Source organism: Bdellovibrio bacteriovorus (assembly GCF_001592755.1).
GTDB classification, from domain to species: Bacteria; Bdellovibrionota; Bdellovibrionia; order Bdellovibrionales; family Bdellovibrionaceae; genus Bdellovibrio; species Bdellovibrio bacteriovorus_E.
In genome coordinates this window covers 66,332-121,367 of sequence record NZ_LUKF01000002.1, presented here as the reverse complement: position 1 = coordinate 121,367, position 55,036 = coordinate 66,332, and the positions used below count along the sequence as shown (strand labels likewise).

Below are 55,036 nucleotides of genomic sequence, written 5' to 3'. Positions count from 1 at the left end.
GAAATTAGCGGAGCGGAAGGTCGGCGTTCTGGGCTTCGTTTGTTTCCGTTGGTCTGGTTTTTTTTGGATTGATGTTGCTTCGTGGGGGTTGGCAAACTTTAATTTGGTTTGTGGGGTGATGGGGTATGGGTGAGCTTGAGTATTTAGAGAAGCTTTTGGGTGAAGAGTTTTTTTCTGAGCTTTGTAATACTGTGGGGGCTCTTTTGGGGCGTCAAGCTTCTGAGTTTACGGTAAGTGTTGCCCATCTTGATAAGAGTCCTAAAGTGCAGCCTCAGTCTGAAACCTATTCTGTGGAGCTTGCGGATGTGCTTTTTTATTTTAAGTTTCAGGATAATCAGCAGAACTTGGTGGAGGAAAGAGCTTACATTTTTCAGGTGAAGCAAGATGAGAATGAGTCGGGGGAGTCTACAGAAAGACAAAAGAGTCTTTTTCTTTGGCAGAAGTTGATTCGCGTAGATCAGCCTCGAGCCATTGATCCTCAAAAGCCGTGGCGGGATTTGCAAAATACGGCCGACATCCAGAAAAGTGGGTTTTGGTTTATGTTTCCCGCTAAAGAACATGTGAAAGCTTTGCAGAATATTTTCCTAGATGCGCCACCTTTACTCACTCACGTTGATGGACATAATCAGTTTCAGCCGCAGTTTGGTCTCCCAGAGTTCCTGTCGCAAATAATTGCGGGAAGCGCCGGAAGAACACTCCAATCCTCGGATGATTGGACTTACCTCATTCGCAATATTCTTGAGTACAAAAGAAAATACAGACATAAAAAACGTTTTGAAACTCGAGATGTGGGTTTCTTATTGGGCGAGTTTAAAGCATTAGGATTAAATAGGATCATTCGAAACCGCTTTGCCGCCAAACTGTGGGCTTGGTGGAACCACATAACGTCTTTTTGGAAGCCGCGGCCGACTGTTCTGATTGAGATCAGTGTTCGAAGTCCAGAGAGTATGAAAAATCTAGCGCTTGAAGTGAAAAAAAATCTTAAGAGTGCAAAAGCACAAAAAGATTAAAAGTGCTCCCAAGAGGCTCGTTAGGTTGCAAAGCACTGTCTTTTGAAACAGGCGCGTGTTTCTGTTTTAAAAGAAGATTTCGTATATGAGCGCTCCTTGCTTTGACTGTTTCTTGAAATTTAGTCATTCAGTTAAACAAAGAACAAACCGATTTTAAATACATGGAGCTTTTATTCACGTTTTGGTTTGCTCTTTTCATGTTTATTCCTGGGGTTGCACAGGCGGCGCCTCCTCTTTTGACCTATCAAGGCCGAATTTTAAAAAACTCCGGTCAGGCATTAGAATTCAACAACGTCAGTTTTAGTTTCGAAATTACAAGTCCTGATGGTCTTTGCGTGATTTACCGGGAACAAATCAATGGGATCAATATGGTTAACTCCGGAGGAGTTTTTGATTTGGCCATTGGCTCTGGTTCAAAACAATATCCCGGGAGTGCGAGTTTTAGCGTTATTGATACCTTTAACAATTCCGTCTCTAAAACTTGCGATGGTGGCGCCACCTATACACCGGCCCATGATGACGGCAGACGGCTTCGTGTAAGATTCCATGACGGTGATGGATGGAAGACAGTGTCACCCGATACTGTCATTCGTACTGTGCCTTACGCCGCTTTTGCCGGAAGCGCTTCAAAGTTAGGAAACTACACCGCTTCGGAATTCATCCTCAAAAATATTTTGCCCTTGTGTTCTGCGGGAACTTTTCTTTCATGGAATGGAACAGACTTAATTTGTGAAGGAATCAGCGGCGCCAATGGCGGCACAGTCACGAACGTGACTTCAGCCAATAGTTATCTTTCCGTTTCGAACAACACCTCAACACCTTTGTTAACATTGAAAGTCGGCACGACCGCGGGAACGGTGGCGGCAGGAGACGACGTAAGGCTTTCTGATGCTCGAGTACCAAAAGGTTCCGCTACAGGTGATTTAACAGGCAGTTATCCGTCACCACAGGTAGCAGGCTTGCAAGGCGTGCCGATCGCAAGTACAGCTCCTTCCTCAGGAAATTTTCTTAAACACAACGGAAGTCAGTGGGGGCCGGCAGCGATTAGCACGAATGATGTGACAGGCCTCGTGGCAACTCTCGGCTCGCTCATGACCCAATCTGCATTCAATGCGACGGTGGCTTCTGCAAACTGTTCCGCAACACAGACCCTCTACTGGAATTCGGTAACTGGCAGTTTTCAATGTCAAAACATCAATTTCGCTGTGACGTCTATTTCAGGAACTGCGGGACACATTGTCGTTACGAACTCGGGAACAACACCTGTTGTTTCTTTGGCTAACACGGCCGTCACCGCTGGAAGCTACGGCTCTAGCACCCAAGTGCCAGTGGTTACCGTGGATGCGCAAGGACGATTGACGGCCGCTTCGAGCGTGACAATTTCGGGTGTCGCTCCCGGTGGAGTCGCCGGCGGAGATTTGACTGGATCTTATCCTAACCCGTCGCTCACCAATACCGGAGTAACTGCTGGAACATTTCAGTCTGTGACAGTCGATGCGAAAGGAAGAGTGACTGCCGGCTCAAATCCGAGCACTCTTGCAGGGCACGGAATTACGGATGCCTTCGCTCTTGGTGGCAATACGGTAACCGGGACGGCCGTGTTAGGTTCCAACAGTTCGCACAATGTGGCATTCGAAACAGCCGGAGTCACACGCATGACTATTGATACTTCAGGAAGAGTCGGGATTGGTAACGCCTCTCCATCTCAGGCTCTGCATGTGAACGGAAATATTCGTGTCGATAATGGTTCAGCTGCGACATTGTATAATAGCGGAGGAATGATCTTTAGCGGTGTTCCGACGGCAGGCACACACACACCATATATATTTCGTCCGGGCTGGGGAACGGCAGGAAATCGACTGGCAACAGTCATCGTTCAAAACGCCGACGCTTCTGGCACTTTCACGGATTGTGTTCTGCTAGCTAGTTTCGGTCCTTCCTATTTCAATTGTGGTGCAGTCGGAATTGGTACAAGTACGCCTAGTTCTCAACTTGATGTTGTTGGTAGAATTCGCACCTCCTCACCCACTGGCACTTTCGGTGCATTTGAAATGTACAACAAGAACGCACCGGCAAATATGCGTTGGGCCGAGCTGTATTCTGATAGCAATGGTGTTGTGACTTTGCGTACTATGAATGATGCCTACACGGCGGGTGCAACAATTCTTCACGCGTATCGTAGTGCCGGAAGCGAAAGGATCAGCCATACGATATTAGATGGGAATGTCGGGATTAGCTTAACTCCCAGCTATAAGCTGCATGCAAATGGTGTCGTTGCGGGCGTCGGTGCTTACGTGAATGCTTCTGATAAAAGACTTAAGCGCAATGTAGTTCCTATTGAAGGGGCTCTTGGAAAAATTCTAGAATTGTCCGGAGTTTATTTTGACTGGAAACAAGATGAATTTCCTGAATGGAACTTTGGTCAGGTGCACGATATCGGGGTGATCGCCCAAGAAGTTGAAAAGGTTTTTCCAGAGGCGGTTTTAACTGACAAGAAAGGTTATAAATCGGTTGCTTATTCGAAGCTGGTTCCGCCTTTGATTGAAGCGACAAAAGAAATCCACGGGAAATGCGAACAGAGCGTGGCCCAAATTCAAAAACTTGAAAGTCAATTGAGTCACTTGCAAAGCGAAAACGAAGATCTTAAGCGTCGCCTGCTGGCGATTGAAAATAAGCTGAAATAAAAACTACGATGCCCTTTTCCTGGGCGCAGAGAAAAGGGGGGGTTATTTTTTTAATTCTTCTTTCGTCAGTGCCCAAATTTCCATATCGGTCCACTTGCCATTCACGTGCAGGCGTCGTTTGCTCACGCCTTCTTTACGTAAGCCCAAAGCTTTGGCGGTCTTGATGGATTTTTTATTTGCCGGAGAAATCCCGGCTTCTACGCGGTGAAGTTTTAGGTTTTTAAATGCCAATTGCATCACGGCTTTGCAAGCCTCTTGCGCGTAGCCATTTCCCCAATAGACGTTGAAGATTTGATATCCCAAGTAAGCGTTTTGGAAAATGCCGCGTGAGATATCCATCAAAGTGACTCGGCCCAAAAGAACGCCGTCGTCTTTGCGGAAGATGCCGAAAGAGTAAAACTCATCCGACTGTCTTTGTTTGTGTTGTTCTTTTAGAAGATCTTTGAATTTCTTTTTCGTGAGTTCGCTCTCATCCCAATTGGTTTCATCCCATTCATTTTGTGGGGGAAGAAGAGACGAGTAAGCTTGCGCCCAGTTTTCGTAATCGTAGTCTTCTAAGGGTCGGATGACTAAGCGCTTGGTTTTTTTATAAAGAGGCAGATCTATGGATTTCATTCTTGATCAGTCTAAGTGGCACACGATCTAAGTTGCAATAGTAATAGGATAAAGTGTGTTCACTGCGAACTGTGGCGTGGTGATCGTGGTGGCCCACCATCTTAATGGTGATATTCACATCTTTTTTCTTAGGAATCGCGATGGCTTTCGGGGTGCGGTAGTTGGTTTTTTTACCCTCGATCCAGATTTCAGCACCTTCTTGTTCAGAGACCACCATGCAAAGGCAGTGTGGAGCTTTATCAAATCCCAAAAGTTCTTTTAGATTTTTAAACCAAGCCATAACGCCCCCTAAATCGAAAAAGGGTTTAGCACGGCTTGGTTTTCAAGTTCTAGCGTTTTATTGAAAAACTGGACCTGTTTTTTAGTGAAGAGCGTGAGGAGCAATAAGGAAGAACTCAGGGATTTCGACGCTGAAGCTCTCTCCATTTTCGGCTACGAAGTAATAGCGACCTTGCATGCTGCCAGTTGACGCATTGAGCGGGCAGGCGCTGTCGTATTCGAAAGTTTGACCGGGTTGGATTTTTGGCTGCACACCGACAACTCCGGGGCCACGAACTTCTTCTTTTTTGCCTGATGAATCCGTGATGACCCAGTGGCGGCTCATCAATTGAGCAGGAACTTCGCCTTTGTTCGTGATCGCGATTTTATACGCGAAAAAGTGATAACCCTGCTCAGGACGTGATTCTGAGGGCACGTAGACCACTTTCGCGGAGATCTGAAAATCAGGAGTCGTTGTTTTTTGCATTGCCATAGTGAAATAAAGGATAAATTCGTCCTCGAAAAAGGTCAATGGGCGAACCTTTTAGATCTGCAATGTAGTGCGAAAATACAGTTATTTGAGAATGAGGTTCTCGATTTCAAACACAATGGGATTGTGATCCGAAGGAAAATGGGATTTTGCGTCCATAGTTCTTGGCACGTCTCTTTCCATGCCAAATTCATCTTTAAACTTATGAACATGGGCGGATCCGGGCTTGATCAACTTCTGCAAAGTCGGCGAAAGAAAGGCGAAGTCGATCTGTCGACCTTCCACGCGTTGGCCGTTGCGAACTTGATAAAAAGTTGCGCGGGCTTCGGCTGGCAACCCCATCACTTCAAAAATATCCTTCAGCGGAGTTTGGGTATAGATATCTTTGAATTCTTCATCTGTATTAATCAGGCTCGCGTTCCCGTTAAAATCTCCGGCCACTAAAATAGGGACGTCGGGATGAACGATTTCCAACTCCCGATAGATTTCTAGCAAAGTGCGAAGCTCGGCTTGGCGGCGTTCAAAGCCGTTCGGATCAATGCGCTCAGGATCCAAACGGGATTTTAAATGGGCGAGCAAAATAATTAAAAACGGCTTTTCTTTATCATTTTTAAAAAGGCGCAGCTCCGCAACGTCGCGAGAAAAGCGATGGCTGGTGGTGACCTTGCCGCCTTTGACCGGGTAGCCGTGTTGCAGGCTTTGTCTTTCGTGCGGATAAAGATAATTGATCGGGCGGTTTTTATTGGATTGAAGATCAAAGTAAAACGGAGAGTTTTTGCGGATTAAAAAACCCACGTCGATATTGCGTTCTGAGTTTCCTTCAATCAAACAAGGCGAATAGGCCTCATCCATAAAGAGAAGGTTGAAGTTTTTTAAGGACTCAAAACCTCCGACTTCGCACAGCATAACGATGTCGGCATTGATCTCTTTCAAAGCTTTGGCGATGTCTTCGGTCTTCTTAAGTGATTTATTTTCGTAAACGGAAGTGGAAAGACGCTGCCACTGAGTCTCTTTCAAATCCAGAACCTCTTTCCCTGGTGTTCCGTCGAACATCAAAAAGAGGTTCTCTGCATTGAGTAAGCATAATTTTAAATTTGTGGTCTCAGTCCACGTCATATTATGATTTTACGGAATTTTTCGTCGTAATCACAAACTAAAAGTGAGGAAATACAGTGGCTAAGAAATCCGCCCCTTCAAAAACATCGAATAAGCTTCAATTCCGTTCTTGGATTGAAACTTTCGATATCGGCAAAGAACTTAAAGTAAAGAATGAATTGACAGGCTTTGTCTATTTCTTGGGCGTCGATGATACGGCGAAGTTTACTTCGTGGGTTAAGCAGCATGCTTTGGACTGGCAGGCTTCGTCTTTGAAACAAAATGAGAAAGACCTCGTGTATTTTGTAGGGCAGCAGGGACCGGTTTGGATTCTTCGCTCTCGCAAGAAGAACTCAGTTGGCCACGACGGTTTGATTGATGAATCTGGCTACACATGGGCTCGCGATCAATTTGGTTCTTTAGTCGCTCACTTTAAAGCGCATCACTTAAGCGCCGTGCAAATTGAGTTCCACGGAACTGAAGAGGATCAAGATTTGGGAGCTTTGGTCGGCATGGACATGGCGACTTATAACTTCCGTCAGTTCGTTGACGGCAAGCAGTTGGCTGATCTTCCAAAGGTCTCTTTAAGAAAAACTTTGGGAAGCTTTGATAAAAACACGGTGAAAGAAGCCATGATCCGTGCACGCGCGGTGAACTTGGCTCGTCACTTAGTGAACTTGCCACCGAATGATTTAAACCCAGAGTCTTTTGCCGAAATCGCGGCAAAAAAACTTTCGTTCCCCTCCACTTTGAAAGTGGCGATCTGGGATACGAAGAAATTGGTTCAAGAAAAAATGGGTCTGCATGTGGGAGTAGGACAAGGTGCTGAACACGGCCCTTGCATGGTTCACCTTAAATACCGTCCGGCTAAAAAATCAAAACTAAAACCTATCGCCTTTGTTGGTAAAGGTATCACTTTCGATACCGGTGGTTTGGATATTAAACCTTCTTCCGCAATGCGCTTGATGAAAAAAGACATGGGTGGGGCGGCGAGTGTCATCGGTCTGGCTTTGTGGGTGGCAGAAAGTGCTTACCCAGGTCCAGTGGATTTTTATTTGGCTTTGGCTGAAAATGCGGTGGACGGAAAGTCATTCCGTCCAAGTGATGTCATCACCGCTCGCAACGGACTTCGCGTCGAAATTGACAACACCGATGCCGAAGGGCGTTTGGTGCTTGCCGATGTTCTTGATGTGGCTTGCACCGTGAAAGGTGCTGACGAACCAGAATACGTTATTGACGTGGCGACATTGACGGGCGCAATCAAAGTAGGATTGGGTGCTGAGATTGCCGGTCTTTTCTCGAACGATGATGAACTAGCAACCGCCATCACTCGTGCCGGTCAAAGAGCAGGTGATTTGAACTGGCGCATGCCTTTGTTTGATAAGTACTTCGGTGACTTGTCTTCGCCATTTGCGGATTTCAAAAACTCAGGTGGCGGATTCGGAGGAGCTATCACGGCTGCCTTGTTCTTACAAAAATTCGTACGTGGAAAAAAATGGGCTCACTTAGACGTCTACGCATGGTCGGATAAAGCTCAAGGTGCTTTGACTTCCAGCGGAGGGAGCGGACAACCTGTGCAGTGTTTGATTGAATTTTTACGGAACAGGACCCAAGAGTAGAATTACCAAAAAAGCCCCTGAAGAAGGGGCTTTTTTATTGGAACACATGATTACAATTTGTTAGGAATTCGTCTTTATAACGTTTGTGAGGTTTACTTAAATTGAGTATAAGCCGATCAACTTTATAATGTTTAGGCTTCTTGATTTTATCTACAACATTGAGATCATCTTCGGGATTGTTTTCATCTCTTCGACAATTATCGTGGGCTATGTGATCTATGAACACAAAGCCCGTCGCAAAAAAGGTCTGAATTAAAATTTCTTATTTCTTATAGCCGAAAAGCTGTTTTGCTTTGATCAGGTCACGCACGCTTGCGGGAACCAGATTTTCCCACGCCGGATTCCCAGCTTCGATCATCTTCATCACGTCGATAGAGTGCAGATAATCTGCCGTCTCATCACAGCCAGAAATATCCACGATTTGCTTATTCTCTGAAAAGTAAGCATAGATATGGCGAAGGTGCGGAGCCGGAAAAAAGCTCTTCGTCGTTAAACACACCTGCGATGTTTTATGCGGATAAATATAAACCTTGGTTTTCTGCTCAAGCAGTTTGCCAAGGCCTTCTAAGAGACCGCCTTCTAAATTCTTGTAGTGATCTTCCGTGAAAAGCTTTTCTAAATGTGTGGCGCCTACAACCAACGCCATAAAGTGCGAGTTGTAACGACGGATGAATCTTTTTAAGTTATAGAACAGGAAGAAGTTCGAAATCAAAACGTGAAAACCCAGACTCGTCAAAGTTTCAACACGGTCCAAGAAGTCTTTTTCGTTAAGGTGACCGTCCATCTGCAGATTGTGCATGGTCAGTTCCATCATCGGCAGGACATCTAAATCTTTGCCTTCGCTCAAGCGCACATCGCCCTTCATTTGCGCCAGACCTTTTTGGAAGACATCCAGGTGAGTGGAAGTGACGGGACGGAAGGTGCCTCGTTGAATCAACAAAGACTTTCCGTAAATCGCGTCAGAAACATTCAGGATCTCATTCTGTGGAGAGAATAAAATCGCCTCTGCAAGCTTACGACGGACAAGTTCTAAGTTCATCAAACGCACATCAAAGTGCTTTAAGGCAGGACCATTGAATTTAATAACGTCGATGATGATCTGACCTTCTTTAAGTCCTTCCACTAGATGCGGAATGAACTCTGTCACTTTCTCAATACCATAGAAGGCACAATTCAAAAGATTCACACCCAGAACACCCAGGGCTTCTTGCTGTTGCAAGCGATGGCGATCCAACATGCGAACATGCAAGATGATATCGTTGGAAGGACCGTTAGGCTTTGTTTGAAAACGCACACCCATCCAGCCGTGAGACTGTTTGTTGCTTCCAGAAGAAGCCGTGGCGACGGTGTTAGCGAAAGAAAAGAAACAGGTGTTTTTACCGCGGGTCTCTGCCAAACGATCCACTAAAAGATCGTACTCGTGACCTAACATTTTTTGCAGACGGGATTCACAGACATAACGTCCGTTGGCTTCGCGACCATAGATATCATCACTGACAATCATGTCGTAAGCAGAGATCGTCTTGGCAATAGTTTGCGAAGCTTTTCCAGCTTGAAAGAAGTGACGAGCAACTTCCTGACCCGCGCCGATTTCTGCAAAAGCCCCGTAGCGACTCAGGTCTTTATTTATTTTTAGCGCTTTACCTAAAGTGGTTTCTACCGCCGGAGCTTCAGACATTATTTCTTTTCTCCTTCGGGCTTGCTATCGGCTTTCACCCAACCTGTGATGGCTAAGCTCATCGCTTTTTCAATCGGCATATCCAGTGGAGTCAGGCGAGAGCGAGGCACCATCAAAGTGAATCCCCCTAAACCATAACTCATCGGGATGTAAACCGCGATGCGATCATCGGCGTTTTGTTCAATAGCAGGAACGTCACGGAAGTTTTCACGAGTCACTAAGCCCAAAGCACGAATGCCAGTGTCTCCCAGGTCGACCAAGACAACCTTTTGCAGGCCACCCGGTCCGCCACCTTTAGAAAACAGATTCATTAGATCGCGCAGGGGAGAGTAGATTGCTTTGATAAAAGGAACTTGCGTCAGTCGCTGTTCCATCTTGGAAAAGATACCACCTGCAAGAAGGTTGTTCAGCATCAAGCCCAATAAGAAAATCAGAAGAACAGTGAGCAAGAAACCCAAACCAGGAATGTAAATGGGAAGAACTTGGCGAAGAGCATCTCCTAAGAAGCTATCGACAATAGCAATACCGGCGTAGATGATGTAGATCGTCAGCGCAATCGGTAAGAAAGTCACAAGACCTTGCAAGAAGATTTTCTGAAGTTGTTTCATAGCTGGATGTCCCGTCTTTGTTCGCGTATCGGTTCAATTTAAATATCAGCTAAGTCGAGGCTCTTCAAGACCTTGCGCATTCTCATAATGAGACAGCTTTTTCACTAAACAACCCCCGACTTCCGACCGACAAGAAGAGGGTCAAAGGAGAACCGGTGAAACGGATTCTAGGCGGTCTATTTATTTCTTACAGTCTTCTGAGCTCTGCGGCATTTGCGCAGAACGAACCTAGGGTTGTTCCTGGGGAGTACCTTATTAAATTTAAGGCCTCTTCAGGGGGGGCTGCGATTGCCCAAACAAAGCTTTTAGGTAAGGCTTCGATGAAGGCCAGCTTCCCGGGCTTGGACATCATGCAAGTCACGATGAAGTCGGGTGCCGAGGAAAAAACCAACTTTGAGGCCCTGAAAAATGACCCCGATGTCGAGTACATCGAGCCCAACTATATTTTGGATAAAACAGAAATCACTCCGAACGAACCTGTTGAGCGTTTGACTTATGAGCAATTCGCCCACAGCAGTTTTGCGGCGACGGATTCAAATGTCTATTCGCAGTCCGATGCTTCAACGGGCATCGCCCGTTCGTGGCCCCTTCTTTCACCTTTGAGTGCACAAAATGGCAAAGTCGTCGTGGCGGTCGTGGATACGGGGCTTGATAGATACCATGATGTCTTTAAGCCTTATGGCTCTGGTGGAACAGGTGCTTTGTGGGTGAATCCGGTAGAAGCGGCCGGCACTCCAGGTGTTGACGATGACCAAAATGGTTATGTCGACGACGTCAATGGCTGGAATTTCATTACTAACAACAGCAACTTTATGGATGATGACGATCACGGAACTCACGTTGCGGGTATTGTCGTCGGTACCGGCCAAAATATTTTCGCTCGTCCATTGCAGGAATCTAAAATCCAAATCATGCCTTTGAAATTCTTGGGCGCGGATGGATCGGGTTCTACGTCAAATGCGATTCGCGCGATTTATTACGCTATTAATAATGGCGCGCGCGTGATTAATAACTCTTGGGGTGGTGGTAATTACAGCCGTGCCCTTCATGATGCAATCACGTATGCCTATGACCGTCGTGTGCTTGTGGTGTCTGCCGCTGGTAACTACGGAAACAATAACGATGCGAAGCCGATGTATCCGGCGAACTATGATGTTCCAAGCAATATCTCGATTGCCTCTTCAACACGTTTTGATGATCTTTCGGGATTTTCAAACTATGGCGCTTCGACAGTTCATATCGCCAGTCCGGGTGAGTATATTGAAAGTACAGTCCCTGGTAATACGACCATTAAAATGTCAGGAACAAGTATGGCAGCTCCGTTTGTAGCGGGTGTTGCGGCGTTGGCTTTCCGTGAGGCCCCGTCCTTGTCGGGCTACCAAATGAAGCAATTGATTTTGGGAACGAGTGCGGCGAATAGTTACCTGAATAATTTCGTCTACACGAGTGCTCGGATTGATGCTTATGAAATGATCCGCACTTCTCAGCAAATGGCGACGACATCTTCCGTGCAACCTGACTACAAGCCTTATTATCTTACAGAGCAAGCGTCTTCGTCTCCGGGCGGTGGTGGTGCGGGTTGTGGTTTGGTGAAAGCCGTCACACAAAACGGTCCTGGCTCGGGTCAAGGTGGTGGAGCGGGTGCTATTGCGGTGGTGATCGGTCTTTTGATGGCGCCACTGGCTTTCTGGCAAGTGTTGCGATCTCGTGATCCAAAAAATAAACGTAAATATGATCGCTTTAAAATGAGTTCTGAAATCCGCGTGATGGTCGGAGACCGCGAACTCGTCGGTAATGTGAACACGATCTCTGAAGGTGGTTTGTCATTCAACGCCGATGCGGCCCTTGATAAAGGTGGTATCGTCACGATGCGAATCCAAAGTCCAGATGGCCATGAAGTCATCGAGGTGCAAGGTCAAGTCGTGTGGAGCGAGAAGAACCAAGCCTACGGTGTTCAGTTCGCCAACGCGAAACAGGGAACTCTGGCTATGATCCGCGATTGGACATCAGGTCTGATCAAGACTTAATCTAAGAACTTAATTCAAAAACAAAAAAGGCTTCGTGCAATCACGAAGCCTTTTTCTTTTTTCATTTTCAAACTTATTAAAGCAGAACACCTGTTAAGAATAAACTTGCCGCCGTGAAATAGATCACAAGTCCCGTGACGTCGACAAGAGTCGCAACCGCAGGAGCTGAAGCCGAAGCGGGGTCAAATCCCACTTTCTTAAGAATGAAGGGAAGCATGGATCCTGAAATCGTTCCCCATAAAACAACCCCCACAACCGAAGCCGCCACTGTCGCTGCGACCAGCATGTAGTGAGCCGTGTAAAGACTTTCGCGGTTAGGCCAAAGCAGAATACGAATAAAACCAATCGCACCTAAGAGCAGACCTAGTGTTAAGCCTGTCAGAACTTCACGGCCTAGAACGCGCCACCAGTCACGACCGCGCACCTCACCCAAGGCAATGGCACGAATCACCAGAGTGGAGGCTTGAGAGCCCGAGTTACCACCAGAAGAAATAATCAATGGAATGAACATAGAAAGAACAACGGCTTTCGCCAGCTCATCTTCGTAATAAGCCATGGCCGTCGCAGTGAACATTTCACCTAAGAAGAGAATCAAAAGCCAACCGCCGCGCTTTTTAATCATCTCTAGCATCGAGATTTTTAAATAAGGCGCATCCAGGGTTTCAACCCCCCCGAGCTTATGGATATCTTCTGTCGCTTCTTCTTGAATCGCTGTCGCCACGTCATCGAACGTAACGATACCTTTCATGATGCCATTTTCATCTACAACCGGAACGGCCATCAAATCTTGCTGAGAGAAAATACGACCGATCTGCTCCTGATCCATCTCAACCGGAACTTTCAAAACATCGGTGTGCATGATTTCAGAAATACGCTTGCCCGGAGTCGCTGAAAACAATTCGCGGAAAGAAACCACGCCCAAAAGTTTTTGATCTGAGTCTAAAACATAGGCGTAATAAATCGTCTCGACGTGAGTTTTCGCCTGAATGCGGATGTAAGTGATGGCTTCATCGACCGTCATGTCGGGGCGAAGACGAACGAAACGAGAACTCATCAGTCCCCCGGCCGCGTCTTCTGCATAAGCCAGAAGGGCCGTCACTTCGCGTTTTGTCTGAGGATCTAAAAGAGCTAGAAGTTCGTCACGGTAATCAGAACCCATCTCCTGGATCAAATCGGCCACGTCATCCGGGGCGAGAAGGCGAATCCAAGAACGTTTTTCAAGGGGAGCCGCTTCCATGATCAGTTCGGCCTGGTCATGGGTCTTAAGGCTTAGAAACAACTCTTCGGCTTCGGTGCGCGGCAGTTCTTTGAACTTTTCACGACGTTCATCGGGGCTCAATGCTGACCACGTGTCGGTCAGACTCATGAGGGAGTCCTGCTCCTGGATTTCGTCGTGTGCTTGGTTGTTGTCTTCCATCACCGCGCTCCGCTAGTTGCAAAATAAATCTGTGTCCGACAAATACCCCTTTTCATCGGAAGCCGCAAACTTATTTTTTAGACCAGTTCTGCTTTTTTAAAGCGAGGAAGCACTTCTTCTGTCGGTCCCAAGGCGACGATCTCGCCATTCTGCAACCATAATATGCGATCACACTTCGCTAAAGTCGAAAGACGGTGGGCAATGATCAATTGTGTGCGATCCGAGAAAAATTCTTCCGTCGCTTTCACTAAGATCTCTTCGGACTGTGGATCCACAGAGCTTGTCGCCTCATCCATGATCACAATCGGAGATTCCTGCAAAAGGCAGCGAGCCATACATAATAATTGGCGCTCACCCAATGATAGATTCTTCCCGCGCTCTTCAATACGCATCAGAAGGCCTTCAGGGTGTGACCTGAGCCAATCCCCCAGACCTACTTGCTCAATGACTTGAATCAGACGTTCATCAGGCAAAGTGTCTTTGATATCCAAATTAAAGCGCAAGCTTCCTTGGAAAAGAATCGGTTCCTGCGCGATGAAGGCCATGGATTGACGATAAAGATTCAGATCCACACCCGTGGCATCTTCGTTGAATTTTGGAAGATGTTCGTTGATGGAGATATGACCTTTATCGACGGGATAAAGATAAAAAAGAGCCTGAATCAAGCTGGACTTCCCAGATCCTGTGCGACCCACGATGCCCAAGCGTTCACCGGCTTTCACCTCAAAGTTTACGCCCTTAAGAACCCACGGCAGATCTTCGCGATATCTAAACCACACATCTTTGACTTGCACCGAGGCGCTGCGATCCTCTGTCAAACGACGGTTGTGCAGATATTTTTCAACCGACTCCGAGTATACGGGGTGACCTGTCGCAAACTTCGCCGAAGCGGGCAGATGGCTGCCATTTTCAATTTGCATGCGCATGTATTGATCAAGACGTTCCACACCGATCATGGCTTCTTCAAACTGAGTCAACCACTCAAAAAACATTTGAACGGTATTTCCCGATAAAGCAATAAAGCTGAAGGCCACACCGACAGAGCCCACCGTGGCCCAACCTTTTTCCACCATGAAGTAAGCCGACACACCCGTCACTAAAAGCAGGAGTGCTGTTAAACTGTTCATTTGGAATGAAAAGCTGATCAAGTGCTTTGTCGTATTCATTTTTTGTGTCAGGAAATAGCGATCCAAACGCTCAAAGCGTTCGGCGAAGGATTTCTGACGGCGGAAAGAGCGAATGGTGCTTGCTCCTTGAGTGGTTTCTGCGAAATGCGCAATGCTCGGGGAGCGGCTGGCAGAAAGCTCACGTCGAGAGGTGCGCAATTTTTGCTGATTTAGTTTATAAACCAAGAAGTTCATCACGCCGATGAAAAGCACAAAGACCAGGTAAATCGGGTTTGCGACCGTGATTAAAATCACCATCATACTTAGATCAAAAATGATGGAAATAAACTCGGCTAGGGGACCACCGAATAAACGGAAGATGTTCCCATAGTCGCTAGAAAAGCGCGTGATGATACGGCCCGCCGGTGTGTTATCAAAAAAACTCATCGGCAGGCGAGACGTTCTTAACGTCACTTCGTCATAGAAACTTGAAATGGCTTGCGCCGACAGCCTTGAAAAACCCACGCGGAAAAGCAAGGTCATTAAAAAACCACTGATCGCCATCACTCCTAAAAGAATGATAAACTGTTGCGAGGTAAAGCCGGTCAAGGGCGTTTCTTTTCCAACAAGATTATCCACCCAATAACCGATAACGTTGGTGTTGGCTAATAAAAGGCCGCGACCGATAAATCCGACCCCCATGCACAAAAGAATGCGGGTTAAGAAAGGTCCATAAGCAAAGCGCAAAGTTTCAAAGAGGCTTTGGCTGTAGCCGCCTTCTTTGCGAACTTCGCCGTCAGAAAGATATTTGGCTTTCACCGCGGGGTTCGTCACTTTTCTTTTAGACATGACTCACCTCCGTCTTTTGCGTGGCCTCTTTGGCGACGGTCGTAGTGTATTCACGGAACTTTTGATTTCTTCCTAAAAGCTCCTCAAAAGTTCCAGAGTCGACGATCTGTCCTTCTTCCATAAATAAAATGCGATCCACCTGATGAAGGGCGCTCAAACGGTGCGTGACTAAAAGGCGAGTGCGCCCGGCCCAAGCGCCTAATAAAAGCTGTTCGAAAAGTTTTTGTTCCGTGTCGACGTCCACCGCACTAAGGCAGTCATCTAAAAGCAACACGGGGGCTTTATGAAAGTGCACACGCGCCAAACCCACACGCTGTCTTTGACCGCCTGAAAGATTCACGCCACGCTCGCCAATTTCTGTGGCTAAACCTTTTTCAACACGCTCAGTATTTAAATCAAATTGCGCGAGCTTTAAGGATTCTTCGATCATCGGATCGCGTTCGGGCTCGATGTCATAAATAAAGGCCACGTTTTCACGCAATGTCGCATTCATAATGAAGCCTTCTTGCGGAACATAGGCATATTGTGCGCGCACTTCGTCTAAAGTCATCTCCAGCGCATTTTTTTCGCCGAAGTGATAAGATTCAAAGCTTGCTCCCGTTTCGCGCAGTAAAGAAAGTAGCAGCATGGATTTCCCGGCACCCACTTCTCCCACGACCGCGACGAATTCGCCATGTTTTACATCGAGATTGATGTTTTTCAGAATGCGTTTGCCGCTGATAGAAAGATTTAAGTTACGAACTTGCAGAGCAAATTTTTCTTCGCGTTTTCTTTCTTGTTTCGAAAGCTCTTTTTCGCCATTGGTTTCATTGTTTTTCGTCGAAAGAAAATCTTCCAGACGTTTTAGCGAGGTCCAAGAATCAAAAGCGAAAGTGAAGAACCAAGGCATTTGGCGGAAGGGACGAGTCAAGAAAACGCCGACAATCCAAAGTAGAGCCAAAAGCTCGCCACTGGTCATTTGGTGTTTTGTATAAAGCACCAAAGATCCCAAAGCCACGACGTTTAAGAAAAACGTAATCGAAGACGAAATCGAGTTCATGATCTGACCATTCGTCACCATCAAGACACGATTGCGTGTTTCCACTTCACGTTTGACAAAAATATTAGCTTCAAAATGACGAATCCAACCTAGGATGCGGATCGTACGAATATTTTGAATCCATTCATTCACCAAGCCAATGCGTTCTGCCGCCAGCTGTTTAAAATTAAAAAAGAATTTCGATTGGCGAAAGGCCATAAAGGTATTCAGTGTGGCAATAGCAAACATCAAAAGAACCGTAGGCCAGATCGGAACATCAAAAAGAATGGAGATCGCAAACGGCGCCAAGATCAATGGAAAGAGCGTAGAAGCTCCCGCTGGCAATGTTTGATCTAAAAACACGGTCGCCCCTTGGACGTCCGTGGCATACAACGAGACGATTTCCCCGACAGGCTTGCCGCTCATAGTATCGACACGCAAGTGCAGCGTCTTTTCGTAAAGTCTTTGGGCAAAGATTTTTTGCATGTACAAAGATTCTCGAATGCTTAAATAGTTTGTCAGCTGTGAGAACGCCTGCGCAATCAATACGCAGAAGAATGCACCCAGCACGTAGGTGAGGGGATTAGAAAAATCGACAAGATGCAAATGCCCTTGCTGTCCCGTCAGTTGGTCAATGAATTCTTTTTGAAAGAAAGGGCCTAATAGTCCAAACACCGCACCAAAAAGGGACGTGATAAGAATCAAAACTCGCGCATAGAAGCGAGTGAATACGACCTGATAAAAGAGTGACTTCATGATGCATCGTCCCTAAACCAGCCCGTGATACTCAGGCGTGGTTGAAAGCTCTTCTCGACTTGATGAGGGAAGAGGTCACTGCGGAAAAGAACAAAAGTGCCAAGCACAGGCTCGATCTGAGTGATCAGAATATTTTCCTGATCAGGCTGATAGAGACTCAACTCGCCACCGTATCCCTTTTGCCAGCTTTCATTAAGGTAGAGAATGAAAGTGATCTTTCTTGCTCCAGAACCTCGATGATTATCGATATGCTTATCATAGCCCGCCCCCGGTGGGTAGAGAGCAAAATGCGTTTCGTACCTTTTCAATCCTAAGTAAAAATCCTGATTAAGCTTTTGTAAAAGCAGCTGCAGATTTGACAAAAAATCTTTTTGCAAAGAAGTCGCCTGGGCTTCTTCAATCCACAGTGTGAAATCGCCTCGAATTTCCGTGTGAACTGTCTTTGTAGCTCCGCGTCCGATAGAAGCTTTGTGAAAGGCGCCGTCAGAGTGAAGCTTTTGACACTCGTGGGCAAGGTTTTGGCAGAATTCTCGAGTGAAAACAGTGGATGAAACAGCCCAGTTATTCTGTGCTAAATCATCAAACATTCTTTCTAGATTTATGAGATTGATTTGATTCTGTGCCAAAGTGTTGCCATTCTATGCATGTGAGGGGTTGATGGCAAAAAGTTCTTTTACTCGCCGCGAATTTTTAAAAGTTTCTGCTCTAGGCACGTCTGCTATGGCACTTAGCAGTTGCACTAGCTTAGACCGTTATTTCATGGGTGATAAAAGAAATTTTAAAAACGAAGTTGTCATTCTGGGCGCGGGGGCCGCAGGTTTGTCTGCCGCGTTTGAACTGAAAAAACGCAAAATCCCTTTTCGCATATTCGAAGCCTCCTCACGAGTTGGGGGCCGCGTGCAATCCGTGACCGTTTTTCCTCAAGGAGGACCGGTGGCCGAATTGGGTGCGGAGTTTTTTGATAGCACGCACACCCGCGTCTTTGAGTTAGCCAAAGAGCTCAATATTCCGACAAGCGAAGTAAAAACAGCGGCCGGCCTTGAGGCTCATCTCTTTTCATTCGATAAAAAAGTTTATCGTGTCAAAGACATCGCATCACGCTTAAAGACTTTGCAGAGTCCCTTCCGTCGCATCCGCACAGAGCTGTATCGCGAACAGGATGTCATTCTGACTTATCGAAATTCTTTTCAGTTCGAAAGGGCGGCTTACTATGACTCTTTGTCATTAACCGACCTTCTTGATAGTTGGAAAAGTGAAGTCGATCCCTTGGTATTACAGTTGATTGAAGCTCAAGCTGTCAGCCGCTTCGGTGTGGATGCAAAAGATCAATCGGCGTTGCACTTTTTGTCGACGTTAGATGCTGAAGGCAGCTCATTGCTAGCGGGGCGTCCGGTGTTTCGCATGGACGGGGGACTTTCAAATCTAATGCAAACTCTTTCTGCACGGGTCGCGGGAGTGATTCCTGATTACGTCGTTCGTCTAAATAGTCCACTGACTTCGATCTCTGAAGATGATGGAACATTTGAACTTACATTCCAGACACCGGAAGGAAAAGAGACGTTCACAACCCGACATGTGATTTGCACTTTGCCGTTTTCAAAGCTGCGCGAAGTCAGCGGCATTCAGAATTTGAATTTCTCGCAAGTGAAAAAAGAGAACATCATGTCGCAGGCTTATGCGACCCACTCTAAAGGAACGTTGGGCTTTGCTTCACCATTCTGGCGTGATCGTCGCGGGACGGTGCCGGCAAATGTCGGAAACTTCACTGGAGATTTCGTAACTCAAAAAATCTGGGATTCGGGCCGTGCACAGAAAGGAACACAAGGTCTATTGACCTTCCAACGTGCGGGAACTTCCGGAGCCAAAGCGGGAGCTGCGGCCTCGGGTGAGGCGCTGAAAGATTTAGATATTTTCTATAATGATCTTCCGGCTATTGCCGAAGGCTCTTCCGAAGTTGCTAATTGGCAGCAGCGCAAATGGTCTTTAGGTTCCATGGCGGTATTTAAGCCAGGTCAGTATATGCGCTACAAAGGAGCTGCGGCCGAAGCTGAGTATGGCGGCAGATTCCAGTTCGCCGGTGAACACACCAGTGTTCGATTTGCGGGAACTTTGCACGGGGCCTTGGAGAGCGGTGTTCGAGCCGCTTCAGAAATTCAGATTTAACAAAGGATTCAGAAATAAAAAAAGGGCGATGGTTTTCACCATCGCCCTTTGATTTTTTCAAAATTACTTCACGAGATTCACTTGCAGTGTACCAGCTTCACCTTGAGCGGCGATAAAGCTATCAACATCTGTTTTATTAATCGCATTGATCAAAGAGCTCATGCGATTGCTTGTGATGCTCATACCTTGAGGGGCAGAACCGTCCGCATTCACCCAGCTGTAGTTCGGCTGAGGAGAAACCACGAAGACGATGATGTTGTAAGAAGGACGGAAACCTTCTTTTTCAACCTGCACCGAAGGCAAAGACATCGAGTCCGCAGAGATATAAACCGTGCGTGACTCTTTCACTTGAGAGATCGTGATTTGCGAAGAGTCCGTAGAAATAAACGGACGGGAACCGACAGCGTAAAGAACTGTCAGGTATTGTCCACGCAAGTTCCCCAAGCGATTGACTTGAAGTGAAGGGATGGTTTCAAAACGAGCGGCTTCCGCACTTCTTTGGGAAACAGAACCACTCATCAAACCCAGACCGATGATCAGAGTTAGCGCATTGATGACGATGAGTTTAAGAGATCTCATTTTTTAGCTCCTGTTTTCGCGTAGTCTAGATACATGACGATGTGACCGTTTGGATCTACAGCAACGCGATTGATATCCAATTTAATTCCTAAAATCACAGGTGGAAGTGGCAAACTTCCCGGGATGACTTCATCCACAGTTTTCCAGCCTGCACTTTGCTCACGCAGTCTGTCTTTCACACCTTCGCGCACTTTGCCTGGCATCAACTTACCCACAAGTGAAAGGTATTTGTTGTCCATAACCAAAGAGTCCACGTCAATGGAATGCAACTGCAGCTGCATGCCGGACTTATCGCTCAACTGACGTAATTTTGCAATGATGTCGAAATCGATCACGATTTTATCTTTAAGAGCAATGTGGTTGGGCTCGTTTTCAACTGAAACATGCAGTTTTACGAAAGCTTCCTGTGGCTTTAAGACCGCGCCGGCTGGAGTTTTTACATAGTCAATCGTTGGCGCCGCCTTCAGTTTCAATACAGTGCCGTTGGATTGGCGGATGGTCTCAAAGTTTTTACGTTCGTAACTCAATTGCAACACGCGATTGATCAACGCGCGATCTAACGTCAATGCCAGGTCGTAGTTTTCCTGAGGCATCAAATTGACTTGCGGCAACCCGCGAGGACCATTGGACGCAACCGGGCGACTTTTGGGATTGATTGGGTCTTCAACATAAGCCGTCAGCTCAATGTTCAAAGATTTTTTCAAATTGATATTTTGAAGCTGCAAACCCCATTTGAAGTTAGGTCGACGGTCATATTCTTCAGTTCCTGGCGGAACCATGTCTTGAACCTGCTCCAAAGAACCACTTAAAAATTCTTTGGCCTTTTGATTTAAAAGTTCTGGCAATTGCTTACGAGCAAAGTCACCCAAGCTCTCGCGAACTTTTTGTAAGATAACCGGAGCTTGTTCCATTAACATCGCATCAAGCTGTGCGGTGTTGAGCTGGAACTTCTTCCCATTAATTTCAACCGCGATCTGAGGAACGATTAATTTTTTGTATTGATAAGCGATCGGAGTTTCCGAAAGATTATTATCAATCTCTAAAGCTTCGAAGTCCAAACCGCCATTGGCATTAGAGCGAATGTAGAATGGAAGACGAATTTTCAAAGGAGTCGTGTCATCGCCCGCAGTGATAGAAACATCTTCTAGGCCCACTTGGCCCAGAAACTCATTATTCATATCCCATGCTTTGACCGAGTGAGTGGCGATAGAAAGCTTTTTTACTTCAAGCTCAATAGCTAAGACCGCACCGTCGCGCTTTCCTAGTGATTTCATCAAGGCTTCATCCGTCACCAAACCGAAACGAGAAAAATTGGCGATATAACCGGATTCGCCGATCTCAATTGACGGGCGGTGTTCGTCCAATGAAAAACCGACCAACCATTGAGTCAAAAGGTCGCGAACTTGCGCATACATTTTGACGATTTCAGGATTGGAGTCTTTAAAATCATCCGGATTGATGGGCTTTTCAAAAGTATAGCTCATCGCTGGGAAATAACCTTCATCGAGCTTCACACCGAGGTTTCCTAATAGATCGCTCAAACGGTTATCAAAGTACTTCATTCCACGTTGCGTAACTTGCACTTGCACTGCTTTAGGCAAGAGGTGTTTGTTCGCAATCTGAGGACTCAAGTCCGCAGCTAAGGCGTTAAAGCCATGCAACGACAGTAACAGGGGAATCAACATGCGCGATGTTTGAAGCCGACGTACCATATAGTTAAACCTCGTTCGTGTAGGGGCTATGATCCAATGGGGCCTGGTGCAATGAAAGTTCCAATGCTTTATAGGCCTTAGCTCCAATACGATGGAGGAGAGCTTTTCGACAGCTGTCTAAAATTGAGACAGGGGCCCCAAAAGGGCAGTCTGTTCCGAGAGGTATATACTAGCGAGATCACAATAAAAAACCCCGAAATTGCTTTCGGGGTTTTTACTTAGCTTTAGAAACTTAAAGAAATATTATTTCAACAACTCAAGAGCCGTTTCGTTAATCCAATCCGCATGAGCATCCACGCGAGTGAAAACGGAAAGAATAAAGCAATCCGGAGTCAATGGAATCGGCAAAGAATCGCCGCGACTTGCAACACCCAAGAGATACAACTGACCGTTCACATCAAGATACGCAGGCCCACCAGAATCACCGCTGCAGATACCACGGCGAAGTGATTGATCCAGCATGATTTCTGTAGATCCGTTCATTGGAGATTTCACTTTCAAAGTTGTTGTGCGCAGAGTGCCCGCACCTTTTTTAACTCCCCAAGCCCAGTTCAAACCAAAACCCGCAACCACGACTTCGGTGTTTTTTCTGATGCTAGAAAAGTCAGATAAAAGGGGAGCTGGAGCGTATCCCGCTGGAGCCGTGCCTTCAAAGCGAAGCATCGCGATATCGTACATGTCTTCGGCTTTCATCTCTCCGTAGTATTTATGCTGAACTTTTTTAACCACGCGACGAAGTTGAGAAGCATCCGCGTTTTTAAATTCCTGACCGAATAAAACAACCATTTTGTCGGAAGTAGGATCGATACAGTGGGCCGCTGTTAATACAAGATTGGGTGCAATCAAAGTCCCCGTGCAAAGGGCTTTGGCATTTTCATCATAAAGACCTACTGTTGAACGGCTGATGCGGCTATTTGCAGAAACTTTATCACCGCCAATGACACCTTTTTGTTGGCCACTTAACTCCATTTGCGCTTGCTGAGCGGTTTCGGCACAGGCACTTAACGTTAATGCAACGGCCAAAGAAAGAGATAGCTTTTTAAACATAAAGACTCCTTGATTCGAAAAGAACCGCCCACATTTACCAAATTTTGACGTGGTGGTAAGTTCTTTCGTGCGAGGTGAAAACATTTTTACCTAGGACAAAAAATTGACACTTCTTTGTCCCTCAGCTCAAACCTAGGGGTGTTTTAGGGAGCAAATTTCAAGTGCTTTACAATGACCCTAGGCATCTTGGTTGAAAAGTCCTCGGGATTTGCGATAGTGACCGGCCCGGGGGTTCTATGAAAACGATTCTGGCAATTCTATTTTTGTTACCAACAATCACCTTGGCCGAAGTGATTCAGGGAAATATGGACGTGGTCGCGCGCAGCGAGTATCCGCAGTATGGAGCGGCTTGCGCCTATGAAGGAACTCAGAATTACATCTATCCAAAATCGTCGCGGGCTATTTCACTCGAGGTGATGGGGGATCAGGTGAAGGTGCCTGTGTCGGCTGTGGCGACTGTGAATTGCTCTTCTTCATTTGCCGGTTTCCCTCATGAAGTTATTGTGCCATTGGGATCAACAGTGGAATATCCGATGCTTCCGCCATTTTTAACGGACTTAGCTACGCTTTCTTTGTCCGTGAGTGTTTCGAAAATCAAAGAAAAGTTCTTAGTGCAAGTACGATGTGATTACTCGCATCGCTGTGGTTTGAATGGCTTTGATGAAGTGACGATGTCTCAGCCAACTCCTCCACAGAATCTTGTGATGGTTGAGTGTGAATGTTGGGGACGTGCGAACGCGTATCAAGTGAATTACTTCACCAATCTTGCGGCAGAAGCTGTGAGTGCTCCGCGCGCTCAAGCGCAAGTCCAAAGAAAATGTCAGCAAAAGATCGGATACAGATCCGTTGAACTTCGCAACTGTCGAAGTGTGCGCTAAAAATTAATTAGCGAAAATCCTCATCCTCCACCAAATGCCAAGAATGTCCGCCGTCACTGGTTTTCAGTAAGGCGGAGTTCTGCATGGCCGAGGTGTTGATGGCCTCTCCGGATGGAGTCTTAAAATAGTAAGGCGCATAGGGGCGCATCTGACTGTACTCTAAGTAAAGATGATCGCGACGATCAATAGTCATTACCTGATAAAAGTGTGTGTACTCTTGCGCATTAGGATAGACCAAAATCTTTGGAGCACTCCATTTGTAAAGATTCGATTCGCTTGCAAGCTCCGCCGTTTGGTAGGCCAGTGCTCCGAAATATTCAAAATCAAAAAGGGACTTATCGTAAGCCCACAGGCGATAGGCCACATGAAGCTTGTCTTTGCTGTCGATGATGAAAGAGACATAAGTTTGGCTGCCGCCGGGAACACCAGGAATATTGAAGTTCGCGCTATACCCACTGTCCGTCGTGTTCACAAATTGGGGGGCAGACCAAGTATCGATGGAGTCCGCTTTTGTTGACGAGGTATATGTGAAGTGGCCACCATGCGATCCGCCAATAACGTGCAAGATCCCTTGGCTTGAGCGCACAATGCCGGGTTGATTGTGATTGTCATTCAAAGGCCAGGTTTTAAGAATTTCTTTTTTCCTGATCAATCCGGATTTGATGTCATACTCGGCAACCCAAATTCCTGAATAGGGATTGCCATTTTTATCGGGCACCGTATTCGTCGGACGACCTCTTTGATTTCGTTCTAACTTGTGATCCAAGGTAGCTTCTAACCAGACGACAAAATATTTATCTCCGGAGCGCAGAAGTTTAACGGCACTGCCACTGCGATAGCCAATGGGTTGGGCTGTGGTGCTCAGGGTGAGGGGAGTGTCAGCGACCAGCTCTCCATTTTTGTCAAATGAAGTTGTTTGGAGCGTCAAGGTCCCGACAGTTCCTTGCCAGTACTCAAATCCGCTTTCGTAGCCAGAGACTTTGCCACTAGCTTGAAAGTACAAGAAAGCAGGCGGACCCGGCAGAGGTTTTGAAGTGTAAGGTCTTTCAAGGTCATACCATTCCGGCAGGGTTGAAGAACTTAGAAGGACCTGACTTTTCCAAGTGGTCCCGTGATCCTTCGAGTACATCAAAACATAGTGTTTATTCGCCGAGTCTTTTGTTTTGATACGTACGACGCTGTAAAGAATGTCGTCTTTATCAAAGACCGCCATCTTCGGGTCCCAGATCAGATCTTGTCGGTTCATGGAAGCGATCTCATCCACGGTGGAGTTCGGAAAATGTTTTTTCACTGCGGAAATATCAAAGGGCAGATCCATCCAAACACCGTGTTGATATTTTTTAAATCCGCTGGCAAGAGGTGCTGTCTGGCTGCGTTCGTGACTTCGAAAATAAGGTCGATTGAAACTGTCGAAGGCGGGGATGTAAATGGGATAACCGGGCTCCCAGGCAAAAACTTTGCGCTCGTGATAACTTTCTAAAAAGTTCGCGACTTCCGCGGGAGAATTGAATTGATTCAATCCAGTCTTAGGAAAAGCGGGAAGTTTTAAGGGCGCATATTTGTTTTTATTCAAAGAGGAAAAAGAGCCCGAACCTTCAATGGACGAACTGGGACGAAGCAGTTTAAAAGAAACCACCATCGCTGTCAGAGCAAGCGCTGCACAAACCAGTTTTTTCATTTATCAACCTAACTAAAAGTTAAATCCATATCCCGCGCGAAGGATGATTTGTTTTGCGGAAGATGTGTTGTTGTCCGGGTACATAGCGTAATCAAGTTGAACCGGAATAAAATTGTTGCGGTTAAGATGATAGTCCATTCCTGCAGACACCACGATGGTTTGATTTGTGGAAATTTTGCTAGTGTCTAGAACGTTACTGCTTTTATTCATGGCAAAAAGGAATCCTAAACCTGCGGCGGCGTTGAATTCCATAGTTTTCGTTTTTAAGAACGTATAGCGAACCAAGGCTTCAACACCCAAGTAACCAATTTCGACCTTACAGTCGGAGCTACCCGTACACGAAGCCGCAGAAGAAGTTCCGGAAGCTTGCAAGGATTCATAGCCACCCAAAATGCGGGCGCTGATATTTCCGTCGAGCTGCATTTGATAAAAGCCCGAAAGATTAAAGCTATTTCCTGAAAGAGAGATGCTTGATGTGCCTGTGGGTTTCACGGTCATCGTGTTCATCGCGTAACCCGCAGTCAATCCCCAAGCAGATTGAGATTTCGGCGCACGGCTCGCAGTTTGAGAAGACTTCGCGCCACGAGACAGCTTTTCGATGGAAAAGTCAGGACTCATGGAACCTTTAAGAATCGCGGCCACAGCTCGGTTGTTTTTGACTTGTTTGATTTCAAGAAGGGCGCGCGCTTTACCATCACCATCACGGGCTCCCAATTTTTCTCCGGCTTGCACGGATTCTCCTTCGAGATCTAGAAGAACGCGGTCTTTTTTTACACTGAGCGTGCGAATCGCATAAGCTGGTGAAACAAGAGCTGATAATAGCAGAGCTGTAATGATGATTTTCATAGTGATACTATCGTCAGAATCAAAATGAAACTAAAGAAAAACCAGACCCTCCATTACACGTAAATTCTGGATAGATTTGCTTAGGCTTCCTTCGCGGAACACGAATTCGTTTTTTTGTGTCTCAATTTAAGAAGCGAGGTCGTCTTTTACCGTAACCATCCGATACTATTAGGGAGCGGAAGAATTCGGGGGAATGACCGTGACACATTTTATTACTGTTACAGTTATGATCCTGTTGGCGTCGGTTTCGTCATCTGCTCAGACCATGTCTGAGGCGGCGCTCTTTAATCGTTGCTATACTCAGCTGACGGGGAAGCCCGTACCTCTTAAACACGCTACGATGATCCAGATCAAAGCAGGAAAGGTGAAAGCCTTAGATGCCTGCAATAGTCTTTTGGATAAAGCCGAGCTGGATGCTTCTGGTCCGTTGATCAATCGCAACGATAAAGAAGCTAGAGCCGTTCTTAATAATTTCTATAATTTTCATCGCACTTGGTTTCCCACGAACGCTGTCGAGCAAATTCAAGAGTACAATGAAGAGTTGGCTCGCGGAACAATGGATATTTATGATTCCACAGAGCCAGGTCTAGCTTTGACCCGCGCCATGTTTGCTCGTGGGGCCGAGTACAAAGACGTTTTGACTTTGGGTTGGGGCGTGCACGCTCAGCGTGAAGAAAACGCAGCTGTTCGCAGTCAAATTGGCTGGAACGTGAATTTTCCAGCGCGTCGCCTTTATGGAAATCACGCGGGCTTTAACGAAAATCTTTTTAACTTCCGTGCCTTGACGGGGGGCTTTAACGGCAACTCGGATACGACAAATTCGATGTTTCTGCATTTACCTAAAATTGAAGTCGGTGAATTAGTGGGGATTCGTATAAAAAGCGAGAGCGTGATGATTCCCAACGTCAGCTTGCAGCCACTCGGTGCGGACCGTCGTGGAAATGAGCAGGAAGGATTGAATCACTCTTTCAATCTTAACGCCACATTGGGCGGTGGTGTTTTAGGAACACCCATTTATATTCTTTTGAACTATGGACATGGCCGTGGTCTTGAAGCGAACGGAACGACGAAAGTTCCTCGTCGCTGGTCGCAAACCAATATGAACTCTTTCCTTTGCCAGGAGTTGCCGGCGCTGCGTGAATCGGACATTCGCACAATGGTGGTTGGAAACTCTTCTGCGCCATTTAGAAACTCTGCAAGCTGTGTGATGTGCCACGCGACTTTAGATCCTATGGCCTACACGACTCGCAATGTGGTGATGGCGGGTTCAGATTACTTCGTCATGAGCGAAGGATCTCGCACACATTCTAAAACCGCATTGCACATGGTGACTTATAAACCTGATTTGCCTTCCGTCGGTGGTTGGCCTTCAGAGCCGGTGGCGAACTTCCATCGTCAACAACCAACCGGTCGCTTGTTCTTTAGATCAATGACAGGAACTTTGATTGATAAACCTGTAAATGGAGTGGCGCAGTTGGGCGAGGCGATGGCGAATACGCCGGACTATTATAATTGCGCGGCAAAAAGATACTTCGAGTACTTCACTGGTATCCAAGTCGCTCTTTACGACCGTTCAAATCCAGCGAATGCCGAGTTGAACAGAAAATTATCTAGCGAATCTATAGCGGATCGCGAGTTCGTAGAAGCTTTGGGGGCAGAGCTTCGCGATTCTCAATCCGTTCGTCGCATGATCAAACGAATCATGTCTTCGAAGTACTATAAAGAAGCGAATTTCCGAGAGCAGTAAACCGGGGGACACAATGGGGGACGAAAATAATTTTTCACGCAGGGGTTTTATGGCTGGTGGCGCCGTTATCGGTGCGACAGCTTTAATTCCGACTCCGCTTGAGCGTCTGCTGAATGTGTTAAGCACAGGCTTTATTCATGAAGCGCAAGCTGAAGCCAACGGCACAGCGGGAGCTCGCAACTACATCAATATTTTGATGGCAGGCGGACCTCTTCGTTATACTTTTGATGCCTGGATGAGAACCAATCCTTCCGACACTCAATTGGATTTTAATCCGATGGTCGCGACGAAATACGTAAGCTCGGGTGGCAGAGTCACGGGTGTTGAATACAGCTCTTTTAATTATAATGGTGTTTTAGTTCCTCACATGTTTTCTCACACGGTGAATAGCAGTGCCGGCCAACGTCCTTTAACGGATCTTCTAAAACACATGCTGGTGATTCGTGGTTTCGGTACGGGCTTTGACGGCCATCCGTTCAATGCGACTGTTCAGCAAGCACCTGTGGGTGGTGTTTCTTCAGTGATGGGTTTGGCTGCCGACTACTCTTCAAAAACTTTTGAAGCGGTGGAGTGGCCGAACCGTGGGGCTTACGGAAACTACATGTCTCTTAAAGGCAAGGCGCTCAATAAACTTACCGGCAGTCCTTTGCATTCCTTGCTTGAAGGCTTTGGTGGTCCTCAAGGGGGAAGGGTCAAAGGTCGGGATTTAAAGACCCGCAACCGTGATGCCTTTGACTTAGCGCAAGCGCGCTTACGTGCTTATGCTCAGTCCGATTTCGCGGGCTCGACAGTTCTAGCAAAAAATCTTTCCAATGCTTCGGATCTTATGAAAAAAGGCATCGGCAATATCGATGGATATTGGACAGCGGCCGTGAACAGATATCGCAGGATCATTGAATCCAGCATGCGCCAATCAGGTCTTGTTGGTATCAGTGATATCCCTTTGATTTCGGACCAAGGAAATTTCTGGCGTGTGCACGTTGCTGACGGAAATCGGGGTCTTACAGTGCATCCCGATTTTGATATGAGAAGTGCCGTTTCAACAATGACTGAGTCCGGTGGTCTTAGCGAAGGCTTGGCATTAGCAGAGTATGTTTTAAAAGAAGGTCTCGTGAGTTCACTCAACATTCAAGTGGGTGATTTGAACAACGTGACTTTGCGTGATGCTGCGAACGGCGTCACGATGGCGCATACAGGAATTAAAGACATGCACGAAACCGGGGCTATCCCAGCGGTGTTGCTAACGACAGCTTACTATCGCGCATTGGCAGCAGGTCTTTTAGAGTTGATTGATCAATTGAAGAAAACAAAAGTGAACAACACAGATCTTTGGTCTGAAACTGTTGTGCAAATTATTTCTGAATTCAATCGCAGTGCGCGTGCCAATGGGACGGGCAGTGACCATGGTTTCAATCAAATGGTCACAAGTGTTTATACAGGCGCTTTCTCGAATGGTCCTTACGTCGTCGGCAATATCAGTAAAGGTGGTCATGGCGGTGGTTACACGGGGACTCAAGGTATTGGAGCCGCAATTGATGGTTACAATCAAGCGGGTCGCCCCACGCCGACGATGGCAGCTTCGACAGTGGCAGCCCTTTTACGTGTCCCCAAAAATCCTTACGAAAACTTGGCAGCGCCGTTGGTTGAACTTTCAGGCAACAGCCTGCGTGTTATGAAAACAGCAAAGATTGTGGGGTAAAGATGTTGAAGTCGCAAAAAACAAAAATCTTTACTTTAGCGATCACTGGTTTAGTCCTGACTCAGATGTACCAAAACTGTGGGCAGATGGGGATGGGCGGTTTTGAAACTTTGGATATGGCTTCGATGAATCTTTCTATGGGTATGGAGGGTGCAACGGATCAATCGCATCCGGCGCAGAAAGAAGTCCTGTTGCCGACACAAAAAACTTTGGTGGTGAATCGGGAATACGTTGCCGATTTAATGCGCGAGATATTCACGAGTTCAGCGACTCCAGTTCCCAATTTAGAAGCCCTGATCAATCAATGGATCATCAATCGCGGGGCTCAGTACGGCTTAGGTTGTAATCCTTATGGTTCTTATTCAGGTCGCGATTGCGGTGGAGATATCTCTAACTCCAATCTTCCGATCACAACCGATGACAACACCGTTCGTGAATCCTTCCGTGTGCAGTTCTGTGAGAACGTGCTTGGTATGGACCAAGGTGTGAATGCGATTTTAGAAAAGCTAACAAATCGAGCGACGGCGCCAACAGCCGATACGATACGTCAGGTCTATGCTTTATTTTATCGGGGAGATGAAGCTTCAGAGCTGATTGTGAACTCTCTATTAGATTTAGATCGGGCTTTGTTGGCTAAGAACGAGACGCCACTTGAAAGATGGCGAGCTTTGGCTCTTCAAGTTTGCGAATCGCCAGGTTGGCAATTACAATAGGGTTTTCGGGGGAAGAATGTTCGTGGGGATGAAAAGAAGTATTATTGCAGTGGGAGCTATGACCGGTTTGGTTGTGGCATTTCAAAATTGCAGTGACTTTGCTTTGCAGGATCAAGTGATCTATGAACAAGGTATCTTTGAACTTGATTCAAAAACAATCCCGGCTCTTTTGGATTCGGAATCTTTGAATGCCTGGTCTAAGCCGGGTAATCCCAATTTCGTGAATGATGGAATGTGGATGGCAGATCAGTGGTCCTTAATTGTGGCCGCAGATAGAGCTGCCACGGGAAAGATCATCACTGTTTCTTCGGGCTTAGCCAATGAAGAAAGTTATATAAACATTGCTAGCGGAAAAATCCGCGCCGTTCGCACAAGTACTGGAGGTGCGGGCACTTGGAGTGAATATCTTGAAACGAATGTTCCAGCTAGTGGCGATAAAATGGTACTGGCGGCGACGTTTGGTGCTAAAGCCGGCGGAATTTCTTTAATGGTGAATGGAATTTTGCAGACAGCGACTTTACAGAAATCCACGATACCTCCTGGCGACTTCTCGATGGTAGCTAAAAGTGTGCAGGCTGCTCCCGTGGGCGGGCAAGTTTATGAATACATGGTCTTTGGTGGAGATAGCTACTACAAAGAGGGTAAACTCACAGATCAACAGCTCAACGTCATGTCTCGCTATATTGCCAACAATAATATGATTGCAAATGTGCTCTGGGATCCAAGTTTGACAGCGCCGAGTTCGGACGGGGATGAAGTGAATCCTAAGTTTGTTATTGCGAAGGCAATCTATGATGCGAAATGTATCAGCTGTCACAAATCGGGAGGCAACTCTCCGAATCTTGTGAATCTCTCTGAAAGCAAAGCGCTATCGAACGGGTGGGTGGTCAAAGGAAATCCTCAAGGATCTACTTTGTACAATGTACTTAAAGGATCTTCAGGCGGCGGGGCGAAAAGTATGCCTTCAGGCGGAAGTATTTCTGCGGCGGAAGTGCAGGCGATCGCTGACTGGATCAATAGCATTAAATAATTTAATTGAACTAAAACAATCACTGAATTTAGGGGGATTTTTCTAATGAAGTTTTTAGCAACTTTGTTTTTAACAACAAGTTTATCATGCGCAGCTTTTGCTCAAAGTGTCACTGTAGATGTGATTCTAAATCCGATGGGGGATTTCAAAGCGAAGACTGGCTCTGTGAAAGGCCAAGCGACGGTGAAAGGTGACGAAGTTTCCGCGGAAAATATCATCGTGGATCTTCGCACGCTAAAAACCGGTGTTGAGCTTCGTGACAAGCACACGCAAAAGCACCTGGACACAAAAGCTTTCCCAGAAGCTGTTCTAGTGTCCGCAACGGGTAAAGGTGGTAAGGGTAAAGGCAAAATCAAAATCAAGGGCGTAGAAAAAGACGTTGAAGGCACATACAAAGTGGAAGGCAAAACTTTGAAAGCGAATTTCAAACTGACTTTGTCTGACTTTGGAATCAGTGACATCAACTACATGGGTGTTGGCGTTGAAGATGAAGTGACTCTTCATGTTGCTGTTCCTGTGAAATAGATTTTCGAAATCACAAAATAAAAAAGGCGCAGTTTATTGACTGCGCCTTTTTTATTTCTCTTAAAGCCTTTTAGAATCGGTACGTGGCTCCGACTTTCCACATTGTGGACCCTTCCGCCAAAGGCCCTAAGCCTTGATAGAAATCCCACTTTTGAAACAAACGAATGTTAAGATCCGCCATCGGCATCACGTTCATATTGCGACCAGAGTCAATAGTTTGACCGGAAGCTGCCGGCCAATCCGCGTTCTTCATAAAAGCGAGCACTGAAATTCCCGCATTAATTCGACCCGAGAAACGATAAAACGCCCGTGGGGAAACGCCGTAAACTGTGAACGCCACTTTTCCTTCCGAGTAATCCAAAGAGTTGTCTCCGCCACCATTGGCACGACCGGCGCCGATAAACGCGCCAAAGTTCCAACCCCAGCGATAGTAGGTTACTTCCTTTTGAATCGTGACGATCATACCGTTGTAATTGGCATTATCGCTTTCACTCGTGAGTCCCTGCTGCAGTTTTAATTTTTCATTCCATTGCAAGGCTGCGATGTTCACGCCCCAGGTTTCACGCGAAGTCACTTTTTTTGCCTTCGCGGTGCTTGTGGGGGCGGGGGCCGCTTCTGTGGTCTCTTCCGCCGTTGCAGAAGCCTCTTCGTCAGATGACGCTTCTTCTTGGGCAAAAGAGGTCGATAACAACGAGCTTACTAAGAAAAATAAAATAAACTTTTTCATGACCTCTCCTAATAAGAAACGTGAACTTGACCTTGCAGAGCCCAGGCATCTTGAGAGCCCGTTTGATCTGCGTAGACTTTGGCGTTTGTGGCCATGGCGCGAAGTTCAAGGCGAGGCAATGGGAACATCAAAGCGCCTAAGCTCCACTTCATCACTTCCGGTGAGGATTTTTTTATGTCCTCTTTGCTGTGCTCTACGACCGACAAAATATTGTATCCACGGCGCACATTCACAAGCGTTTCAACCAGAGCATAAGTTCCTAACATCGCATCGGCGCCAGATAGTTTATTCGTCCGCTCTTTAAATCCAGCTTCGGCCATGATCGCCGAACCTTTGGAAAGACCCATGCGCGTGGTGAAGGCCAAAAGATTCCATTTGCTCTGTTCACTTTCGGAACTCAAGAAAGAGCCGCCGATTTTGAATTTTTCAAAAACCTGGTATTCTCCGGTGACCGAGTAACCTTTTTGTTTTTCAGGTTCTTCTTGAGCACCGTTTCCGAAGAACGCGTTCGCAGCGATATCCCAATCAGGATAGGTGAAGTGAGCAATGACACCTTGTGATTGGTCGAATTGACCCAAAGTAATGACGCGACGATTGACGGCCGTGTGGTCCACGTTGCGCAGACCGAAGGCTTTGTCCATTTGTCCGACGTACCACCACAAGTTGTTGCTTTGTTTGTAGCGAAGGTAATATTCCTTCATGAACCATGTGTTGGTTTTTCCATAGTAAGGTTCAATGCCCGTATAAGAAGGTGTTGTGACCAAAGTGTATTTCTGTTTCTTGTCGAAGAAGAAAGTCAGATTCACATCATTTTGCATGTTGATGAATCGCTCAGAAGTCGCTTGCGATCCTGGATCCATCTTCAACCACAGGCCACGGTATTTAATTCCGGGACGCACCCACCAAGGAAGTGATTTTTTTCCTAAGAAACCGGATTGAGCCGCAATCTCTTCCTCGTCGACGTTCTTAGGGTAAATATCACGAGCCGTGATCTCTGTGGCATACAAAGCGCGACCATAGTCATTCAGGGCGCCTCCACCAAGGCCGTTGTAATGACAGGTAATGCACGAAGAATAAGCATAGCCGATAAAGTCAGGATAAGCCTGGGCCTGTCTAAAGGTGAATAATGAAGCCAATACGATCAATGCGGATGTAATTTTATAATGTATCACGATGGGAAAATTCTATTGGACGCGTCGAGGGAATCAATAAAAATCGACCTCTGAACGCACTGTGTGTTCCGTCTCAAATTGGTACATTGATTTAACTTCAGGCTTTGTTTTCCGATAAGAGACCTTGTATGGAAACAAAAGCAACCACCTTAGAACGTCCTCGAACAGTGCAGATGGCCGCTGCCGTCTTGATTCTCACACCCGTGTTGGACATCCTCATGTATCAGCGAACTGGAACTCAGATTTTTAGTTGGGTGGGGTGGTTGTTGATCTTCGGTGCTGGCGTCAGTTTGATGATTCGTCACAAATCCTCGTGGCTTTTAGGGATCGTTCTTTGCGCTCTTTTCGTCTTAAACACGGGCTATGGCCTGATTCGTGACATGGAGCATGTGGACCCTTTGATCAGCACAGCGAAGCTTCTAGATTGTCTGCTGGTTCTTTTTATTGTGGGCACAGTTTCTTATTTCTTCCGCTATCCTTACTTGGATCGCCGCCAAAATTGGTTTGCCCCGACGGGAGAGCGTTTTTCTATCGCGACGCCTGTTATATTGAACGGGACAGAGACTCAGACCTTGGATCTTTCTTACACGGGCGCGCGTATTGCCGTGCCCAATGCGGCTTCCTATAAGGCGGGCGATAGGCTTTCTGTGCAATTCACCGATATCAACGACATTCAATGCTCTGCAAAAGTCATTGATGTGAAGGCCGACCATGTCCGCGTTCACTTCGAAGGTACTTCGGCTTCAGATAAAGAGATGCTTCGCCAGTGGTTAAACAGTCAAAATTTACAGAAAGTTTAGCTTTAAGCTTTCTCACCCAGGGTTTTTAGGGCATAAAAGCATTTTCATCTAAGGGTAGAACCATGGCTAAAACAACAAAGAAAAAGTCGGCAAAAGTCTCTAAAAAACTGCCTCCTGTAGACCCCTCTTCACCGCATGAAGTTGCGATCGCCGTAAAGCAGATCCTGGATAATGTGCGTCCGACGCCGATGATCCACAATGGTCTTTCAAACGAAGAAAAGATCGAAAAAATCACCGAAAAATTCGTCGATATCATGGAGACGTTGGGACTGGATCTTGCCGACGACAGTCTTCGCGAGACTCCGCGTCGCGTGGCTAAAATGTATGTGAACGAAGTTTTTAGTGGTCTAGATCCTAAGAAGTTCCCGAAAATGACAGTTATTGAAAACAAAATGAATTACGATCAAATGATCGTGGTCCAAAATATCAGCTGTCTTTCTTTCTGCGAGCATCACTTCCTACCGATCGATGGTTTTGCCACCGTGGCTTATATTCCAAGTAAAAAAGTGATCGGTCTTTCCAAGATCAATCGCATTGTGCAGTACTTCGGACGTCGCCCTCAGGTGCAAGAACGCCTGACAAAGCAGATCGCCGACTGTTTGCAATACATCTTGGGGACTGAGCATGTCGCCGTTCACATCAATGCCAAACACTACTGCGTGGTGATGAGAGGTATTGAAGACACGGGGAGTACGACTTCCACGGCGGATCTTCGCGGGCACTTTAAAACTCGCATGGAAACGCGCGAAGAGTTCTTGCAGCACTGCCGTACGAAATAACTGAAGAATTATATTTGAAAATAAAAAAAGCAGAAAGGGTTCCTTTCTGCTTTTTTGTTTTAAAGCCCCTGAGCGGCCCAAGGCCGCCCGTTTCTTAGATGGAAGACTGTAAAAGCTCGCGAGAGTTCTTTGACAGACTTTCTACCGCGACCATACGTTTGATTTGTTTGATCGCTTTTTCTTTCATCACAGGATCTAACTTTTTCACAAAGTTGAAAGCCGCACACAAGCGAGCCGCCACTTGTGGATTCTTCGCGTCGATTTCAAGAATCTTATCTGCGTAGAATTCGTAAGCATCTGTTTTCGGGTCATTGAAGCGAACAATGTTCGCACCGAAAGCTCTTAGAAGCGAATACACATTATTTGGATTTGTGATGTTGAAAGCCGGATGTTTCGTTAAAGCCTTCACATCTTCCAAAGTTTGCTTGCGTGTCGTCGTTGCTTGGGCTGTGAACCACTTATTGATAACAACCGAATCGTTTTTCCAGTTGTTATAGAAGTCACTTAAAGCCTTATCGCGGAATTCAGACTCGGTATCCGCCAGAATCATCAACGCCGTCATACGGTCGGTCATGTTTTGTGCTTCCCAGTACTGCTTATTCGCAATCGCTAAAATTTCTAGATCGTGAAGCTCAGCCAAGTAGTGCAGGGCTTGATTTTTCAAAGCACGATGACCGAAAACTTTCGGGTCGTGGCTTTTCGGCTCAACACCATGATACTTGTGATAAATATCCAAAAGCTGTGTGCGGTTCTCTCGAGCAATCGCAGATCGCAAAGTGATGCGTGCATTATGGAATGCTTCTGAATCTAAGACTTCTTCTTCTTGCGCCAAGATGGCATGACTTGGAATCTGAAGCATCTTAGCTTTGAAGCTAGGATCCATATCCGCATCGCGAATCGTCGCGCTGATCGCCTTCAAGTAACGATTGTCGATATTTAAAGGCTTTCCTTCGCGGTGACGCGCAATCAAGTTGTGCAGAAGATTTAAACCCAGTTTTTGAGCCATCTCGCGACGGTTGAAAGAGTCCGTGTCTTTTTCCATAAGGAAGTACAAATCATCTTCACCAGCTTCCCAACGCAAATTAATAGGTGCCGAGAATTCACGAAGGAATGAAAGTACGGGACGCTCTTTAAGACCTTTAAATACGAAAGTCTCTTTGCGCTCTTTCAGTTCAATTAGATTTTTTCCATCCGTGTTGACCTGGATTTTATCGCAATTCAAAGCAAGTTCTTTTCCGTTCTTGTCTAGTAGACCCATCATCAATGGAATGTGGAAGGGTTCTTTATGCGGTTGATTTGGTGTTGGCGGGCAAGTTTGTTCCAATGACAGAGTGTATTCGCCTTTAGCTTGGTCATAAGCTTCTGTCACGTGAACTACAGGAGTTCCAGATTGATGGTACCAACGCTTAAACTGTGTGAAGTCTTTGCCGTTCGGTTCGGCGATCGCGGCGGCGAAATCTTCAGTCGTTACGGCTTGGCCATCGTGACGTTTGAAGTATTCATCCATGCCTTTGCGGAAACCTTTTCGTCCCACAATCGTTTGCATCATGCGGATCACTTCAGATCCTTTTTCATAGATCGTCATGGTAAAGAAGTTATCAACGGCCATGCAGGATTCCGGACGAACCGGGTGAGAGTTAGGTCCTGCATCTTCGGCGAATTGGCCTGTGCGAAGAGCATCGACGTCTTCAATTCTTTGCACTCCACGATCTGTCATATCGGCGGAAAACTCTTGGTCACGGAAAACCGTCAAACCTTCTTTTAAAGAAAGTTGGAACCAATCACGCAAAGTAACACGATTGCCTGTCCAGTTGTGGAAGTATTCATGGGCCACAACCGACTCGATGCTGTGGAAATCCACGTCTGTTGCTGAATTGGAATCGGCAAGAACTAAGCGAGAGTTGAAGATATTAAGACCTTTATTTTCCATCGCACCCGCATTGAAATCATCAATCGCGACGATCATGTAGTCATTAAGATCGTATTCAAGCCCGAAAGTCTCTTCATCCCATTTCATGGATTTTTTCAAAGACTCCATCGCATGCCAGCAGCGCTCTTGCTTTCCATGCACGGCATAGACTTCTAAATTCACTTTGCGACCGGAAGAAGTCGTGAAGGTGTCACGAATAACACCCAGATCTCCAGCGACTAAAGCAAACAAGTAACAAGGCTTTTTATGTGGATCACGCCAGAAAGCTTTGTGACGACCGTTTCCTAAGTCTTCAATTTTGATGCGATCACCGTTTGAAAGTAGGACAGGGTATTTCTTTTTGTCGGCTTCAATCGTCACAGAATAAGAAGTCATGACATCCGGACGGTCTAAGAAGTAAGTGATTTTTCTAAAGCCTTGGGCTTCACACTGAGTACAGAAAATGCCGTTGGATTTATAGAGGCCTTCCAAAGACGTGTTGTGCTGTGGTTGCAACTCAGTCTCAATTTCAAGTTCAAATTTTTTCGGAGTTGAAGGGATGATCAGTTCTTCTTCAGTGATTTGGTATTGATCGGTTTTAAGAGGTGTTCCGTCAATTTTTACGGAAACTAGTTTCAGCTCAACGCCGTTTAAACGCAGCTCTGCGCCGTCTTCGGTTCTATTCATCTTACTTTTTGCGACAACTCGACAAAAGTCTTCGTTGATGACGAAGTCGAGGTTTATTGAATCCACAGAAAAAGCGGGTCCTTTATAGTCTTTAAGATAAATTTTTTCTTGTTTCATAAGCCCTCGATTCAGATAATAGAGACGATGAGTTTGTTAATCACTTCTATCACAATAAACACCCCGCATCTACAAGACATGCTGGGATTCTATGGAATAATCGGCTTTCAATTTACAGCGTCAAAAGTTGATAAGGGAAGTGAAGTGCATCGTGCCCTTCACAATGGAGTTGAATTTTCTTTGTATTCCATCAAAAACGCTCAAAAAGCTCAAATCCCGAGCTTGCAGTTGGGTTTTAGAATTACAGATTTAGAACGTACTGTCGGTGAGTTGATGAAAATTCCAGGCAGCATGTGTATTTTGGACCCAACAGAGATGCCAGACGGAAAAAAGGCGATTGTCTTAGATCCAGACGGTCATTCCATCGAACTTTGTGAAATATAAATCAGTTTCAAATTAAAATAAAAAAGGGACCTTCGAGGTCCCTTTTTTGTTTTAATTAATTGTGTTTGTACATGCGATCTTCGAAGGCGGCGAGGGCGGCTTTAGCACCTTCACCCATGGCGATCACGATCTGCTTGTACGGAGTCGTTGTTACGTCTCCGGCAGCATAAATACCCGCTTCAGAAGTACGTCCTTTTTCGTCGACGATGATTTCACCGAACTTGCTTAAGTTCACAGTGTCCTTCAAGAACTGACTGTTTGGAACTAAACCGATTTGAACGAAGACACCATCAAGATCGATTTTTTCAGTTTTATCTAAACTGCGATCCACGTACTCCAATTGCGTGACCTTTTGGCCGTCGCCAATCACTTTCTGAGTTTTTGCGCTCGTGATGATCGAAGCGTTTGGCAAAGATTTAAGTTTATCCACCAAAATCTTATCCGCTTTCAACTGATCGTTGTATTCAAAGACCACAACTTCACGAACGATCCCGGCAAGATCAATCGCAGCTTCCACGCCAGAGTTTCCGCCACCAATAACGGCCACCTTTTTACCTTTGTAGAAAGGACCATCACAGTGAGGGCAGTAAGCGACGCCACGACCCAGATAGTCTTTTTCACCTTCGACGTTCAGCTCACGCCACTTCGCACCCGTTGTCACGATCACCGCATCGGCTGTCAGATGTTCGCCACTTTCAAGTTCGATGGCTTTGATGCCGTCTTTCGTGTGAATCTTTTTAACACGACGGTTTTCAAAAAGTTTAATCGGGTAGCTAGCAACGTGTTGATTCAACTGCGCTGCCAATTGAGGACCTTCCGTGTAAACAACAGAGATCAAATTCTCAATACCTTTGGTCTCTTGCACCTGACCGCCGATTTTTTCAGTGATCATCGCAACACTTAAGCCCTTACGAACTGTGTAAATCGCAGCCGATGCGCCCGCAGGCCCACCGCCGATCACCAAAGTATCGAAGTGACCCAAGTTTTTGTTCACAGGCTCTTCAACGGGAGCGGAGTCGTCCACGCCGAATGTGTTTTCAAGTTTCGTTAAAAGATCCAAAAGTTGAATGCGGCCCGAGTGGAACATCTTGGAATTCGCAACCAGACTTGGAACACCTTGAATGCCCAAAGCTTGAACGTCGTCTTGAACGTAGCCACCATCAATGATCTCATGGCGCATGCTTCCGTGAACAAGCGCAAATTGATTCAAGGCTTGAACCACGTCAGGACAGTTCTCACAGGTCAAAGAGATGTAAGACTGAATCGTGATGTTCTTTTTCAAACGCTTCACCCGACTTGCCATCAAGCTGTCTAGAGCTTTTCCTTTGCCATCGGTGTTTAAGATCGCCAGGATCAACGAAGTGAATTCGTGACCACCTGGAATGCCTTTAAACACGATGCCCGTCGGTTTGCCTTTGTAAGCAATATGAAACTGAGGCATCGGCGAAGTACCGCCGCTATTGCGAACGGTGATTTTATCTGAAGTGCTCGCCACTTCGTTCAACATTTCAAGAAGATCTTTGTTGTCGTCGTGCGTGCTGTTTTCAACTACAAGTTCGACTGTATTTTCGAGAGATGCGAAGACTGATTTGAGTTGTTCTAAGAGAGAAGAATCCAACATTTCAAACCTCCAAAAGTGTTTTTATAAAGGTCAACGTCTTGTCGCTGACTTGCGCTCACGCCGCGGATTTGACCCTTATAAAAACACTTTTCCGTGCTAAGAAGTTCCGGTGGAAAAGTGTCCCCGCCGTTGCCAGCGGGGAAGAAAGCGAAAATCTAAATTAGATTTTACCAACTAGGTCTAGACCTGGTTTCAAAGTAGATTTACCTGGAGTCCATTTAGCTGGGCATACTTCGCCTGGGTTTGCAGCGATGTATTGAGCCGCTTGGACTTTACGGAACAACTCATCAGCGTTACGGCCGATACCGTTGTCTTGAACTTCAGCTAGTACGATTTTACCAGCAGGGTTCACTAGGAAAGTACCGCGGTAAGCAAGACCTTCTTCTTCAATGTGTACGCCGAAAGCGCGAGTCAATTGGAATGTAGGGTCAGCCAACATTGGGTATTTGATTTTTTTGATTGTATCAGAAGCATCATGCCATGCTTTGTGTGTGAAGTGAGTGTCTGTAGAAACACCGTAAACTTCTACGCCCAATTTTTGGAAATCAGCATATTTATCAGCCATGTCACCCAATTCAGTAGGGCATACGAATGTGAAGTCTGCTGGGTAGAAGAAGAAGATAGACCATTTACCTTTAAGGTCGTTGTGAGTCACAGTTTTGAAATCATTGTGGTGATAAGCTTGAACTTTGAATTCAGGCACTTGCGTGTTGATTAGAGTAAGCATTTATTCTCCTTCGAATAAAATGGTTGTTTTGTATGGGCTCGTGAGCCTAAAAATTATGAGGTCCACTAGCAGCTTTCTGTTAGTGAACATCTTTCGTCGATCAGAATAGAGGATCAACCCCTTTTGGTGAAATCGATTATAAATATCCATTGATAGATTTTCTCTATCTCGATAGAATTGCCTCATAAAGGAGCAGTTTATGACGCCAAAAACGAACTTTTCTTTGACGCAGCTCGAATACGTCATGGCAGTGCATAAATACGGACATTTTGCGAAGGCGGCAGAGGCCTGCTTTGTGACTCAACCTACGTTGAGTATGCAGATCCAGAAATTAGAAGAGGATTTGGGCGTCGTGATCTTTGACCGCTCGAAAAAGCCAGTTCTTCTGACACAGATGGGAAAAAAGCTAATATCTCAAATGCAAACAGTCCTGTTTGAGGCACGAAAGATCGAAAGTCTGATTCAACACGAAAAAAAGGGGGCGAAGCAGGGAAGCTTGGTGGTCGGTGTCATCCCCACCGTGGCTCCATATTTATTGCCGCGCCTGCTGCCAGTTTGCGAAGAACTGTTTCCCGAGGTAGAGCTCAACATTAAAGAGCTGCAAACCGATCAGATTTTGGAAGCCTTGAATGCCGATGAAATCGACGTTGGAATTTTAGCGACGCCGACGAAGATGGCAAAGATGTTTGAGTACCCTTTGTACTATGAGCCATTTTCGGTCTTGTGCGAAAAAAATCACGAGTACGCGCAAATGAAAAAGATAAAATATCAAAGTCTCAGTATGGAAGATATTTGGTTGCTGGAAGAAGGTCACTGCTTGCGCAATCAAGTATTGGATCTGTGTTCGGTCAGAAAAAATAAGGGCGGCGGTCGACGTTATAAATTCGAAAGCGGAAGTTTAGAAACGCTGAAGAACCTCGTCGATCTGTATGGAGGCTACACTTTGCTGCCTTACCTAGCGGCCGAACACATTGGCGATCGCAGTCACTTAGTGCAATTCGAACGACCGATCCCAGCCCGCGAAATCGGTTTGGTGTATCGCCGCGAGCACTACAAAAACGAATTGATCGAAGCTTTAGGCGAAGCGATATTAAAAAGCATTCCGGAAGAACTGCGCAAGATCCGCCAAAAAGATCTCGACGTCCTTCCCATCGCTTAAGGTACCAGGCTCTTTTTCGCGGAAGCGGTTGAGTGAACGGAATATTTTTATAGTGATAAAGTGATTCGCGAAAATGTAGCTGAGGTCATTGCATCTTTGTCGGAATGAACTGGCGACAAAGCACTTGAAGAGTTCGTGGAGAAGTAATTTCACGAAGGCAAAAGAAAGATATTATGAAAACAAGAAAACCCATTGAGAACCGCGAAGACATCAGGTTGTTAGTCGACGAGTTTTACTCGAAGGTGCGTCAAGATCCTTATATTGGTCCCATATTCACCGACGTCGCGAAAGTGGATTGGGAAGAACATTTGCCAAAGCTTTACAACTTTTGGGCTGACTTGTTGTTGGGAGAAGATACCTATCGCGGCAGGCCTTTCCCTCCGCATATGAAGTTGAATTTGCAACAGGGTCACTTCGAGCAATGGCTGCGCTTATTCACGCAGACTGTGGATGAGAATTTTGTGGGCTTAAAAGCTTCCGAGGCGAAATCGAGGGCGCTGCGGATTGCGCGGAATTTTATGATTAATTTAAGTTTGATGGACAACTAATTTAATTGAGTGGGTATCGAATTGTTAATTTAATAGATAGATTTTTTATTAACTTAATAGGTTACTAAGCTATTATTTATTAAGGTCAGTCAGTTAGTTAGTAAGTTAGTAAGTCAGTAGTCAGTCAGTAGTCAGTCAGTAGTCAGTCAGTAGTCAGTCAGTAGTCAGTTAGTAGTCAGTTAATCAGTTAGTTAGTTAGTTAGTTAGTTAGTTAGTTAGTTAGTTACGAAGAATAGCTCAAAAAAATAATCAAAGCTTTTAAAGCAGGCCTTCCGAATCGAACTAAAGCTCTTCCCGCTGACGCAAGTGCTTACTGCCACGGTGGAAGTGAAATCGTCCCTATTGTACGCATTTGATTGCCTTTCAACACAACAACCTTTGTTTTTCCTCAACCAAACAAACCCTCATTTCCGAATAAGGACAAGATTTTCTATCCTACTAGAAACGGGGAGGTCCGCTATGAAACTCACCATCACGTTTACTTCGCAAGGACGTTTGTTGGAAGGCTGCCTTTATCTACCTAAAAATTCTTCCGAACATCTGGTCGGATTGTTATTTGAAGGTTCGATGACAGGAGCCACCAACCAAATCACGCACTATATTGCGCGCGAAGTGAGTGAAGAAGGTTTTGCCTGCCTCGTGATGGATCATAGCTACTATTCGGAAGATGAAGGGGCGGCGCAATCATGGGAGTCGCCTTCAAAGCGCACTGAAGACATCCATTGCGCTCTTAGCTTTATGCAAAAGCACGGTACCATCAATCCAGAAAAAATCATCGGCGTCGGAGTCAGTGTCGGAGCGGAATACATGGCGCAAGTCTGTCGCGAATCCAATGTCTGTAAAGGCTTAGTGATGATTCAAGGACCTTACGATGATGCACAAAACAAAGCGCAAGATCTGGATATTCCAACAGTGGTTGTCGATGAAACTCACCTGGATTCGGCGATCGATGAAACAGTGATGTGGGCGCGAACTCTGTTTAACGGAAAGTTTGCCGAAAACCCCAATCCACCGTTAGTGGATTGGAGTCGCGCGGATAAATAAATAATTAGCGCAATTTGATTTTAACAGAATTAACGACTTCATTGTTGAAGCCGCGAATGTCGACAGTGACAAGCTTCTTTTTCCAGTCGATATCAGCCAGACCAAAATTTTCTTTGCTGTAAACCGGGCCGACATAGTGAGAATCCGCATCGCTGTATTTATTGGCGCGGTTGATAGAGCTAGAGGTGATTTCGTACAAAGAACCGTAATTTTTCAGATCCATCTTAGAGATCGAAGCAATATGACGATCGCCGCTTAACAAAATCACATTCTTCGCGCGCGTGGACTTTAACAAGTCAAAGAAGCGCTGACGTTCTTTCGGGAAGTTGCCCCATTTTTCGTATTTGGGATCGTTCGCAATCAACTGAATACTTGAAACAATAAAGCGCACTTCCGCAGGACGCTTCAGCTGTGTTTCCAGCCACTCCCATTGAGCTTCTCCTAAGATCGTGCCTTCATCTTGCGGGATATAATCCTGCGCTTTGCCTTCATTCCCCGGGCTTTCTTTTAAAGGACTGCGGAAATAGCGAGTGTCGAGCATGATCACTTGCACGGATTTCTTTTTTGGTCCGATCATCTTCGCGTGATAGATGCCCTTTTGTTCTAAAGGAATGCTGTTTTTAACATAACCCCAATAGTTTAAGAAATCGCGGCGAGCATTGTCTTTGCCTTTAAAGTCGGATCCGCCATCGCGTTCGCCGAAATCATGATCGTCCCAGGTTGCCATGAAAGGAACTTCTTTGCGGATGGCGATGTATTCAGGAATTTGATCCATCTTGCGATATTGTTCGGCGATAGGTTGTTGAGTCGGGTGGCTGGCATAGACATTATCACCCATGAAAAGAAAAAGATCGGGCTTGGCTTGAAGAACGTCCTTCCATAATGGCTCTGGCTGATCTTGATTTGCGCAAGAACCAAAAGCGATTTTATTCACTGGCTTTTCATACACGATTTCCTGGGATGGCAGGGAGGAGATATACGTTGCAGAAGTTGACGAGCCCGAATCATGTTTCGCCGTCTGTGCACAGCCAAGAATAAATAACGAAAGCAGTAAAATCTTTTTCATACAGTCCTTTTCCTAAAAAACGCGCCTTCATTTCAAGCGAGGACGTTCTTGCGGTCAAATTCTTTCGTCTCAAATTAGAACACGGCACAACTCTTGGATATCCTAAGAAGTATGAACAAGAAGATGCTACTATTTTTAAGAACTGCCGCGCTTTGCTTTGTAGGACTAGCCATCATGGCCTCTGAACTCGCATTGGTTGGAGCCAAAAGCACCAATCCCACAGTGAGACAGCCCACAAATGGCGTCGCTGTTCAGCCGTTATCCAAACGCCGTCACGACATTTCACTGCATATGCAGACAGCGAAGCGTTGGGCCGAGGTTTTAGATACCCAATCCAGTGAGATCCTTAAGGCCTCATCAATGGGGACACTGCAAAGATGGCGTCAAAATATTGATCTAACAACGATGAAGACCCAATACGCGGAAGGAACTTTGGCGCATTTAAAATCCATGACGTCACTATTCAAAGTGCGCCGTCAAATGGGACGCTTTAAAGATTTAAAAGAATTCGATTTTCAAAATATGGTTCGCAAAAGCGATTATCTGATGGCTTTACCTACGACGAAGGAAAGCTTAGATACTGAAGATCCCGAGATCGAGCGCATTTTAGTGGCTTACAGCCACGAACGCCAGCAGCTTTCCATCCACTAGAGCCAAAAAAAAGGGAGCTTTGCAGCTCCCTTTTTCATTCTAGATTTCTCTAAATTATTTTCTTTCAGACAAAGGAACAACTTTGCGTTGTTCGTGACCCACGTACTCAGAAAGAGGACGGATGATACGGTTGTCTGCAGCTTGCTCCATGATGTGAGCAGACCAGCCTGTTGTACGAGCCATAACGAAGATCGGCGTAAAGAAGTCGATCTCAAAGCCCATCATGTAGTAAGCAGGACCCGCTGGGAAGTCCAAGTTAGGGTAGATTTTCTTTTTCTCTACCATCACTTTTTCAAGCGACGTGTACATTTGCATCCATTTTTGCTCGCCAGTTACGTCGGCCATAACTTGCGCGTATTTTTTCATTGTTGGAACGCGAGAGTCACCAGAACGGTAAACGCGGTGACCGAAGCCCATGACTTTTTTCTTCTGAGCTAGAGCATCCAACATCCATTGTTCTGCTTTCGCAGGGTCTGCGATCTCTTTCATCATGTGCATAACCATTTCGTTCGCACCACCGTGCAAAGGACCTTTCAACGCACCGATACCCGCCACAGTTGCAGAGTAGATATCAGATTGAGTTGAAGTCACAACACGTGCTGTGAAAGTAGAAGCATTGAAGCTGTGTTCAGCGTAAAGGATCAAAGATACGTCGAAAGCCTTTACAACTTCTTTTTGAGGTACTTTACCAAAGCACATGTGGAAGAAGTTTTCAGAAATAGAAAGATCCGCTTTTGGAGGAATGAAGTCCAAACCTTTTTTGAAGCGGTAGTCGGCAGCAACCATTGTTGGAATTTTTGCTAGCAACTGGATTGCTTTATCCATGTTTGTCGCGGGAGTCGCATCCCAGATACGAGCGTCTTCAGTTCCCAAGAAAGAAACCGCCGTGCGGATAGAATCCATCGGGTGGCATTTTTGTGGAAGAGCTTTGATCACATTCAACAAAGTTGTCGAGATCTCACGGTAGCCGCGCTCTTTTTTCGTGAAGTCCGCAAGTTGAGAAGCTGTTGGCAACTCGTTGTTGTAAAGAAGGTAAGCCACTTCTTCGAATGAGCAGTTTTCAGCCAAGTCTTGAACTGGGTAACCACGGTAGATCAAAGAGTTTGTGTGAGGGTTTACTTTAGATACTTTTGAAGTATCCATAACCACGCCCTCAAGGCCCTTTTTCACGTTCATTTTATCCGGTTCTGGAACGTAATCTGGATTGATATATTCAGCCATTTTTCCTCCGCAAGAAGGCGTCGGCATTTGCTTTAAAATGCGGCGCACAATGTGTCGTTAAAGTAATGGCTCAAGCTAGCTCGGGGTTCTGCGTGGGTCAACCTCTCCGAAACAATGAAGCCTGCCTTTGCCAGCTGCGGCGAGGGGGAGAGCCCACTTGAAGACCACTTGACGTGAGAGCCCGTGATCTAAAGACTGAATGCATGGAAATATCGTTCGCTCTTCTTCCGGCATTTTTGCATGTGTACTTCTTTATTTTAGAAAGCCTTCTTTGGGGGCGCCCGCGCATCAATCGCATTTTTGGCGTGAAGGCTCAAGATGTGGCGGCGACAAAGCCTCTTGCGTTCAATCAGGGCTTTTACAATCTCTTCTTGGCTATCGCGATTTTTGCGGGACTGCATTTGAGAACCGCAGAGATGACCTATTCCATGGGAACAACACTTATTATCTATGCTCTTCTTTCTATATGTGGGGCGGGCTTAGTCCTGCTTTTGTCAAATCCACGCAAGATGTGGCGCGGAGCCTTGATTCAATTCGTGCCCGCAGCCATCGCTCTGGTTCCCTATCTGAAAAGCTGATAGTGCAGAGGACTCAGGGTGACTAGACAAAAATAGAACAGTGTTATGCAAATTTGACGTCTTTTGGAACAGTGCTTTTTCCATAATAATGGAGGCATGAGTAAGGAAACACGTTCCTTAAGTCGAAGGTCTTTGCTGATGGGCGCAGGTAGTGCGCTGACAGCTTTAGGTCTATGGAGATTGCATATGCCTGATCAATTAAAAACTCTTTTAAATCTGACTTCAAAACAAGACGGGGAAAAAATGCCCGTGCTTTTTGTTGGGCACGGCAATCCTATGAACGCCATCCAAGATAATCCATTCACGCAAAGTTTGGCGAATCTGGGAAATGAAATCGCCACGCCAAAAGCCATCTTGGTTGTTTCTGCGCACTGGTTGAGCGCGGGCACGTGGGTGACTCGGATGGAAAAGCCACGCACGATTCATGACTTCTACGGTTTTCCGCAAGAGTTATTCAACGTGCAGTATCCTGCGCCCGGTGATCCAGAGTTGGCAAAACAAATTCAAAGCCTTTCCAGTAAGCCGCAAATTCATGGCGACGACAGTTCGTGGGGATTGGATCATGGAACCTGGGCGGTGCTTCGTAAGATGTATCCGCAGGCCGATATTCCCGTTTTGCAGTTGAGTATAGATATGTCCGAGCCTCCGGCATTTCATTTTGAATTGGGTCGCACTTTAAAAAAATTAAGAGAGCAAGGTGTCTTGATTGTCGGAAGCGGCAACATTGTTCACAACCTGCGCCGCGCGAATTGGGATAAGCCATTGCAAGGTGAGGATTGGGCCATCGAGTTTGATGAATGGGCAAAGGCAAAACTGGTCGATCGCGACTTTAAGGCACTCACTGAAGAGTTTATGAAGTCGACGGCCGGTCGCCTTAGTGTGCCGACACCGGATCACTATTTACCAATGCTCTATGTCTTAGGAGCCGCTGATGAGAAAGATGAACTGGCGTTCCAGTTTGAAGGTTATGACATGGGTTCTATTTCTATGCGTGGGTTTAGCTTGGGTAAAAAAGGATGATATGAAAACAGAAAACAAGCTGCAGGCGATTTACATTCCGGCGAAAGAAAAAGGCCAGGGTAAGTCGCCCGTCATCATCGCTCTGCATGGCGTCGGTTCGAACGAAAAGGATCTGGCGGAGTTTGCTTCTTCGCTCGATCCACGTTTCGCCGTCTTTAGTTTGCGCGCACCTTTAGTGATCGGTGCAGAAAGTTTTGCGTGGTTCCAGGTTCGCTTCACTGCGGAGGGACCCGTTCACAATCGCGAAGAAGCGGAACAATCTCGTCGCCTGCTCAAAGAATTTATTAAAGATCTAAAATCTCATCCCGACGTTGATGCCCGCAAAGTCCTTCTTTTAGGTTTCAGCCAAGGGACCATCATGAGTCTGTCCTTAGGATTTACGGAGCCCGAGCTTGTTCGCGGCATCGTCGCAATCGGCGGACGCACGTTGCAAGAGATTTCGCAAGGTGTGGTGCCTGATGGCACAGTGACATCGACGCCGAAGGTTTTGCTCCTGCACGGTGTGCACGATAACAAGCTCCCTTTGTTTCATGCTGAAGCCACGGCGGAAACTTTGAAAAAAGCCGGTTTTGCATTTAACTTTAAGACTTACAATGCGGGTCATGAAATCACTCCAGAAATGAGAGATGATATAAGTGAATGGCTTAAAGCCAATTTTTGATCCAAACCAGCGCGGGGGCTAAGAATGAATTCGTGGAGTCTTAATGGAAAAACAGCAGTCGTTTGTGGAGCCTCTGGAGGAATCGGGAAAGCCACAGCCCTTTTATTTGCTGAACGGGGCGCGAAGATCATCGCCTTAGCCCGCACCGAAGAAAAACTAAAATCTTTAATGAACGAACTTTCGGGAAGTGGTCACAAGTATTTTACCGTCGATCTGGGTGATACCGAAAATTTAAAAAAACTTTTACCTCAGCTACAAAAAGAATCAGTGCAAATTCTTATTAATAATTCTGGAGGACCTAAAGGGGGTCCTCTTCACGCCGCAAACGTCGAAGAATTCGAAGCTCCGTTTAAATCGCACTTGCATGCCGCGCACTTGTTGGTTCAGACACTTCTTCCGTCCATGAAGCAATCTCACTATGGGCGCATCTTAAATGTCATTTCCACATCAGTAAAAAATCCTCTGCCAAATTTAGGAGTTTCTAATACGGTCAGGGGAGCCATGGCCAGTTGGTCAAAAACCTTAGCCGGAGAACTCGCTCCTTTCGGAATCACCGTCAACAATGTTTTACCGGGTTATATTCTGACGGATCGTCTGACATCTTTAATGGATGCGTCGGCGAAGTCATCGCAAACGACATTGGATCAAGTTGAAGAAAATTGGAAGAGGTCTGTGCCTATGCGAAGAATCGGAGAACCGAAAGAGATGGCCGAAGCCATCGCCTTCTTAGCAAGTCCCGCCGCCTCTTACATCACAGGTATCAACTTGCCTGTCGACGGCGGCAGAACTCCTTCTTTATAGCTATTTAAGTCGGCAGCTTTCGATGCTCAAAGAAACGATGTCGTTTTTGTTCAGCACGCCCTTTTTGAAGGCGGCAGAAACGGCATCGTCAATCGCCAAAGAATCGCCCCCTTTGTATTCTGGATAAGTCAGATTCGCATCATCCATCTTCTTCATGAATTGTGGAGTCAAAGTTCCTTCAGAGGCTAGCGACACCAAGGCGCCAGCACGCTTTTTTGAATATGCGAAAATATCTTTCGCCGATGTGAACTCCAGTTCCTCACCACCATCGTTATTGATAAGTAGTTCGGCGTGGAATACACCCAAGGCATCTCCATCTTCTGTTGCACAGAGCATGATGTTCATGCCCAAGATATCAGAGTCCGTACACTCACTGAGCTCCATTTTTGACTCGGGACGAACTGGGCTGGCTTTTAAAGTGATAGTGCGTTCCATCGGCATCAATCCTCCAGCGGTCGCCGTAGTCAGACTGACAGTGCACTCCATGGAGGCGGCCATGGCTTGGCTTCCCAGGCTGAGTAAAAGTGCCGCAGCTGTAATAGAAATAGATTTCTTAGCGAACATGGGTTCTCCCTTTTTTAAAACGTTGCAAAACCGGTGTCTAAATAGTCAGGAAGTTTATTAGCGACGAGTATGCCTAGTTTAAAGCCCGTTTATTTGCTTAGCGCTCAAGAACACCTGCCGAAAAGACGCCCAAAATCGTCACCTGGTAAAGGCATGAGCACTCGAATAAAGGCGAGGATTCGTTGTCTTTGATCTCATAATGGAACACATGTTGCTCCTAAGCCTCACGAATATTAACGGAGGTTTTTCTTATGACGAAAAGAGCGTTTCTGGTACAAGCGATCGTAATGATGTTCTCCATCGGAGCTCAAGCGGGCGAATCATTGGTATTCCACGGCACTTTGGCGGCTCGCAAGCAGTGTGCGGATACAGGCAGTGGATTTTTTGCGAAAGATCTGGGCTGTAAGAAGCTTGCGATCTCTGAAAGAGCTTGCGCAGTGGCTTTAAATATTAACGGCCAAGGCGAAGTAAAAAGCATCGAGGTAGAAGCTCCTGAAGCGGTAAATAAAGGTGACGCTCGTAAAGCGCAATACAAGACCTCTGTGAAAGGGCCTTATCTATATAAAGATGGCTTTCATGCTTATAGCTTTAACTTAGATAAAGTTTCTTCAGCGGAAGTGAAGATTGCTAGCGATGGTACGGGTCGCGTATTGGCTGCAAACCTTTATTTCGATCACGAATTCCAAGCTGACGGCACTCGCACTTACAAACAATACGAATGCCGTAACTTGAAACGCGTAAGATAATTTAAATTTCGATTTGGCGGCAGAGCCATTGTTCAAGCTCTGTCAGTCCCGCGGAAAGATCCGGGTACTTGCTTTGGATTTTTCCAAACGCGTGTTTAATCACGTCGCCGCGGTAAGGGGACCCACGAAGTTCATTCGTGAGGTCTTCGATCAATTGCGGGTACAAACAATCTGTGAAAATACGAAGTTCCTTGATCACGCCGTCTTCGACTTTGAAATGAAAATCAAAAAAGCCCAAAGACAAATACTCATCCATCTTGTGACTGAACTCTAAAGTATTTCCATACAACCAATCCCAAGAACTTAATGAGTCGTACTGAGTTTTAAGCTCCGGCATTTCTTTTAAGCTTGCCATCGTCAAAGACTCGATCTCGGCCTTGGCGCCATAGAATTTTTCAAAAGAAGCCACCATGGTTTCAACAATCTGTTCGTGACGGATTTCTGACGCCACTTCATTTAAGTTTGCCACGCGCGCGCGAACGGATTCTTTGCCTTTGGCCTGCAATTTTTTTGGATTCGGAGTCAGATAATTTCCAAGGCGAGTTAGATCGGTATGCAGAAGAAGTGTCCCATGATGGAAAGCACGGTCTTTCTTTTCGCGATAAGCGCTGCCGCTGAACTTACGGGGGCCATCATGGAAAGGGATCAGTAAATCATTACGACCTGAAGCCTCTCCTTGAATGCCAAAAGTTTTCAAAGCATCAAAAATGATCTGCACATTGTTTTCACGCTTATAAGATTCTTTCGGAGAAAGAAAAGTGAAGTTGGTATTTCCTAAATCGTGAAAGACAGCGCCGCCACCGGTTGTCCTGCGCGCTAAATGAACATTGTCTGATTTCATTTGCGCAAGGTTGCACTCGGTCCAAGGATTTTGGTTGCGGCCGATGACGACAGTCTCTTCATTGCGCCATAAGAAAAGAATTTGCTGAGAAGGATCCAAATTGTGAAAGATCCACTCTTCCGTCGCAAGATTAAGATGAGGATTTAAACTGTCAGACAGGAAAACTTTGAGTTTTTGCATAGGGCGTAACCTATTCCCTGTCCCCGTTGTCGTCAAGAGAGCAGGGTCCCAAGTCGGGGCAGGAAAGTTGACATTTTCGCTGAGAACGATTTAAATAAGGCTGTATTTCGGTTCATTTTCATTTGAACCTTTACCCGGACGATGTGCGACGTACCCGGTCAAGACAAGACGACGCTTTTTTCTAACGAAAGGAGTGTTGGTATGTCTAACACAACAGCATGGATTCTTTTATTGGTCGCAGGCCTTCTTGAAGTGGGCTGGTCGATCGGTCTTAAATACACAGCCGGCTTTACAAAATTAGGCCCTAGCGTTTTTACTCTGCTGACTTTAGCGGGGAGTATGTTCCTTTTAGCCAAAGCTGCAAACGTCCTTCCTATCGGAACCGCTTATGGAGTGTGGGTCGGGATCGGCGCCTTAGGGGCGGCTATTTTAGGTATCGTCTTATTTAAAGAAGCTGTGACACCCGCAAGGATCTTTTTCTTGGTCTTGCTTCTTGTGTCCATCATTGGTTTAAAAATGACCTCTGGGGCTGAGTAATAATTACTATTCAATTCATGAATATATTCAGGTGAAGCATTGATTTTGTTTTCACCTGAATTCGGCATATACACGGGCCATTCCAAATCACTTTTTAAAGGATGGCCCGATGAAAAAATTAATTCTTATTGCCTCACTTGCTTTTTCTTTTACTGCGAACGCAAAATCTAAAAGCATTGAAGAGCGCATCAATTATGCAGCGACTTTACTTGCAGAAGTAGCTGAAGGCTCGCAAACATACACAGTGGCTCCGAACAAAGACCCCAAAGCCATGATTCTAGAGCTTGCACTGCAAACAGGTTATGTTGAGTCCGTTGAAGAGTTCGAAGAGCACTGGGCCGAGGATGGCTCCGCATGGGAAACCGACGGCATGACTTGGGGACCAGAGACTTGGGGTGGCGCTTCCGACTATATCCGCGGTCAACTTGAGCTGAGACTTGAAGAGGGTGAACAAACTCAAGAGGATAAAATCAAATTTGCCGAGCAAATATTGAAAGTAAATCGTGCAGAATTCATTCTTCGCTCGATCAAATCAGTTAAATATGGTGTGGCTCCTATCGGCGCCGTTCAATGTGGAGTGACGTTTTCGTCATTATTAATCATCGACACTGAAAACGGAAAGATTCACCAAATCGACATGGAAGGTTCAGGCTGCTAAAGCTCTGAGACTCCGTAAACGAAAAAAAGCCAGTGGTCTCACTGGCTTTTCTATTTTTTAAGTCTGTGCCGTCGACTTAAGCCATTGGGGAGTCGGCGCGGGAACATAGTTCGCAAACTTATTCAAAATCTCTTCTGGCGACTGCGCGAACACGACAAGGTCTTTATACTCATCGCGAATAAATCCTTCACGCATTCCAGACTCAATCAGTTCCTTCAAAGGTTTATAGAATTCATTGACGTCCAAAATCCCAATGGGCTTTTGGTGAAGACCCAACTGCGCCCAAGTGACAATCTCACAAAGCTCTTCAAAAGTTCCAAACCCACCAGGCAAAGCAATAAAGGCATCAGCCAGCTCCGCCATGCGCGCCTTGCGAGTGTGCATAGAATCCACAACCTGCAAATCCGTGAGCCCCGTATGCGCCACTTCTTTTTGCATAATCACTTGAGGAATAACGCCAATAACCTTCCCACCGTGAGCAAGGCAAGAGTCCGCCATCGCCCCCATCAATCCGATCTTAGCACCGCCATAAACCAAAGTGATGCCGTTCATCGCAAACGTCTTTCCCAACTCACGCGCCATCTCTAAATATTCAGGACGAACCCCCGAACTAGAACCGCAAAACACACAGATTTTTTTCATGAAAAACTCCTGTTAGAAAAATGCTGAACGAACTTCTGCTTTTTTCAGTGTGAGAAAATAAAAAGGGAAAAAGGACAACGCCTTTTTCCCTTCGAACCCTGTTCCTTTTGTGAACAAAGGGAAGCAGGTACCTATTTCAACGTGAAGTTGAAGATGCTTGTGTCGAAAGAATTGTATTCGTCATAACGGGATAGCGCATACAAGTCTTTGCGAGTTTGCATTTTGTCTAAAAGACCTTCTTGAGTTCCTTTAGCTTTGATTTCATTAAGACCCGCCACAGTTGCACCCATCGCAAGACGGAACGTCGTCACAGGATAGATCACGATATTGTAACCCAGGTTTGAAAGCTCTTGATAAGTGTACAAACGACCTTTACCAAATTCCGTCATGTTCGCAAGAAGAGGAACAGAAACCGCCTTACGGAAAGTTTCAAATTCTTTTTCAGTCTCTAAAGCCTCAGTGAAAATACAATCCGCACCGGCATCGATGTAAGCCTTCGCGCGGTCAATAGCTTTATCCAAGCCTTCCACCGCACGAGCATCCGTACGAGCAATCAAAAGGAAGTTTTCATCCAACTTCTTACCACGAGCGGCTGCCGCCACTTTGCGAGTCGCTTCATCACGAGTCACAAGACCTTTACCATCCAAGTGACCACAACGCTTCGGATTGATCTGATCTTCAATATGGCAACCCGCAAGCCCCATCTCAATCATCTCTTGCACTGTGCGAGTCGCACTCATCGGCTCACCAAAGCCCGTATCAATATCAATAATAGTTGGAAGCTTTGTCGTACGAGCAATCTGACGCCCACGCTGAGCCACCTCAGTCAAAGAAGTCAAACCAATGTCAGGATACCCAAGATCATTAGAAAGAACCGACCCCGAGATATAAACCCCATCAAAGCCTTCTTTCTCAATAGCCATACTCACAAGCGGCGACCAAGACCCGGGAAACTGCAAAAGTTTCCCCGATTTCAAAGCCTCACGAAAATTCTTACGTTTTTGAGCGGGAGTAATTTCAGGAAATAACATCGTTCCTCCAAAGATAAATAAAGAAAAGAAAACTCAAAGAAACAAACGACAAAAAAAGTCATTCACATCATTCAATTTTCAAGACCAAAACAGCATCCAGATCCCCACACCGAACTATTAAAATCCGTAAGTGCCAACCTCTGAAAAACTTCACAAACAGAAAAGCTTTCAGAACTTTACGAGATCGAGCTTTTTGCCTTTGAAAATTCACTGGTGATTCTAACATTTCCAAACACGAATGTGCTTTCAAAGACAAAAAATAAAGCGGACTTAAAGAACCAAGACGTCGTGGAGGAGGGGAGGGAAAGCCTTTAGAGG

General features: G+C 46.0%; 52 protein-coding genes and 1 riboswitch. Of the genes, 26 read left to right on the top strand and 26 right to left on the bottom strand.

The annotated features are described in order from the left end of the window. Window positions 1-125 precede the first annotated feature (125 nt). Together AZI85_RS03380 and AZI85_RS03375 are read left to right on the top strand one after the other, a co-directional pair. Window positions 126-1,010 (top strand): hypothetical protein, encoded by an 885-nt coding sequence (locus tag AZI85_RS03380; RefSeq protein WP_063242757.1) that lies wholly within the window; start codon window positions 126-128, stop codon window positions 1,008-1,010. Between the two features lie 161 nt (window positions 1,011-1,171). Continuing rightward, window positions 1,172-3,694 (top strand): tail fiber domain-containing protein, encoded by a 2,523-nt coding sequence (locus AZI85_RS03375; protein WP_063242756.1) that lies wholly within the window; start codon window positions 1,172-1,174, stop codon window positions 3,692-3,694. A gap of 42 nt (window positions 3,695-3,736) precedes the next feature. Here the strand turns inward: AZI85_RS03375 and AZI85_RS03370 are convergent, their stop codons facing one another. The 4 genes from AZI85_RS03370 to AZI85_RS03355 all read right to left on the bottom strand — a co-directional run bounded on the left by AZI85_RS03370 (window position 3,737) and on the right by AZI85_RS03355 (window position 6,110). Continuing rightward, a complete protein-coding gene (locus AZI85_RS03370; RefSeq protein WP_063242755.1) occupies window positions 3,737-4,309 on the bottom strand; it encodes a GNAT family N-acetyltransferase in 573 nt (190 codons plus the stop codon). Then, window positions 4,281-4,589 (bottom strand): hypothetical protein, encoded by a 309-nt coding sequence (locus tag AZI85_RS03365; RefSeq protein ID WP_063242754.1) that lies wholly within the window; start codon window positions 4,587-4,589, stop codon window positions 4,281-4,283. The genes AZI85_RS03370 and AZI85_RS03365 overlap by 29 nt, the downstream gene beginning before the upstream one ends. Before the next feature lie 81 nt (window positions 4,590-4,670). After that, window positions 4,671-5,060: a Co2+/Mg2+ efflux protein ApaG gene (gene apaG / locus AZI85_RS03360; protein ID WP_063242753.1), complete on the bottom strand. Its 390-nt coding sequence runs from the start codon at window positions 5,058-5,060 to the stop codon at window positions 4,671-4,673. 81 nt (window positions 5,061-5,141) lie between these two features. Beyond that, window positions 5,142-6,110 carry an endonuclease/exonuclease/phosphatase family protein gene (locus AZI85_RS03355; RefSeq protein WP_253720818.1) on the bottom strand — a complete coding sequence of 323 codons (969 nt, stop codon included), beginning with the start codon at window positions 6,108-6,110 and terminating at the stop codon, window positions 5,142-5,144. A 119-nt stretch (window positions 6,111-6,229) separates the two neighbouring features. Here AZI85_RS03355 and AZI85_RS03350 point away from each other — a divergent pair, with 119 nt between their 5' ends. Both AZI85_RS03350 and AZI85_RS17920 read left to right on the top strand, forming a co-directional pair. Then, window positions 6,230-7,771, top strand: coding sequence for a leucyl aminopeptidase family protein (locus tag AZI85_RS03350; RefSeq protein WP_063242751.1), 1,542 nt, complete (start codon window positions 6,230-6,232; stop codon window positions 7,769-7,771). A gap of 127 nt (window positions 7,772-7,898) precedes the next feature. Continuing rightward, complete coding sequence (locus AZI85_RS17920) at window positions 7,899-8,027, top strand: hypothetical protein (protein ID WP_301335683.1); 129 nt, start codon at window positions 7,899-7,901, stop codon at window positions 8,025-8,027. A 6-nt stretch (window positions 8,028-8,033) separates the two neighbouring features. Here the strand turns inward: AZI85_RS17920 and AZI85_RS03345 are convergent, their stop codons facing one another. Then, on the bottom strand, window positions 8,034-9,449 hold the full coding sequence (locus tag AZI85_RS03345) for a hypothetical protein (protein WP_063242750.1): 1,416 nt from the start codon (window positions 9,447-9,449) through the stop codon (window positions 8,034-8,036). Then, on the bottom strand, window positions 9,449-10,057 hold the full coding sequence (locus AZI85_RS03340) for a DUF502 domain-containing protein (RefSeq protein ID WP_063242749.1): 609 nt from the start codon (window positions 10,055-10,057) through the stop codon (window positions 9,449-9,451). Before AZI85_RS03340 ends, AZI85_RS03345 begins: the two co-directional genes overlap by 1 nt. A 155-nt stretch (window positions 10,058-10,212) precedes the next feature. Between AZI85_RS03340 and AZI85_RS03335 the strand changes: the two genes are divergently transcribed. Next, window positions 10,213-12,084 (top strand): S8 family serine peptidase, encoded by a 1,872-nt coding sequence (locus tag AZI85_RS03335; RefSeq protein ID WP_063242748.1) that lies wholly within the window; start codon window positions 10,213-10,215, stop codon window positions 12,082-12,084. A 76-nt stretch (window positions 12,085-12,160) separates the two neighbouring features. Here the strand turns inward: AZI85_RS03335 and mgtE are convergent, their stop codons facing one another. The 4 genes from mgtE to AZI85_RS03315 all read right to left on the bottom strand — a co-directional run bounded on the left by mgtE (window position 12,161) and on the right by AZI85_RS03315 (window position 17,856). After that, the gene (gene mgtE, locus AZI85_RS03330; RefSeq protein ID WP_063204498.1) at window positions 12,161-13,501 is read right to left on the bottom strand and encodes a magnesium transporter; all 1,341 of its coding nucleotides are present in this window, start codon (window positions 13,499-13,501) and stop codon (window positions 12,161-12,163) included. A 77-nt stretch (window positions 13,502-13,578) separates the two neighbouring features. Then, complete coding sequence (locus AZI85_RS03325) at window positions 13,579-15,456, bottom strand: ABC transporter ATP-binding protein (protein ID WP_253720817.1); 1,878 nt, start codon at window positions 15,454-15,456, stop codon at window positions 13,579-13,581. Further along, the gene (locus tag AZI85_RS03320; RefSeq protein WP_063242747.1) at window positions 15,449-17,230 is read right to left on the bottom strand and encodes an ABC transporter ATP-binding protein; all 1,782 of its coding nucleotides are present in this window, start codon (window positions 17,228-17,230) and stop codon (window positions 15,449-15,451) included. The genes AZI85_RS03325 and AZI85_RS03320 overlap by 8 nt, the downstream gene beginning before the upstream one ends. Continuing rightward, entirely contained in the window at window positions 17,227-17,856 is a 630-nt protein-coding gene (locus AZI85_RS03315; RefSeq protein WP_155723908.1) for a 2OG-Fe(II) oxygenase, read from the bottom strand. Before AZI85_RS03315 ends, AZI85_RS03320 begins: the two co-directional genes overlap by 4 nt. A gap of 31 nt (window positions 17,857-17,887) precedes the next feature. Here AZI85_RS03315 and AZI85_RS03310 point away from each other — a divergent pair, with 31 nt between their 5' ends. Next, window positions 17,888-19,393, top strand: a complete 1,506-nt coding sequence (locus AZI85_RS03310) for a flavin monoamine oxidase family protein (RefSeq protein WP_253720816.1) — start codon at window positions 17,888-17,890, stop codon at window positions 19,391-19,393. Between the two features lie 63 nt (window positions 19,394-19,456). On the opposite strand, the gene AZI85_RS03305 is transcribed toward AZI85_RS03310, so the two are convergent. From AZI85_RS03305 to AZI85_RS03295, 3 genes are all read right to left on the bottom strand, one after another. After that, window positions 19,457-19,972 carry a hypothetical protein gene (locus AZI85_RS03305; RefSeq protein WP_063242744.1) on the bottom strand — a complete coding sequence of 172 codons (516 nt, stop codon included), beginning with the start codon at window positions 19,970-19,972 and terminating at the stop codon, window positions 19,457-19,459. Further along, window positions 19,969-21,684, bottom strand: coding sequence for a DUF2785 domain-containing protein (locus AZI85_RS03300; RefSeq protein WP_063242743.1), 1,716 nt, complete (start codon window positions 21,682-21,684; stop codon window positions 19,969-19,971). Before AZI85_RS03300 ends, AZI85_RS03305 begins: the two co-directional genes overlap by 4 nt. Before the next feature lie 243 nt (window positions 21,685-21,927). Continuing rightward, window positions 21,928-22,731, bottom strand: a complete 804-nt coding sequence (locus tag AZI85_RS03295; protein ID WP_063242742.1) for a S1 family peptidase — start codon at window positions 22,729-22,731, stop codon at window positions 21,928-21,930. 236 nt (window positions 22,732-22,967) lie between these two features. Here AZI85_RS03295 and AZI85_RS03290 point away from each other — a divergent pair, with 236 nt between their 5' ends. Further along, window positions 22,968-23,609: a hypothetical protein gene (locus tag AZI85_RS03290; protein ID WP_063242741.1), complete on the top strand. Its 642-nt coding sequence runs from the start codon at window positions 22,968-22,970 to the stop codon at window positions 23,607-23,609. A gap of 7 nt (window positions 23,610-23,616) precedes the next feature. Here the strand turns inward: AZI85_RS03290 and AZI85_RS03285 are convergent, their stop codons facing one another. Together AZI85_RS03285 and AZI85_RS03280 are read right to left on the bottom strand one after the other, a co-directional pair. Then, window positions 23,617-25,287 (bottom strand): BNR-4 repeat-containing protein, encoded by a 1,671-nt coding sequence (locus tag AZI85_RS03285; protein ID WP_063242740.1) that lies wholly within the window; start codon window positions 25,285-25,287, stop codon window positions 23,617-23,619. A gap of 12 nt (window positions 25,288-25,299) precedes the next feature. Continuing rightward, window positions 25,300-26,133, bottom strand: coding sequence for an outer membrane beta-barrel protein (locus AZI85_RS03280; protein WP_081110896.1), 834 nt, complete (start codon window positions 26,131-26,133; stop codon window positions 25,300-25,302). 193 nt (window positions 26,134-26,326) lie between these two features. Here AZI85_RS03280 and AZI85_RS03275 point away from each other — a divergent pair, with 193 nt between their 5' ends. From AZI85_RS03275 to AZI85_RS03255, 5 genes are read left to right on the top strand one after another with little or no spacing between them, the layout of a single operon-like run. Beyond that, window positions 26,327-27,880, top strand: a complete 1,554-nt coding sequence (locus tag AZI85_RS03275; RefSeq protein ID WP_063242739.1) for a hypothetical protein — start codon at window positions 26,327-26,329, stop codon at window positions 27,878-27,880. 13 nt (window positions 27,881-27,893) lie between these two features. Continuing rightward, window positions 27,894-29,579, top strand: coding sequence for a DUF1501 domain-containing protein (locus AZI85_RS03270; RefSeq protein ID WP_063242738.1), 1,686 nt, complete (start codon window positions 27,894-27,896; stop codon window positions 29,577-29,579). A gap of 2 nt (window positions 29,580-29,581) precedes the next feature. Continuing rightward, a complete protein-coding gene (locus AZI85_RS03265) occupies window positions 29,582-30,292 on the top strand; it encodes a hypothetical protein (protein WP_253720814.1) in 711 nt (236 codons plus the stop codon). A gap of 28 nt (window positions 30,293-30,320) precedes the next feature. Further along, complete coding sequence (locus AZI85_RS03260; RefSeq protein WP_253720813.1) at window positions 30,321-31,322, top strand: c-type cytochrome; 1,002 nt, start codon at window positions 30,321-30,323, stop codon at window positions 31,320-31,322. 45 nt (window positions 31,323-31,367) lie between these two features. Beyond that, entirely contained in the window at window positions 31,368-31,847 is a 480-nt protein-coding gene (locus tag AZI85_RS03255) for a YceI family protein (RefSeq protein WP_063204486.1), read from the top strand. Window positions 31,848-31,917: 70 nt separating this feature from the next. Here AZI85_RS03255 and AZI85_RS03250 read toward each other — a convergent pair whose 3' ends face one another. Together AZI85_RS03250 and AZI85_RS03245 are read right to left on the bottom strand one after the other, a co-directional pair. Further along, the gene (locus tag AZI85_RS03250) at window positions 31,918-32,574 is read right to left on the bottom strand and encodes a hypothetical protein (protein WP_063242736.1); all 657 of its coding nucleotides are present in this window, start codon (window positions 32,572-32,574) and stop codon (window positions 31,918-31,920) included. A gap of 8 nt (window positions 32,575-32,582) precedes the next feature. Further along, window positions 32,583-33,746 carry a hypothetical protein gene (locus AZI85_RS03245; protein WP_253720812.1) on the bottom strand — a complete coding sequence of 388 codons (1,164 nt, stop codon included), beginning with the start codon at window positions 33,744-33,746 and terminating at the stop codon, window positions 32,583-32,585. 128 nt (window positions 33,747-33,874) lie between these two features. Here AZI85_RS03245 and AZI85_RS03240 point away from each other — a divergent pair, with 128 nt between their 5' ends. Then, a complete protein-coding gene (locus AZI85_RS03240) occupies window positions 33,875-34,546 on the top strand; it encodes a PilZ domain-containing protein (RefSeq protein WP_063242735.1) in 672 nt (223 codons plus the stop codon). Window positions 34,547-34,608: 62 nt separating this feature from the next. Continuing rightward, window positions 34,609-35,325: a GTP cyclohydrolase I FolE gene (gene folE, locus AZI85_RS03235; protein ID WP_081110895.1), complete on the top strand. Its 717-nt coding sequence runs from the start codon at window positions 34,609-34,611 to the stop codon at window positions 35,323-35,325. 94 nt (window positions 35,326-35,419) lie between these two features. On the opposite strand, the gene pepN is transcribed toward folE, so the two are convergent. Continuing rightward, window positions 35,420-38,038 carry an aminopeptidase N gene (pepN, locus tag AZI85_RS03230; RefSeq protein WP_063242734.1) on the bottom strand — a complete coding sequence of 873 codons (2,619 nt, stop codon included), beginning with the start codon at window positions 38,036-38,038 and terminating at the stop codon, window positions 35,420-35,422. A 27-nt stretch (window positions 38,039-38,065) separates the two neighbouring features. Between pepN and AZI85_RS03225 the strand changes: the two genes are divergently transcribed. Beyond that, window positions 38,066-38,422, top strand: coding sequence for a VOC family protein (locus AZI85_RS03225; protein WP_063242733.1), 357 nt, complete (start codon window positions 38,066-38,068; stop codon window positions 38,420-38,422). A gap of 55 nt (window positions 38,423-38,477) precedes the next feature. Here the strand turns inward: AZI85_RS03225 and ahpF are convergent, their stop codons facing one another. Together ahpF and ahpC are read right to left on the bottom strand one after the other, a co-directional pair. Continuing rightward, window positions 38,478-40,043, bottom strand: a complete 1,566-nt coding sequence (gene ahpF, locus AZI85_RS03220) for an alkyl hydroperoxide reductase subunit F (RefSeq protein ID WP_063242732.1) — start codon at window positions 40,041-40,043, stop codon at window positions 38,478-38,480. A 160-nt stretch (window positions 40,044-40,203) separates the two neighbouring features. Continuing rightward, entirely contained in the window at window positions 40,204-40,770 is a 567-nt protein-coding gene (ahpC, locus tag AZI85_RS03215) for an alkyl hydroperoxide reductase subunit C (RefSeq protein WP_063204480.1), read from the bottom strand. A 199-nt stretch (window positions 40,771-40,969) separates the two neighbouring features. Between ahpC and AZI85_RS03210 the strand changes: the two genes are divergently transcribed. The 3 genes from AZI85_RS03210 to AZI85_RS03200 all read left to right on the top strand — a co-directional run bounded on the left by AZI85_RS03210 (window position 40,970) and on the right by AZI85_RS03200 (window position 43,521). Then, window positions 40,970-41,929 (top strand): hydrogen peroxide-inducible genes activator, encoded by a 960-nt coding sequence (locus tag AZI85_RS03210; protein ID WP_063204479.1) that lies wholly within the window; start codon window positions 40,970-40,972, stop codon window positions 41,927-41,929. 173 nt (window positions 41,930-42,102) lie between these two features. Beyond that, window positions 42,103-42,477, top strand: coding sequence for a group III truncated hemoglobin (locus tag AZI85_RS03205; protein ID WP_063242731.1), 375 nt, complete (start codon window positions 42,103-42,105; stop codon window positions 42,475-42,477). A 459-nt stretch (window positions 42,478-42,936) separates the two neighbouring features. Next, a complete protein-coding gene (locus tag AZI85_RS03200) occupies window positions 42,937-43,521 on the top strand; it encodes an alpha/beta hydrolase (RefSeq protein ID WP_063242730.1) in 585 nt (194 codons plus the stop codon). Between the two features lie 4 nt (window positions 43,522-43,525). Here AZI85_RS03200 and AZI85_RS03195 read toward each other — a convergent pair whose 3' ends face one another. Continuing rightward, entirely contained in the window at window positions 43,526-44,587 is a 1,062-nt protein-coding gene (locus AZI85_RS03195) for an alkaline phosphatase D family protein (protein ID WP_063242729.1), read from the bottom strand. A 111-nt stretch (window positions 44,588-44,698) separates the two neighbouring features. Here AZI85_RS03195 and AZI85_RS03190 point away from each other — a divergent pair, with 111 nt between their 5' ends. Further along, on the top strand, window positions 44,699-45,238 hold the full coding sequence (locus AZI85_RS03190; protein ID WP_155723907.1) for a hypothetical protein: 540 nt from the start codon (window positions 44,699-44,701) through the stop codon (window positions 45,236-45,238). Window positions 45,239-45,292: 54 nt separating this feature from the next. On the opposite strand, the gene AZI85_RS03185 is transcribed toward AZI85_RS03190, so the two are convergent. Beyond that, entirely contained in the window at window positions 45,293-46,459 is a 1,167-nt protein-coding gene (locus tag AZI85_RS03185) for a bifunctional 2-methylcitrate synthase/citrate synthase (RefSeq protein WP_063204474.1), read from the bottom strand. A gap of 203 nt (window positions 46,460-46,662) precedes the next feature. Between AZI85_RS03185 and AZI85_RS03180 the strand changes: the two genes are divergently transcribed. The 4 genes from AZI85_RS03180 to AZI85_RS03165 all read left to right on the top strand — a co-directional run bounded on the left by AZI85_RS03180 (window position 46,663) and on the right by AZI85_RS03165 (window position 49,519). Continuing rightward, a complete protein-coding gene (locus AZI85_RS03180) occupies window positions 46,663-47,037 on the top strand; it encodes a DUF1304 domain-containing protein (RefSeq protein WP_063242727.1) in 375 nt (124 codons plus the stop codon). Window positions 47,038-47,133: 96 nt separating this feature from the next. Then, window positions 47,134-48,057: a 4,5-DOPA dioxygenase extradiol gene (gene ygiD / locus AZI85_RS03175; protein ID WP_253720811.1), complete on the top strand. Its 924-nt coding sequence runs from the start codon at window positions 47,134-47,136 to the stop codon at window positions 48,055-48,057. A gap of 1 nt (window position 48,058) precedes the next feature. Further along, a complete protein-coding gene (locus AZI85_RS03170) occupies window positions 48,059-48,718 on the top strand; it encodes an alpha/beta hydrolase (RefSeq protein WP_063242726.1) in 660 nt (219 codons plus the stop codon). Window positions 48,719-48,742: 24 nt separating this feature from the next. After that, on the top strand, window positions 48,743-49,519 hold the full coding sequence (locus tag AZI85_RS03165) for an SDR family oxidoreductase (RefSeq protein WP_063242725.1): 777 nt from the start codon (window positions 48,743-48,745) through the stop codon (window positions 49,517-49,519). On the opposite strand, the gene AZI85_RS03160 is transcribed toward AZI85_RS03165, so the two are convergent. Further along, window positions 49,520-50,083, bottom strand: a complete 564-nt coding sequence (locus AZI85_RS03160; RefSeq protein WP_063242724.1) for a hypothetical protein — start codon at window positions 50,081-50,083, stop codon at window positions 49,520-49,522. It lies immediately after the preceding gene. A 251-nt stretch (window positions 50,084-50,334) separates the two neighbouring features. Here AZI85_RS03160 and AZI85_RS03155 point away from each other — a divergent pair, with 251 nt between their 5' ends. Continuing rightward, on the top strand, window positions 50,335-50,829 hold the full coding sequence (locus AZI85_RS03155; protein ID WP_063242723.1) for a hypothetical protein: 495 nt from the start codon (window positions 50,335-50,337) through the stop codon (window positions 50,827-50,829). A 1-nt stretch (window position 50,830) separates the two neighbouring features. Here the strand turns inward: AZI85_RS03155 and AZI85_RS03150 are convergent, their stop codons facing one another. Next, window positions 50,831-51,850 carry a lipoate--protein ligase gene (locus AZI85_RS03150; protein ID WP_063242722.1) on the bottom strand — a complete coding sequence of 340 codons (1,020 nt, stop codon included), beginning with the start codon at window positions 51,848-51,850 and terminating at the stop codon, window positions 50,831-50,833. Between the two features lie 105 nt (window positions 51,851-51,955). Then, window positions 51,956-52,028: riboswitch (guanidine-III (ykkC-III) riboswitch) on the top strand. A 23-nt stretch (window positions 52,029-52,051) separates the two neighbouring features. Between AZI85_RS03150 and AZI85_RS03145 the strand changes: the two genes are divergently transcribed. Together AZI85_RS03145 and AZI85_RS03140 are read left to right on the top strand one after the other, a co-directional pair. Continuing rightward, window positions 52,052-52,387: a DMT family transporter gene (locus AZI85_RS03145; RefSeq protein ID WP_063242721.1), complete on the top strand. Its 336-nt coding sequence runs from the start codon at window positions 52,052-52,054 to the stop codon at window positions 52,385-52,387. 109 nt (window positions 52,388-52,496) lie between these two features. Further along, a complete protein-coding gene (locus AZI85_RS03140; RefSeq protein ID WP_063242720.1) occupies window positions 52,497-53,045 on the top strand; it encodes a hypothetical protein in 549 nt (182 codons plus the stop codon). 57 nt (window positions 53,046-53,102) lie between these two features. Here the strand turns inward: AZI85_RS03140 and AZI85_RS03135 are convergent, their stop codons facing one another. Both AZI85_RS03135 and prpB read right to left on the bottom strand, forming a co-directional pair. Further along, window positions 53,103-53,687 (bottom strand): TIGR00730 family Rossman fold protein, encoded by a 585-nt coding sequence (locus tag AZI85_RS03135; protein WP_063242719.1) that lies wholly within the window; start codon window positions 53,685-53,687, stop codon window positions 53,103-53,105. Between the two features lie 131 nt (window positions 53,688-53,818). Further along, complete coding sequence (gene prpB, locus AZI85_RS03130) at window positions 53,819-54,718, bottom strand: methylisocitrate lyase (protein WP_063242718.1); 900 nt, start codon at window positions 54,716-54,718, stop codon at window positions 53,819-53,821. Between the last annotated feature and the right edge of the window lie 318 nt (window positions 54,719-55,036).

What these genes read in the sequence shown, in the direction of transcription:
- AZI85_RS03380 (WP_063242757.1), top strand. Translation starts at nt 126, where the DNA reads ATGGGTGAGCTTGAGTATTTAGAGAAGCTTTTGGGTGAAGAGTTTTTT.
- AZI85_RS03375 (WP_063242756.1), top strand. Translation starts at nt 1,172, where the DNA reads ATGGAGCTTTTATTCACGTTTTGGTTTGCTCTTTTCATGTTTATTCCT.
- AZI85_RS03370 (WP_063242755.1), bottom strand. Translation starts at nt 4,309, where the DNA reads ATGAAATCCATAGATCTGCCTCTTTATAAAAAAACCAAGCGCTTAGTC.
- AZI85_RS03365 (WP_063242754.1), bottom strand. Translation starts at nt 4,589, where the DNA reads ATGGCTTGGTTTAAAAATCTAAAAGAACTTTTGGGATTTGATAAAGCT.
- apaG (WP_063242753.1), bottom strand. Translation starts at nt 5,060, where the DNA reads ATGGCAATGCAAAAAACAACGACTCCTGATTTTCAGATCTCCGCGAAA.
- AZI85_RS03355 (WP_253720818.1), bottom strand. Translation starts at nt 6,110, where the DNA reads ATGTTCGACGGAACACCAGGGAAAGAGGTTCTGGATTTGAAAGAGACT.
- AZI85_RS17920 (WP_301335683.1), top strand. Translation starts at nt 7,899, where the DNA reads ATGTTTAGGCTTCTTGATTTTATCTACAACATTGAGATCATCTTCGGG.
- AZI85_RS03345 (WP_063242750.1), bottom strand. Translation starts at nt 9,449, where the DNA reads ATGTCTGAAGCTCCGGCGGTAGAAACCACTTTAGGTAAAGCGCTAAAA.
- AZI85_RS03340 (WP_063242749.1), bottom strand. Translation starts at nt 10,057, where the DNA reads ATGAAACAACTTCAGAAAATCTTCTTGCAAGGTCTTGTGACTTTCTTA.
- mgtE (WP_063204498.1), bottom strand. Translation starts at nt 13,501, where the DNA reads ATGGAAGACAACAACCAAGCACACGACGAAATCCAGGAGCAGGACTCC.
- AZI85_RS03325 (WP_253720817.1), bottom strand. Translation starts at nt 15,456, where the DNA reads ATGTCTAAAAGAAAAGTGACGAACCCCGCGGTGAAAGCCAAATATCTT.
- AZI85_RS03320 (WP_063242747.1), bottom strand. Translation starts at nt 17,230, where the DNA reads ATGAAGTCACTCTTTTATCAGGTCGTATTCACTCGCTTCTATGCGCGA.
- AZI85_RS03310 (WP_253720816.1), top strand. Translation starts at nt 17,888, where the DNA reads ATGGCAAAAAGTTCTTTTACTCGCCGCGAATTTTTAAAAGTTTCTGCT.
- AZI85_RS03305 (WP_063242744.1), bottom strand. Translation starts at nt 19,972, where the DNA reads ATGAGATCTCTTAAACTCATCGTCATCAATGCGCTAACTCTGATCATC.
- AZI85_RS03300 (WP_063242743.1), bottom strand. Translation starts at nt 21,684, where the DNA reads ATGGTACGTCGGCTTCAAACATCGCGCATGTTGATTCCCCTGTTACTG.
- AZI85_RS03295 (WP_063242742.1), bottom strand. Translation starts at nt 22,731, where the DNA reads ATGTTTAAAAAGCTATCTCTTTCTTTGGCCGTTGCATTAACGTTAAGT.
- AZI85_RS03290 (WP_063242741.1), top strand. Translation starts at nt 22,968, where the DNA reads ATGAAAACGATTCTGGCAATTCTATTTTTGTTACCAACAATCACCTTG.
- AZI85_RS03285 (WP_063242740.1), bottom strand. Translation starts at nt 25,287, where the DNA reads ATGAAAAAACTGGTTTGTGCAGCGCTTGCTCTGACAGCGATGGTGGTT.
- AZI85_RS03280 (WP_081110896.1), bottom strand. Translation starts at nt 26,133, where the DNA reads ATGAAAATCATCATTACAGCTCTGCTATTATCAGCTCTTGTTTCACCA.
- AZI85_RS03275 (WP_063242739.1), top strand. Translation starts at nt 26,327, where the DNA reads ATGACCGTGACACATTTTATTACTGTTACAGTTATGATCCTGTTGGCG.
- AZI85_RS03270 (WP_063242738.1), top strand. Translation starts at nt 27,894, where the DNA reads ATGGGGGACGAAAATAATTTTTCACGCAGGGGTTTTATGGCTGGTGGC.
- AZI85_RS03265 (WP_253720814.1), top strand. Translation starts at nt 29,582, where the DNA reads ATGTTGAAGTCGCAAAAAACAAAAATCTTTACTTTAGCGATCACTGGT.
- AZI85_RS03260 (WP_253720813.1), top strand. Translation starts at nt 30,321, where the DNA reads ATGAAAAGAAGTATTATTGCAGTGGGAGCTATGACCGGTTTGGTTGTG.
- AZI85_RS03255 (WP_063204486.1), top strand. Translation starts at nt 31,368, where the DNA reads ATGAAGTTTTTAGCAACTTTGTTTTTAACAACAAGTTTATCATGCGCA.
- AZI85_RS03250 (WP_063242736.1), bottom strand. Translation starts at nt 32,574, where the DNA reads ATGAAAAAGTTTATTTTATTTTTCTTAGTAAGCTCGTTGTTATCGACC.
- AZI85_RS03240 (WP_063242735.1), top strand. Translation starts at nt 33,875, where the DNA reads ATGGAAACAAAAGCAACCACCTTAGAACGTCCTCGAACAGTGCAGATG.
- folE (WP_081110895.1), top strand. Translation starts at nt 34,609, where the DNA reads ATGGCTAAAACAACAAAGAAAAAGTCGGCAAAAGTCTCTAAAAAACTG.
- pepN (WP_063242734.1), bottom strand. Translation starts at nt 38,038, where the DNA reads ATGAAACAAGAAAAAATTTATCTTAAAGACTATAAAGGACCCGCTTTT.
- AZI85_RS03225 (WP_063242733.1), top strand. Translation starts at nt 38,066, where the DNA reads ATGAGTTTGTTAATCACTTCTATCACAATAAACACCCCGCATCTACAA.
- ahpF (WP_063242732.1), bottom strand. Translation starts at nt 40,043, where the DNA reads ATGTTGGATTCTTCTCTCTTAGAACAACTCAAATCAGTCTTCGCATCT.
- ahpC (WP_063204480.1), bottom strand. Translation starts at nt 40,770, where the DNA reads ATGCTTACTCTAATCAACACGCAAGTGCCTGAATTCAAAGTTCAAGCT.
- AZI85_RS03210 (WP_063204479.1), top strand. Translation starts at nt 40,970, where the DNA reads ATGACGCCAAAAACGAACTTTTCTTTGACGCAGCTCGAATACGTCATG.
- AZI85_RS03205 (WP_063242731.1), top strand. Translation starts at nt 42,103, where the DNA reads ATGAAAACAAGAAAACCCATTGAGAACCGCGAAGACATCAGGTTGTTA.
- AZI85_RS03200 (WP_063242730.1), top strand. Translation starts at nt 42,937, where the DNA reads ATGAAACTCACCATCACGTTTACTTCGCAAGGACGTTTGTTGGAAGGC.
- AZI85_RS03195 (WP_063242729.1), bottom strand. Translation starts at nt 44,587, where the DNA reads ATGAAAAAGATTTTACTGCTTTCGTTATTTATTCTTGGCTGTGCACAG.
- AZI85_RS03190 (WP_155723907.1), top strand. Translation starts at nt 44,699, where the DNA reads ATGAACAAGAAGATGCTACTATTTTTAAGAACTGCCGCGCTTTGCTTT.
- AZI85_RS03185 (WP_063204474.1), bottom strand. Translation starts at nt 46,459, where the DNA reads ATGGCTGAATATATCAATCCAGATTACGTTCCAGAACCGGATAAAATG.
- AZI85_RS03180 (WP_063242727.1), top strand. Translation starts at nt 46,663, where the DNA reads ATGGAAATATCGTTCGCTCTTCTTCCGGCATTTTTGCATGTGTACTTC.
- ygiD (WP_253720811.1), top strand. Translation starts at nt 47,134, where the DNA reads ATGAGTAAGGAAACACGTTCCTTAAGTCGAAGGTCTTTGCTGATGGGC.
- AZI85_RS03170 (WP_063242726.1), top strand. Translation starts at nt 48,059, where the DNA reads ATGAAAACAGAAAACAAGCTGCAGGCGATTTACATTCCGGCGAAAGAA.
- AZI85_RS03165 (WP_063242725.1), top strand. Translation starts at nt 48,743, where the DNA reads ATGAATTCGTGGAGTCTTAATGGAAAAACAGCAGTCGTTTGTGGAGCC.
- AZI85_RS03160 (WP_063242724.1), bottom strand. Translation starts at nt 50,083, where the DNA reads ATGTTCGCTAAGAAATCTATTTCTATTACAGCTGCGGCACTTTTACTC.
- AZI85_RS03155 (WP_063242723.1), top strand. Translation starts at nt 50,335, where the DNA reads ATGACGAAAAGAGCGTTTCTGGTACAAGCGATCGTAATGATGTTCTCC.
- AZI85_RS03150 (WP_063242722.1), bottom strand. Translation starts at nt 51,850, where the DNA reads ATGCAAAAACTCAAAGTTTTCCTGTCTGACAGTTTAAATCCTCATCTT.
- AZI85_RS03145 (WP_063242721.1), top strand. Translation starts at nt 52,052, where the DNA reads ATGTCTAACACAACAGCATGGATTCTTTTATTGGTCGCAGGCCTTCTT.
- AZI85_RS03140 (WP_063242720.1), top strand. Translation starts at nt 52,497, where the DNA reads ATGAAAAAATTAATTCTTATTGCCTCACTTGCTTTTTCTTTTACTGCG.
- AZI85_RS03135 (WP_063242719.1), bottom strand. Translation starts at nt 53,687, where the DNA reads ATGAAAAAAATCTGTGTGTTTTGCGGTTCTAGTTCGGGGGTTCGTCCT.
- prpB (WP_063242718.1), bottom strand. Translation starts at nt 54,718, where the DNA reads ATGTTATTTCCTGAAATTACTCCCGCTCAAAAACGTAAGAATTTTCGT.